Origin of the sequence: Bremerella sp. JC817, assembly GCF_040718835.1 — a bacterium.
In the GTDB taxonomy this organism is placed as follows: domain Bacteria; phylum Planctomycetota; class Planctomycetia; order Pirellulales; family Pirellulaceae; genus Bremerella.
This window is the reverse complement of sequence record NZ_JBFEFG010000267.1, coordinates 346,030-403,700: the sequence shown is the minus strand read 5'-3', so window position 1 is coordinate 403,700 and position 57,671 is coordinate 346,030. Positions and strand designations below refer to the sequence as shown.

Below are 57,671 nucleotides of genomic sequence, written 5' to 3'. Positions count from 1 at the left end.
AGCTTGAGCGGCAGGACTTTGTGGACAATGCCATCCACGCATTGCTCGAAGAATTGGCTGACAAGGTGCTCCAATGGGATGTCTCATTGCTTGGAGCCGTCCGAGACATCATCTCCGATGAGTTCGAGTCCCGTGGAATCATGACTGAGGCGGACTTTTACCCGTGCCTGGACGAGCCTGATGAACAGGAGCCATGCATGTGCTCCAATCATGATTCTCTTCGGATCGATCACGCCAGTACGTCCACAATTACCCAGCAGGAACACTCGATCCTTGCACACTATTGGTTAGAACGTTTTGCTGACGACGAAATGAGCTTCTTCTTGTACGGGCAAGGAGAACACGCTGATCTACAATCCGCGATATTGGCCTATGACAGATACATTTTCCACTCATCATTTCTCACCGACGAACAGCAAGGCGAAGTGACGTGGCGTGCAAATTGGGCACTGCGTAACCGGCACGGCGACAGCTATGAGGTCTTCAAGACAATTGGCTTGCCATTTCGAAAACTGCCGATCTGCCAAGCGGCGATCAAGCGATGTTTTTGTTCCCTCGTAGTCTTGCAGATTGGCTCTTCCCCAGAATCCGTCGACTGGAATCTGTGCCTAGTAACTGCCGCCAGGGCATTAGAGTCGTGCGAGGATGAAGTTCCGGCTGTGCTCGTTGATACATTGAGGCTGAGCGACAACAAGACCTTTGGATACGTGGCTCAGTGCGTTGCTGAGTATGTTGCTGAACAATGCCCGGAATGGACTAAAAAGTATGCGGGTGCCGTAACAACCCGATTGGGAGAAAGAGAGTAACACCATGTTCGAAGTAAATTCATTTTATATTCAATGCAACGGAAACCGTGAGGAACTCACGCAAGTCAAGGAGTTCGTTGCGAGCCATGTGCAGAACCCAAGTGGAACAGATGTCTCGTCCGTGAAAGGGCGATGGATCATTTTTTGGGTATTCGATCTGTTCGAGGAAGGAATGCAACTGCGAATTGAAGGAGAGGGGAAGGATCTTGCTGGATTGCACTTAGCACAAGCAATCAGTGTAGAATTTCCCACCCTTGTCGTTCAGGTTGGTGGGTCATATGAGGAAGACCGCTCCGAGCTTTGGGAGGTTCGCAATGGACATGGCACGTTGGTCGAAGAGTCTGACGCAATCATCTTCCGCGAACTCGGATTTGGCGTGGCCTTCTGGGAAGTGCGAGACGGCAAGGAAGTATCACCAGAACAGCGAAAAACATGGATTCTTGAAGACGTTCAACAGGCCGAAGCCTTTGATCGGGAAGAAGATGGCATTGTTTACAGTCCGTCAGAACAAGCTCGACGAATAAAGATCATCGAAGATACCATCGAGGAGTACGAGTTCGATTTGCAACGTCGAAAGGAGACGCATGTTGAGCACAACGACGTGGATGAGACACTCCCACCGTGTCGATTTCGATAGCCGCAAAAAACCGGTCTTCATCCTGGTCTTCTTCTTTGACGAACGGCAGTTCCTCCGGTGCATCTTCCATGATCTGCGGATCGGTGATGACCCTGCCGCGAGCGACCATTCCTCCTTCGCTACCGGCAAGCCATAGAAACACATCGTCACCGGCTCGAATGTCGTTCTTGAATTGCTCGATTCGCCAACGGAAGATGCGAATGTGTTTCAGGGCCTCGGTCAGATCGAAGTATCGTGGAACGGCCTGGAAAATCCAAGAGCGTTTTCCAGGGTGAGGTTCGGCAGTGGTGGTGTTCATGAGGAGTGCGGCTCTGGCGGTCGGTCTCTTCAGACATGATGAGTGCCAAGCGTTGCTACGTGCTGCTGAATTTGGCCCAAGTCCGTCATGGTGTAATGTTGGGCGGCTTCGTGGGGACCATTTCGCTTGATCTCAAAATTTATGTTCGGACAATCGGCAAAATCCATAAGTCCACCATCACCAAACGAACGACAGGCATAAGGTTCGCTCAAGCGGAACTTGGATCGCAGCACGTCGCAGTAGCCAGTTTCTTTTGGCTCCTGGACGGGGAACACGTAGTTCACCTGTCCGACGGGATCTTTCAGAATCTCATCTACGTGCGTAGAGAAATACCTGATGCCATCGAATTCTTCCTGAACGCGGACCCATTGAAGCACAATCTGAGGGACGATGTATTCAGCCTTAAATGCCACGGTTCGGTCAGGCACTTGGATCGAGCAGGCAGCAAGAAGGGGCCATGCAATGGTCTGTGCAACGACGAAAGGTGCCGCCGCATCGTTTCCGGTGCCAAGAATTGTAGCGGCAAGTCCGGCCATGCGTCGAGGATGGTATCCGAAGTTGATAAGTCGAAGTTTGCCAACCGCCTCAAGCCGAGATAGATGGATGTCTTTCAACTCTGGCCGCCCATACTCAGCCCAACATACGAAGAACGAACCGCCAAGATAAAGACTCGGCAAACCGGGAATACTGTACCGCTGTGTCTTGACTTTGTCTCGCATCTGAAATGGGATGTGAAACAACCTACCCCTGTCGAGCGAATCGGCATCCGATTCTTGAATCCGGTAGGCGTATTTCAGATTATTTTGCATGTCGCCGACTGCCCCCAGGGCCGTGAAGTGTGGCCCCAGGAGGCTAATCGCTTCTTCGACCTTCGCGTATGCAAGATGCGGAAATCCCTTTAGGTAGGTGTCAATTGACGCAACCAGTGTTTCGCAAACGGTTGGGCAGAGATCGCGATGATGAATTACCGAATTGGTAATCGCGTCTGCTGTGTCGAGACTCGCCAAAGCGTCAAGAAACGGCTGAAACACGTCGTCACGAAGATACGCGAGGAAATCTTTCGCCGGGTCACGCATCTTAGGCAGTGCGGCCTCGTCGCTATCCAATAGGTCAAGAATATCCATAGTTCGTTCTCGCAGTTCAAAAAGCACACACGGCAAGCCCGTGATATTGCAGCAGTTGGCAATAACGGATCAACCGGCCGGCCAACTACTGCGACTCAATCTTGACGCCGACCTCGATGTTTCTTGTATTCTACAAAACATTGTTGCTAATTGTGCCTCAACGCAGCCAGGACATTTGCGACTCGCCGGTCGAGTTCCTCCTTCAGATCGGTTGCACATTCCTCGATGAGCTTTCCACTCTTCTGAATCGTGCGAGCCTTGACGGACATATCAGCGATTCGCTCGGACCAGGTTCCCAGGGCCTCGATGTTGTCCTCGATTTGCGAAAAGTCGATCTCGCTGGCCGACTCCTTTCGCACAGCAGCTACCGCCATTGCACGGGCGATGCGGTAGGCAGCATCCAAGTAGAGCAACGGCTTCCCGGCACGGAGGTCATCACGATCAACAGTGACGTAGAAATCGTCGCCGATCCTTCGGAAGTCGCCGACTTCCGTTGGTTCCGTTCCACGGCTCCAGACGTAGATTCCCACTGCCGCCTTGCGATTGACTTTTGCTTCCTGAAGTTCCGTGCGTGCGTCCTTCAGTTTGACTTCCCGGTCCTTAACCTCCACGACAATGTTCACGCCTGGTGCCCCGGTCGCTTCGCCCAATGTTGACATCAGATCGCCCGTCTTGCAGCCCTCGATGTTGCCCGGCGTGCGAGCGACGAGGGATGGATCGTCATCACACTGATTGCAGAGCGGCACGAAGAAGTCATCGTATAGCTCCTGCTCAAATCGGATGCCTTTCACATGGCCTTTCTTTGCTTCCTGCTCCTGGCCGTCGTTGTGACCGAGTGCCCGGTTAATCCTTTCGAAAGACTCGGCAAGCATCCCGTGCAATCGAAACATCGCGGACCCGTTCTCGTCGAGCGAAAACTCCTTCAGCACATCATCCAACTTGGCCTCGACCAGTTCCTGGACACGGGCTTCGAGCACCGCGATGACGCCCTGTTTGTTTTGGGGATCAAGTGATTTGCCAAACGTACTTTCCGGGCCAACGTGGCATTGCATCAGGCGGCCCAATCGCCCTTCTTCAGGATCAAAGAACGCCTGGAAGGTGCGTGTCAGTGATCCGCTGTCGCCGAAAATGTCTTCGATGGAGCGAGGGACAACGCCGTCGTCTCCCTCAAAGTATTTTTTGAAGTCATCCTTGATGCTTCGCTGAAACGCATCGACGTACTCCCGCATCGAAGTTTCCATTTCCGCAAACTGTGATTGCACGACCGTCGTGTCGAGAGTGGGGCTGGCAGACTGGATGGCGATCACGCCGACCTTCAGGGCTTCCAACACCTTGTCGATCTGCGTTTCTTCATCCGGGAATTGAGCGAGATACCCCAACACATTTCGGTCGGTGATAACCAGGTTGAGGTCGAGGCTGGAAACGACTTCGTTGGCGACGGCACTGTTGGTCATAGCTTTTTCCTACGCAAAATGAGTTGATCGGTTGTTGCATAGGACTAAAGCAAGGGGTGTGCCAACGTACCAAGAATCATGTGACTTCAACGCAAGGCTTTGCAATATAGCCATTTGCGAATATGGCTTGCATTGAGCGGGCTTCGCTGGCAACAAATTCGTTTGTTGCTCAACATTCGCCGTTGTTGTGGGCAGCAACATTCAAGGCAAGTCCTTGAGCTTGCGACAATCCGCGAAGTGGCTTACAGCCGCCAAATCGGCCTTGAGGAGGCAGCGGCGAATGGCTCCACCAACGCCGACAGCATCGAATCCAGGATCGATGGTGAAGGCTCGTTGTCGAGCTTCGAATCCCCGTGCGTGAAAGATTCCCTCTCGATCATCCTTTACGAACCGAGTCACGGTCGCGGCAATTGCAGAACTCAGCGGTGTTTGGATGTGCGAAGCCAATCGAGAATCCGCTTCAACCCCGTTCAGAAAGCCGCCTTGCGTGGTTGTATTCCCGACTGTGTAAAGCTCAACAACACGGGAACTGGCTTGTCCGACAACGCACCATTTCTCCCAAATTGATACGAAGAACAGGATGCCAGCGACGTACTTCGCCGTTCGCTTTACCGATCCGATCATTCGATAATCGAAGACGCGTATCGTTGAAGTGTATTTCACGGCTCGCCCAACAAACTCTTCGATCTCGGCTTGTCCAAGCTCGTCCAGCGGTTTCTCAAACTGGAGCAGCTTCCGTCGCGTGGCCTCAAATGAACTTTCGCTGGCGTCCTCTATCAGGATGACTTCAACTCCAGTGCCAACCTCTGCCTGAATGGGTGCAAGATGCGTGGATTGAGTGACGACCACGTCTGCTTTGAGAGTTGTAGCCAACACCGAGCATTTTTGCGGTATCGTCGTGGGACCAAGTTGCTGCCATCGTGTGCGGTCGCAACTGACGACGAACTTCTTGTGCTGTTTTTGTATTTCTAGCAGCAACAGCTGGATTCGTTGCCCCATTTTCGTCGTCAATTGCGACACTTCGCGGAGTGCTTCACGCAGCAACTCTCGCGTTGGATCATCAAGCAGAACCCCACTTTCGATAATTCCTTGGAGGAAAGCGATGGTTTCACGTTTCGATAGCTCGTCAGAAATCCCTTGCGGCCCGAAGGCAGACGGATCAGCGACTGCACTGACAATCATTGCCCGCCCTCACGTTAATTCTCGGAGTCGTTCAGGAAAAAAGCCACCGGGCCAATCGTCGATAAAGTCTCCGTCCTCATCCAGTCGCAATCTCTCGACCTGCGAGCCATTCGTACCGCGACGAACGTAGAGAATCGACACGTCGTCGGGTGTCAATTGTCCGCTTCGAATGAGCCGTTGCATCCGAAGCACCAAATGCTCGCTGTGGGTCTCGACAACGAATTGGTGATTACGCGGGTCTTGCACGGTCGCCGCGAGCAAGTCACCAAGGTCCGCCTGCAATCGTGGATGAATATGTACTTCTGGCTGTTCGATAGTGATGATCTGCCGCTCGCCAGCCAGGCTTTGAACAATGAGGGGTAGGATCTGGCTGATCCCGAAACCAACGTCCGTCAGGGCAACGTCAACATCGCCGCCTCTTCTCCGGTCCAGTAGACGCACTTCGAAAAGATCGCGGGATGGATCGCCGACCGACTGGACCTTGATGTGGTATCCGATTTCGAGCTTGTCGAGCCAGTGGTTCGCTTCTTCCACGATCTCAGGGCGTCGAAACAGAAGATCCGGTAGCAGATCGCCACGATATCCAACGTCCTTGGGACTGGTTCCAGTGAAAAGATACCAGCGTTCTGGAGGTTGCCTGAACGGCCCCATCGGATAAATGTTCTCAAGGGCCGTATCCAGCTTTCTTCCGCAATCCACGGCGAACGCCATTAGGTCGAGCGTAAGATCCCGCATCCGAATTCGAGTGGGACCATATCGTCGAAATGTCTCCAATTCAGGTAGACCACCCGACTCTCTTTGCCTGATGGGAAGCGGGACAAACCCGTCCAATGCGATTACAGTCTCAAGTTCGGCACGCTTCATTCGTTCGATAAACGCGTCACTGGTGAAGTCCGAGTTGTAGAAGCTGATCGCCTCATCAATCTGAGCCAACCACTGTTGCTGATCTTCATCGACTTCTTTGAACAGCGTTCCCTGCTGTTCGGATTCCTGACCGTCGTGTTGCAGTTGTCTCAATTCTTCTGCGATCTTGTCGGCTCTTCGTTTTGTCCGTTCAAATATCTCGGACCAAAACGCAGTGTCGCTGGTCAATGAAGAGCATTTGGCCGCACGGACTTCCGAAAGTCGGGGCGTGCGATGTGCTCGAAGAATCGCTTGCGAGTCGCGGGCCATTCTTCGCAACTGATCGGGCGGTAACTCGACCGGCTGAAATTCCGCGACTTTGCCGGAAGCGGCAGACGAGTAGAGCGTAATCGCTTTGAGCTGAACCTCATGGTCTTCGGGACGCCTGTTGAAGCCAACTTCGAACCCAATATATTCCGAGTCGTTTGCTTCCACTGGAACAGAATGACGGCCACGGGCCGACCGATCCTGTGAATAGTCAACACGAATCGAGACATCGCGGCTCAAATCGTGATCAAACACCATTTCCCGAAAACCACCGAGATCAACGATACCTCCGTCAGTGCGGGGAAGGATCAAGGCTCCCTTGTCACGACTCTCTCTCGTTTGTTTGAGGAGATTCAATGCCTGAAGAATTGAACTCTTTCCGGCACTGTTCTCGCCGAAGATTAGCGTGATGGGGGCGAGTTCAATGCGATTTCGTTCTCCGAACGCCTTGAAGTTTTCGAGTTCAATTGCCTTGAGCATTACACTTCCTCCTCTGAGTCAGATGCACCAGACGTGTCGAAGACGCCATCGACCGAACGAATGTCGTCAAGGTGCTTTGGGTGGAAGTGGAGAATTCTGTTTGACTGCTTTCCAGGCAATGAGCAATCGAGGCTAAACGTAGTCTCAAACGCATTGAAACGCACCCATTCAAACAGTCGCAGCTGCTGCTCTGGCTTCACGGCGATGAACTTGGTGTAAATTGCCGCACAATTCGGGCACAAGAACAAATTCAATTCCTTAGATTCGGGTAGAGCGTCTGGAAGCAGTTGAGCCATTTGCCTGTTGAAGAGTTCCTCTTTTCCCGAATACATTTGATCTGCCGAGTTCCAAAAAGGCATTTCATGGAGATCCGAATCGCCTTCGGTCATCATTTGGCATCTAAAACGGTCGTCCCGCGAATAGTAACTCCGCAGATATAGCAGCACTTCCTCTGTGGATATTTGATTGACCCTCTGCATTCGCTGCCGAGACTCAGAACGACGGCGATCAGCGTCGGTCGATGTCTTTAGAATCTTTCGCTTGCGTCGATCAGTTGCTCCAGACTGAGCGGCGAGCCAATCAATGAACCGATCTTCATTATCCGAACTTGGCACGCGAACAGTTGCCAATTCTGCCTTCCATTTGAGATACTCGTCTTTGAACTCATTGATGAACGCCGCATCGGCAAGGCTGATACCTAGAGCCTTGGCAGCTTCGGTCTTCTTCGATGACGCCCCTTCGTCAAGTAGTGCGAGAATGTCTTGGTCTTTTTCGAGTGAATCATGAAGCAAGTCGAGCGTGCCGATCTCTTTGCCAGTCCGAAACTCCCCGGCAGCGTCAGGGACCCAGGCACGTTCGCGAAGAATCACACCGCCCGGAGAAACCTTGTACTGCTCAGTCGTGTAATGAGCAGGAAAATCCTGACGGGTCGATGACTGCACCTTTCCGCAAATTCGGTTCTCGAAACGCGGTAGCAGGTAGTTCCAAATGAACGCGGAAGCATTTAGCGAGGGATTCTCTGTTGCAAAGTCAAGTCCATCGAGATTCCAATGAGGGTGAAATCCGGCTATTCCGCGTTCATGGTGACCATGCCAATGCCTGGAGTAACTGCCAGTTCCACAAAGTTCTCGCGGAACTTCCGACATTACTCCAAGATTCCGAAACAGCTCAAGAACGCTGCCACCATCGGCACCCTTGCCGTACTCGCGAGAAACAAACCAAGCGTCGGGGTTCCCTGAGAAATAGCTCTCCAGTCCTTGGTCCCACACGTACACGTCACTAGCCTGGCAGTATCGCTCTTCCTTTGTATGGGCATTGAAGCAGTACACAATCTTCATTGATCGAAGCTGCTGAAGAAGATGGGCGGCGACTTTTGCATCCTTGGAGACCTTCAGGATTTTTCGCAGGTGCAGCAAGTGCGTTTTGAAAAGCACTCCAGGGTCACCCTTGCGATAACGAGGAAGTACCTTTTCAAACACTTCGGCTGATAGATCGGGTTGGCGATAACCGCTGGAAGTGAAGTAGGCTCTTGCATCCGGCGACTTCAAGACCTTCGGTTCGACAGTCTCGTATTTTGTTGCTGCTTTCGATGGAAGGTACGCAGATGGACGACCGTTCGTAAGCAGTGGTACGTGCTTGCGAGTGCTGAGTCGAACGATTGGCCGAAGAGCAGCTGCGGTCTTGGCATCCGAAGACGCGTGCTTGTGCAAGGCCGCGTAGAGCTTGCACAGCCAACGCGGTGGCTGACTGCCAATAAACTCGGTCGTGATCTTTGCGAACAGGACTTCAGGCCGAATTACTATGCCTTCTACAAGTCCGTCTGTTACACGTTGGTAAATGTTACGCCCACTACCCGCCAGTGCTCGGTACAGACTCGGCGTATTGGTTTCAGTGACGTCTTTTGAAAGCCAGTGAAGAGCCTGCGGTGAGTCATAAAGGGCCGTTAGCTGGTCATCGCTAATGAGGTCTGCAAGATACTGACCGCGAGCAATTCGAGCATGCTCTCCGGCAACATATTTTCCCTTCGCAGTGGGTAGTACAGGTTCCTCGACAAGCAGTTTTCGAATCCTAGTGTGAATCGGGCTGAAAAAGTCGGGGCAATCTGCACGGCTACTGTCGATTGGCAGTATCTCAAGGAACTTTAGTGTTAAACGCTTAGCGTTCCGCTCCTCACGGATCATTTCGGCTAGTAAATCGGCGGATTGTTCGACAAGGAACTCATTGAAGTCGTCGCCTTCGCCAACGGTTTCTCTCGCGGGTGTGGTTCGGTAAGGGCCATTGAGGATGATTCCCATGCCCGTGGAGATAGAAGTTGGAAACGTAACAACAAGGTGCTCTTCGGAAGGGATGGGCGATCCGTTTTCGTCCAAGCGTATCGCGATCTGGACCGGGCGATGCCTCTTACCCTGCCACTCAATGGGCCTTTCTCGAAGACGAAAAGCCGCCGTTGCGTTCGGAGATTTGATTGTAACCGTGCCATCACGATTTGGAGTTCGTTTCCAGCTATACCTTGCGTCCTCAACTGTCACGGAGATCGACGTCAGGTTACGCGTAAACAGCAAGGTGATGTCTTCAAGAGCTTCAAATTTCCCGTGAATGATTTCAATCGCTGTTTCCGGCGACTTCATATGCTCTTCGAAAATGAATTCTGGCTGTACTTCAAGATGATTGAATGGCAACTCGAATCTCGTCAGCGTGATGTCGAGGTCTTCTGGTTTGGCCATACTGCGAAGGCGGTATAGATCGTGGATTTCAAAATTGGCATCACCGCAGAACACACGCGGCGTTGCTGTGAATGCAAATACGCTCTTGAAGCCAAGGCCAAACTTTCCGGTCTTGAGTAGTTCGTCTTCGCTTGTGCTGTCTTCAAAAGAGGAAATTGCGGCGACGTGCTTTTCGGCGAATCGCTCGGTTCCATTGTGCTCGACAACTAGCCGATCAGGTGTCAGGCGAAATGTGATATGTGTGGCACCGTGGTCGTCGGCATTTTGCAACAGCTCGTAAACAAAGTGGGTCGGGTCTGCGTATAGGGAAATCTGTGTGCGACGAGACTTGAGTTTTGTGCCAAGCTCAAGTTCGTTTTTCTTTGAGATTGCTTCGTAGTCAATTCGCATGTATCTACCCCCGAACGATTTCAATGGTTCCAACCATGATTCGTTCCGTAGTGATGTCGGCCTGTTCTGAACTCCTTCGCAGTTCCGCCAATCGTTCGTTGTACTCGCGGACGGCTCGGTCAATCTCAGCCTGCCTCATCCGACGAATCTTTTCCTCTGTCGAAGATGCCAGGCGGTCCTCAAGCATTGCTATCCGTCCCTTGTGACTGGCGTTCAGGCTCTCTTCTTTGAATCTGGCCAGATCCAAGATTCGCTTTCGGTAGCCGCTCAGAGCTTCCTTCCACAACTCATAGTGGCGGGATTCGAGTTCGTCGATGTCTGCCGCCGATACGCTTCGTTCTGCCGCCGCCTGGCAGTCTGCCGCCTTCTGAAGAAGGTCGAGCAGCTTTGCATTTATGGAATCTTCTTTCGCAATCGTTCGGATGTCCAAGTCACGCCGCAGGCCGATCAACTCCCACTGAAACACCGCAAAAGGATGGATGCCTTCCGGGAGTTCGGCATCGGACACGCACAAGTGAACTTCGACGTTGCCGACCGAGTCCAAGGCGTTGGCTGCCTGCCGAATCAATGGATGCACGGGAGTCAGTAGCTGTGCGTTGCGATTGTCGTTGGCACACTGGCCGTCAAATGTGATAGGCAAGTGCGGATCGCTTCCCTTGAGCCAGCGTTCCCATTCCCGCTGGCCGGTGCTGTTCTTACCCGATAGCTCACGCGAATCCCGCAGGAGTTGGCTTCGAATCTCTTGATTGGTGCGAAGTGTCTTCAACGGGCTATCGCCAAGAATGGCAGCCGTTCCGTCCAGTGACTTGAGGTACTTCTCAAGCAGGTTGTTCATCGCATTCGGTTCCAGCCAATAACTGGATGCGTTTTCGACCTCTTCCGCAAAACGCTGTTGCGATGGCAGGTCAATTCCGAACAATTCGGACTGTTGTCTCTCAAACTTCTCGTCTTCTTGGAGTTGGCGGATTTCATTGTCCGCAAGCTGTTGTAGCTGCTCTCTTCGTTCTTCGTCAGATAAGTTTGGATTGATTGCGATCTGCTGGATGTCACGAGTGATGCGTCCTAGAATCTCCTCACTCTCGCCAAGGGCTTCCTCGAACACGCCTATTCGCATTAGACAACGCTCGTAAATATCGGCGTCAACGGTGTCTGGCGTAATCAAGTTGTATATGCTGACGAACTCGCTCTTTTGGCCGTTGCGGTCGATACGACCAATTCGCTGTTCAACTCGCATCGGATTCCAAGGAAGATCGTAGTTGATCATGCAATCACAGAACTGATAGTCGAGTCCTTCGCAACCAACCTCCGAGAAGAGCAAAACATCGAGTGCTTGCGGATCATCTTTTTTTCTCTCGAATCGTTCGCGTAGGACAGTTCGTTCTTCATCGGGAACACCACCATGCACCAATCCCGCCCGAATGCCTGCCTTCAATAGTCCATCATGAACATATCGAAGGGTGTGGCGAAACGAACTGAAAAGCATCACACGATGATTCTCATGCTTCTTTGAGTTCTGCTTCTGCTCAACGAGTGACACGACCGCTTCCAACTTTGGATCGACAGAGTCGAGAGTTTTCGCCATCGCGACGACAGCCTTGACCTTCTCAGCAATCGTCTCCAGTTCATCTGGATCAGTATCCAAGTCATCTAGGTCAACTTCAGATAATTCTTCTTCGCTGACATATCGTGAAAGAATATCTTCGATGAACGGAGCCAAGCCGAAAAGGCAACTAGCAGCCTGCCGCCGAATAGTTGTCATCATAAACTTCACATGCAATGACCCATGTAACTCCATGAAGATGTCTGCCTGTACCTTCAGAAGTGCATCGTGCAACTGCCGTTGTTGCGGTGTGAACTCAATTTCGACTGTTTCCGAACGTCGCACCGTAAACGCACCAATATCACGACGGCGAGTTCGGTTAATGATGCCGGAGAAAGTGTTCAGATTTTCAAGTTGGCTGAGAATCTGGATGCGATCATGGTCAGAAACAGACGAGTCACTCAGCTTGGCTTTAACGGATTCCACATCGGGATTCGACCTCAGCATGTTTTGTCCCCATGCGGTGTCCTGAGCTAGTTCCAATTGAGTTAGAGCCTCCGATTGCCAGTTTTCAGATGCTCGTCGAGCAAGAGTTGCCGCCGCATTGATCATCGGGTTCGGCTCGGACATATGTTGGAAACTGTCACGGTCAATGACTACATCTGGTCGAAGCAGATTGAGCAGGCTGTATAGATCCTTGTTGCCGAGTTGCAGAGGCGTCGCAGTCAGGAACACTACTGCCTCGGCGTTGTCGCAGAAATAACGTACAACACTGTGGGCCTGGTTCTCGTTGGCGACACGGTGTGCTTCATCAACGATCACGAGGTCAAACCGAGGAGCTGGATCGAGATCAATCAAACAAGCTTTACCTGTCTTGCGACCATTTTGCGATCCCGTCAATAATTGTTCATTGAGGATGGAGTAGGGAATGATGCCATAGCGATGGGTTTCAGGCCATTCCCCATCAAGATCGCATTCGGAGATGCAATGACGCAGCTTCGCCCCATCAAAGTGTTCGAACGATTGGTCGAACCGTCTCATTTCATTCTGCCATTTTTTTTCTGTAATCAGTGGTCGCGGGCAAATGATCAGAACTGAGTTGATTTCTTGACGAGCCTGTAGTTCGCGAAGGATTAAACCTGCTTCGATGGTCTTTCCAACACCGACGCCATCCGCGATCAGGAGACGTGGGCGATCTGCTCGAATAAAACGCAACACTGGACGAAATTGGTACGCGACGAAGTTCACGCGAGCCGCATTCAATGAATAGAGGGTCGATGTTCCAGGATGGTTGATATAGCGTGCAGTCAGCAGTGCCCGACACTGATCTGCAGACAGTTTCTCGATCACATCCGCTGGCTGCTCATCCGCAACCAACTGCGAAGCGAAAAATGTACGAGTCTTACCGTCGAGCAGAACCATGTATTGCAGTTCTGGCCCCGATTCATTTGAAGACAGAACTGCTCCACAAGAATCTGGCTGCGACTTCAGTCGGACAAGTTGACCCGGTTGAAAGACGTTATTACTCATCGAAGTACCTCAACACGCAATGGTGTTTCCTTATTCATTTGCTCGTATCTTTCGTGGGCCTTTGTACGCGAGAACAAGCTCCAAGTGTTACCTGCATCTCCAGCGTTGGCCGCCGCTCGGCTTCCGACCGCAACGTGAGTCATCGTGATCAACCAAAGCGGTCTGCGAATAATCGTACCAGGTGATGTTTTCGTGTTGTCACCGCCAAGCAATTCCCGATTCACAAAGTGCCTTTCGGGCCAAATCGACAACTGAATCTTCACACCTTTTCGTACGAGTGATTCGAGTTCACTTGCGATCCCCCGAATTAAGTTCTGTTCCGGGATATTTCGCTGCTTACAAACATGCAGGTCGATAACCGACTTGCGGAATCCCACCGGTAAATCATTTGACATTCGTATGATCTGCTTGACGGTCACGATTTCATCATCGCTACCGCCTCGAATCTGAGGTAACCGCATCAGCAACCAATCCGAGTGCGTACAGATCGCCGTCAGTATCTGCTCCTGCGATAAAACCTCTCTCCCTACCATTCGAGGGTTAGGATGGTCTTCCCAAAACAAATCCGAAACAAAGTCTCTGATCGACGTGCCAACACTTTCTGGTGCCGTCGCTTGATCTGATACAACGATCTTGTTCATCGGAGCCTGACGGTTTGACACTACGCCAGCCGCGATCCAGTCGTTCTCATTCTTGATTCCCGCCGATACCATTGGCCTTGATACGTAAAGATGAGAAGACATAAGTCGTTTGAATAGATCCATCGCAGCCTGACGGTGGTTCACATTGGCGATACGTGCAATCTTCATGCTGGTTGCTTTTTCCCATTCGTCGCCCAACTTGCATACGAGTGCAAGCGGAGTCGCCCTTGATGGAAAGATGCAACCAGTCAATTCGCGGACGGCATCAATTCCATCACCGCCATATGCGTCAGCTATTGCGTCAGGAGTCAGTAAAAACTCAGCGAGCATCGGGGAACCTCTCGAAGAAATCAATCTCGAAGAAGTCGTCCGGCCACGGTTGGATGAACTCACCTTTGACATCGACTTGGATTTCCAGAGCACGCGAAGAGCCGTCTTCCTGTTTCAGGTAGTAGATCGCCAAGTCGTCAGTTCGAAGTGTGCGGTCGGCGGGAGCTTTGTTGACTTCCGTCTCTCGAATTCGACGAAGAAGCCGAAGGATCAGATGCTCGCTGTGCGTTTCGATAATGAAGCGGTGCTTGTTGTTGTGAATCGCTTCGATGAACAAGTCCGCGATCTCAGCTTGAAGTCGAGGATGGATGTGAAGTTCTGGCTGTTCAATCGCGAGCAGCCGCTCGCTACCGTCCAACGCCGTGACAATCACCGGCACGACCTGCGAGATGCCGATGCCGACATCGTGTGGTCGAAGTTCGATGTCTGCTTTGTCTGGAACGATGACCACACGTGATGACGTGGGAGCACTGGCCAATTGCGATCCGACATGCTCGTCGATGTCGTCAAAGGCTCGACGAGCCATCAAAGCTCTCACTATCGGGTCGGCATAGTCGAGTTCAAGGAACGTCCTGCGTTCGATGCGGCACCCGGCATTTAGGTTGTCAGGATCACCAAGCCAGCTTGCAACTGCATCCACGAACTGGTCAGTACCGTTCTGAAGTGCATCCCATGCACCTAATCCAGAAGCCCAGCGGGAGGGGTCGGGGTAGCGAGGCGGGTGATAGTTTCTCGGTGGCGTTTTTCTGAGCGGGCCAAGATAGTGAAATCGGGTGATTGACTCACGTATTTCCTGCAAGGGAAAGAGAAACACTCGACTCAGCCCATCCACCAAGTCCTCCGCCACGCGGCGAGCGAACAGGGCATCCGTAAACAACTCCTCAAGATCCTTCTCGGAAGCATCGCGACGGACAAATGTAAGTGATCTGTCCTGAATCGGTAATGCATCATCAAGATCGGACAAGAAGTAGTTGCCATTCGCGTCGTTCTCGAACAACACGTCCAAAAACTCCACGCATTTGCTCACGCAACTTTGTCCCGCGTCTTCGTGGACTTCCTTCACGTCCTCAAAATCACTGTCGTTACTTGCCCATCCTTCCAACGAACCAAAGCTTGGATGTTCTGAGTTGAACGACAGGGTTACTCGTCGTCCGTCACTATCGGTCTTGATCCTTCCGACTTCTTCACCGTCATTTATAATTGCTACTGACGACACGTAGGCCCCTGATCGAAGTTGGCTCCACGAGATGTCAACCATGACCTCGACAGAATCGAAGTATGCGAAGTTGTCCAGAAAACCATCCGAGAATCGATCAAACTGCAAAGCCTCGCTCACAGCCTGCAAGGGCTCGAACCAAGCGTTGCTGTAGTCGCTCAGTTCTACTTCAAAACCCAAGGTAATAGTGGCACTGTCGTTGTGCCCGTTGACAAAGTTTCGGAACCCACCCAGATCGACGTAGTCGCCACCGGCAATTGTCTGATCTGCGTCGAGGTTGTGCCGCTCGAAGACTTCGCGGGCGTAGTGCAACGCGTGCAGGATCGTGCTCTTACCAGCACTGTTAGCACCGAACAGGAGGGTGATGGGGCGAAAGTCGAGCTTCACGCGGTCGCGAATGCCCTTGAAGTTCTCAATTGTGATGCCGGTAATCATGATTTCGTCCAATCATCCGCGAATTCGGACCTTGAAGGGCTGAGATCGGGCCACGCATACTCCGTGACGAATGATGAATGTTTCGATCCAATGAGTGCCACGGTACTCGGTCCCTTCCCATCGAATGTGTTTGTTCGCTCCATTGCTTTCTTCAAACTCGTCCCCGCGAAGTCCGTTCGCCACAATGGCGTCTTGACCGGTATTTACGACCTGCCAACGCACTTCGTAAGGCTCAGGAACATTCGTCTTTGCCTCGAATCGAAGCCACACATTTCTGGGCACCGGACGCTGAGTCATTGCCCACTTTGCTTTGCTTCGCGGCGAACCTGGATGAACTGTACCCTTTATGTTGACTTGGTACTGAAGACTTATGGGCCAGACGGGAGGAACGCAGTGGGATGAGCTTGCCAGTGCCGGGACTTGCGGCGTCGAAATTGTCGCTGACTTTGTGATCAGTCCGCTTTGCGGAACGCCAAGACTCGCCGCCGCCCGCGAAACGACGTTGCGTCCAAGTGCAGGTGACAATGCCGCTGCGGTTTTGGTCAACGACTCGGTCTGAGATGCACTAACGAAGTCGTCGCGAACCTTTTCCAGCCAGTTGAAAAAAGCCTCGCGGCGTTCCGGGTACTCATTCCACTTATGAGCAAAGTTCTCGCCCTCTTCGACCGGATTCTCCACCCACCATTCGCCATTGTCACGCTTTTCAATGTGCTCGTGCATTCGTGTCGCGACACTCACGAGGGCCTCATACAGATCAGGCTGATTCGCATACGCCTTCGCAGCCAGCGTCGTGATAATGATCGAGATCGGTCGGTTCTGAAGGTCGTCTTTGAAGTAAATGTCCCTGTGTCGCTTCAAAATCTGAACAACTCGTTGAAGTGGAGTTTTGACTTCATACTCTGGAACCTCTTCGATGCTCATCTGATACCGCTTGGCGTAAGCGGCACGTTTCTCCATGAGCACGACCTTCATTTGCTCCTTGAACCATTCGGCGTAGTCAATAGGGTTGCTGAATTGCCAGAGCCGCAACTCGGTGTCCGTCAACAGAATTCCGTTTGGAGGCTGTTCAACATTGGGAATCACCGGCAGCACATCCATGTGGAATGGCTCAGGGTAGTCGAGCACCCAGCATCGCCGTGATTCGATCAGAATCTCCTTGATGTCGTCTCGTGCCTTGAGCCGTTTGCCAACGCGATCCTTCAACTCCTTTTGAGTCGTGTTCTCCTTTCTGATCTTCAAGTGGCACACGAGGTCGATGTCGTACTCTTCGGAATCGTTGATCGGCCTGACCATGGTTCCGAGACGGAACGACCCTTGCGGAAAAATATCGGGGTCGAACTGTGCCAGTTCAGAATCTTCCTGAGCAAGCCACTCTCCGACATCGGTGTACTTGACTACGGCATCTTCATACAGATGCCCAGGAATGTCGAGATCATCGGCGACAGCCCGTAAGAAATCGCTGAGTTCTTCCTTCATTACCATATGCATGTATGCTTCCTTTAACGGTTGCTATGACTTGATGGGTTCGTACTTCGCCGCAATGTGATCGACGAAGATGTCCTTGAACCGAGGAATGTGGATGCGGCTGTAATGGGCGGCTTTTGCGATCAAAGCATCAGCCTTGTGAATTCCATCCAGCGAGAATTCGCTGGCCGCGACTTTTGGGTCCCAGCGAACGACATTGTCTTGCCCCAACAGGAACGTCGTCTGGTTGTTCACGCCGATACTCTGCCCTCGCATGATGATGTCAACGGCATCGTTGCCGGTCACCCAAGGAAGCTTCCCTCCCCAATCCAATCGGGTCTTGCGACTGGCTAAAGCATCCGTTGTGCCAATGCTGAAAACTTTGATCGCATTCATCGGGACGCCGAGCGTTCCGTATGCTTCAACCACGCCTACCATCGATGGATTGTTCGCCCACACACCGCCGTCAATCAGCCGTAAACGGTCAATATGCCTGCAACTTGGGAAGAAAGTCGGAGCTGCACTGGTGGCCAACGCGATCTTCCACAGCGGGACTTTTAGGTCGCGTCGAAGTCGCTCGTGGTGGGGAGTACGGAAGAGATAAACATCATCGTCACCCACATTGTATGACGGAATAACAATCCGCTTTGTGCAGTCACCAAGGAGTTTGTCCTTGAAGCATGACTCTAACGCCTGTTTGAGCGGCGTCTGGGAGAACTTGCGACGAATCCAATGTTGCAACCAGCGGAGGCCCCACATCTTGCTGAAAATCGCCGGTCCCTTCGAAAGGTAGAATTCGACGATTTCACGCGGTCGCATTCCGATACCGAGACCCAAAGCAATAATGCCGCCAGTGGATGTACCGGTGAGCAAGTCAAAATGATCGACGACGTTGATGTTCAAGTCCTCCTCAATGGCCGATAGTACGGCTGCCGAGAAGATGCCTTTGATCCCGCCTCCATCTAGCGAAAGTATCTGAAACCGTGGCTCATCCATCTGCGAGTTGCTCTCCTTTGGCTCGTGCATACGCTTGGCAGCCATCCTTCAACGGGCAATCGGGATGTTCCTCTAGGTCGAACCACTGATACGACTTGCACACGCCGCCGTTTATGTCAATTGCCTCACTCGGACGAACGACTCGCTGGTAACAGCGACCACCAAAAATCCCGCACATCAACTCCACGGGCTTATCGTCCAACATGCGGTTGAGTTCGCGAAATACAAGTCCGAGAAGGTCGTTGATCTTGTCGAAATAGGTCTTCAAAGCAGCGAACACGTCTTCTATAACCAAGCTCTTGCCGGGTGTTCCTAAACCATCGTGCATATACATCACATTTCCGGTCTTGTCGTCACGGTGGCAGGAACCCACGTTCGAGTGCGTTAGTTCATCTCGAAGCCTCAGTAACTCGAAATACCACTCTTTCGTGTTTGCTATAGCATCGCGAATTGCTACTGGCACCCTCTGATCAATTTCACCTTCAAATGCTTTCTGGAACGTCTTCCGTGTTGAATCTTTGATTCCTTTGTGGTCAGGGAAGACCTTAAAGAGGACGAAGCGACAGCAGTCAATCGCCGAGTATTGTTCGCAGAACACCGACTCAATGACCGCCGCTAGTTCCTTCGAATTATGGGCAGGAGAATATCCACTCTCTTCCAGTTGCTTGGCATCGAGATCAAGATTCGGGGCGAGTCGCTTAGCGAGCTGGAAGAGGTAACCCGCTTTACTGAAGTGTCCGGCAATTCCCCGAAGCCGCTTCTGCGTCATTCGGTCGAACGTGTAGGTGGTCGTCCAGAACTGCGTGAATCGCTCGACCTCTCCCCAATGTTGAGGCGAGAAGTGGAGCAGATTTGCGATTGGGCGTTTCTTCTGTTTCTCTTGCTCCGAGCTTTTTGGATTGGACACGGACCCTTCCTCTCGATTTCTCACAAATACGGAACCGAACAACTGCTTCACCGTCTTCCACAGAAGACGGAGGAAACTAGATATAAAGAGGGATAAAGTGGACTTGCATTTGAAGTCGGACGAACGAAGTGACCAACAGATGAGGTCAACATGGGTTCGGACATTGTTGGGCAAGCTCCGCAACATTGATTACAGCTCCCCCTTGAAGGCAAGTTGAACGAGGGAGTTGAAGAGGTCATCCGTTTCCGAGTGAGCAGTCGTAAGTGACGCTAGGACCGAACTAAAAGACTCGACGCGTTTCTCAAACTCCATCTGCTCTGCAATAGAAACGTCTGGAATTCGCAGTGCTCCGATGCCTTTTGTGTTGATATTGTATTGGCCTGCCGAAGTACGGCATTTCTCACGGACGTTTCGTCGACCTGCTGGTGTTTGCAGTAATGACTGAAGAAACAGGGGACGCAGGCGATCAAGATGAAGACGAGCACGAATCAAATAGGACGCGTAAATGATTTCATCAGAATCCAGTCCTGCGGCATTCATCTGTGATGGGGCGAAGACCGCACATCGACCAACATAGTCGGGATTCCCATTCGTTCGAACGAAGAGAACGTCTCCCTCCAAGAGCTTTAGTTTCTCAAGCTCGTTGTCTGACGCATCGACCGTTTTTAGGTCGGTAAGATCGATGATGCCGCGAACGATATTGGGGATTCGAAGAGTCGTGTATCCACCCTCACCGGACTTATTGGATGTTCCGTATCGAAGTTCAACCAAGTAGTCACTCAGGTCGGTCCATTGCACGGACGACAACTTGTGCGAGAACATTTCGTGGAATAGTGATTCTGTAAGTGCCCCAAACTGGTCAATCGCCTCTTGCCGCTTACGGCGGATGGCGTCGGCTTTGTCGAGGATGTCGGCGATCCGCTTCTGCTCCGACAGCGGTAGGACCGGTATTTCGAGGTCGCGAATCTGGTCAGTAGTTAAATTCTTAAATATTGCCCCGACAGCACCACTTCCACTCCGCGTCTTCACGAAGTCGAGATAGCGATAGAGAAATGCTGGAAATACTCGGCCTAAGTCGAGGTTTCGCAATCCCACAAAACCGTCATGGATACAAGCATCCGTAGTGAGAATTGCGGGAAGACCGGGAGCACCACTTACAGCAATTACTACGTCGCCAGCTCTCATCGGACGACTACGAGCCGCTCCCTCTTCTGTAAGAGAGTCGATTCGTGGAGTGACATACATGCCATCGCGAGTGACATCCGCAACCATCAATCTTGGTACAGGACCTCCATAGAATCGGCTATCACCTTTTGGTCTTGGACTGCTCCCACGGACAACTTCACATATATCTTGAATTCTCATCCGAGCATCGCCTCCAGCTCTTCAAGATCTGACGCGATCTCGGCTTCCAGCTCCTTCAAGCGTCCGATGATGATGTTAGGCGGGTCGTATTGCTCTTCCTCGTGAACAATTTCTTGGTAACGATTGATCGAGAGGTCAAAGGCGTTCTCTTCGATCTCTGACTTTGTCGCGAAGAAAGCGTTCGCAGTGCGATCCTCGAAGTGCTTTTTTCCGACACCGCCATTCCATTTGGACCATGCTCCTCGCAAGACATCCAAGTCCTGCCAGTCGTCATCGTCTCCGATTTTGTCGCGTTTGTCGTCGAGGGTCTTGCCGTCTGCCTGCACGTCGAAGAAGAAGACGTTGTCGGTCTGACCTCCCTTGGTGAAGAGCAGTATCGCGGTGCTGACACCGGCATAGGGACGGAACACACCAGACGGAAGTTTGATGACTGCTTCGAGCTGGTTCTCTTCAACAAGCATCTTCCGCAGCTCCTTGTGGGCCTTGGACGAACCGAAGGTGACGCCATCGGGAACGATGACGGCACAGCGGCCACCGAGTTTGAGCATTCGCAGTATCAGCACGATGAACAGCAGCTCGGTCTTCTTCGTCTTGACCTTGCCAGTCAGCGTCTTGTGGACATCTTCCTCATCCAGCGAACCCTTGAATGGTGGATTGGCGAGGATGAGGTCAAAGGCATCTTCCGCCCAGCGGCGAGTTTCCTTGCGGTCGGTGAAGTTGGTGCTGAGTGTGTCCTGATAATTGATGTCGGGCGTGTCGATTTCATGCAGCATCATGTTCATCGCGGCGATGCGAAGCATGGTCACGTCGAAGTCAAAGCCATGAAACATCTCACTTTTGATGTGCTTCCACTGTTGTGGCGTGATCAGGTCACCGGTGTAGGTCTTGCCGCCCGTTTCTTCATCGACATGGATTCCGTCTGGCGAAGTGAAGTGCTCCCGCAATGCTTCCATGAACTGCACCAGAAAGCCGCCCGTGCCGCAGGCTGGATCGCCAACCGTCCACGAGATTGCTTCCTGTTCGTTCCCTGCGAGGACCAGGTCGACCATCAGGTCGATGACGTGTCTGGGCGTGCGGAACTGACCATTGATCCCAGCCGTGGTCAGCTTGCCTAGCAGATACTCGTACAGATCGCCCTTCGTGTCTCCCTGAGTCAGCGGCAGGGCTTCGATCATGTTGATGGCCGACATCAACAGCGACGGCTTGTTGATCATCAGCGTGGCGTCCTTCATATACTGGTTGAAGGTGTTCTTCCGACCCTCATTCGACGAAGCTTCTTCCTCCTGTCCCATTACACGAAAATGAGGGAAGACCTCGTCACGGACGATCTTCAGCACCTTTTCCGCGTCGGCTTCCTGCTTCAGGTGACTCCAACGCAGGTGCTGCTTGCCGCGTGGAAAGTAGACCCCAGCGAACGGCTTGCCCGGATTCTTGCGAGACCATTTCTTCTCTTCGGTGCTCTCTCGCATGTCGAGCAGACGGGCAAACATCAGGAAGGAAATCTGTTCGATGACGGTCAGCGGATTGGTGATGCCGCCCGTCCAGAATTCCTCCCAGAGTTTATTGATCTGACTCTTCAGTTGACCAGTTATCATTTTCAGTCGTCCTGCCTGATTATTGTTGATCCCCACGTCGGAAGTTGTGTCTGCGGTTTGCATTGAACCTCGTCCTTGGGATTTGAAGGTTGATTAGTCGGAGTTGGCTTGAAATGAGCCAATGATTTCAAACAGCTCATCCGCCAAGGACTGCTCAAACAGTCCATCTAAGCTGTCGCTATGCAGCGTGGTGAAAGGCGGTTCGTAAAGATCGTCCGTCTTAATGGAGCCGAATTTCGCGATGTGGTTCTGGAGCAAGTCCAAGAACTTGATCTGATGGGAAGCGAGGTTCGGATGAGTCTGTACAAATTTTGTAAACCGCTCACGAACCGCGTCGGCGTCCATTCCGATGATTTCTCGAATGGCCTGATCGAGCGATTCGGCCTGCTTGAAGTAGTCCATTAGGTCGTGCAGGTCGAGACCCGGTTCCTGAGTCAGGACCAGTGAGCAGAGGTCTTCGAGATCATTCTCTGTGACGGGTTCGCCAAGTCGAATCTTTCGCAGCGTGTCGTTCTGGTCGATGATGGCTTGCAAGACGTTGTTGACGCGATTTCGGTACGCGACCATGTCCAGATCGTCGAGTTTGTCCAAACGGACCTTATGCTTTTTGCGTTCGATGTCCGCTTCGTCTTCCTTCACGTCGATGATGATCGGATCGAGCTTGACGACTTCGTCCTTACGACGGAATTGGATAACGCCGCGAAGCTGGTCGCGGATTTCTTCGAGATCACCAACGGTGACCTCATCCCAGAACTCTTCGCTCTTGACGCGTTCGATAACGGGCAGCTTCAACTTCACCTGAGACAGGTTGATTCGCAAACTGCTGACCAGATTGACGACAGCATCGCGGAGATCGGCGAACTTGTTGCTACCGCGAATGAGTTCCGCCTGAAGTTGGGCGATGAGCCGGTCGAACTTGTAGGCTTCCTCGAATTTTGCGATGTCCACCCATTGCATGAGCGGAGCGATGTTCTGTTGCAGCGTGGCCTTGGTAGCCGCGTCAAACTGGCGAACCGTTTCTTCAGACGAGACGGATTGCACCTGCGGCCATTTTTCCTTAACGGGGATACTGCCCTTTGGGAGATCGGCGATCTGCTTGCTGATCAAGCTCGCGGCAATCTCGAACCCGGCATTGTGCTGCTTCTCCAACGCAGCTTCGGCCAATTTCATCCGGGCTTCAAAGACTCGTTCGCAAAGTGACTTCTGCCGAGTCGGTTCGGCCATCTTGTAGTCCTGCTCAAAGCGTTCGAAGTTCCCCCAATGGTCGAAAATCTGGAAGTGCGATTTGTCGATGTCCGGACCGAACAGATCAGGGCACAACCGGGTGCCACGCCCGATCATTTGCCAGAACTTCACGTAAGAATAGACAGGCTTGGCGAACACGAGATTGACGCACTCAGGCACGTCCACGCCGGTATCGAGCATGTCCACGGAGATCGCGATGGTCAGTTCGGGATTGGTGCCGTCGCCTTTGAAGTCATCGATCATCGACTCGGCACGAGGATCATCACTGACGACCGTTTGACAGAATTTGCCGCCGTACTGCGGGTACATTTCATTGAACAGTTCCTCCATGAGGCGAGCGTGTTTGATGCTCCGTGCAAAGATGATCGTCTTGCCGATGCGACTGCCGACACGGATACCGTGATCCATCAGATTCCTAAGGATGTGGCGATTTGTGTCCTTGTTGTAGACGACCTTGTCCACGGCCCCCTGTTCAAACTCAATCGCCTGTGGCAGTACTTCGTCTTCCTCCAACTGACGACGTTGCTCTTCCGTCATCTTGGAGTACTTAATGCCGGATCGCAGGAACGGCGTTGTATGTGTATCGACTTCGAACGGAACAAGGTGCTTCTGTGCAACCGCTGTTGGGTAGTCGTAGTTTGAAGTGGGATCTCCTTCATCGCACTCAAAGATCTTGAAGGTGTTTCGTGCAACGAAATCGACGGGCGTGGCGGTGAGGCCAAGCTGGTAGCAGTCGAAATACTCAAACAGTTGTCGATACCGGTTGTAGAGACTGCGGTGTGATTCGTCGGCGATGATCAGATCGAAGTAGCCTGTATCAAATGACTCGTAGATCTTCATCATGGCCGGGTAGGTCGAAAGAAAGATCCGATCCTTCGTGTTACCTGCCGTGGCCCCCGTGACGTATGTTCTCGGAAGTGACGGCAGGAACTCGTTGAATGCGTTGTTCGCCTGCCGACGTAATTCGCGACGGTCACAGAGAAACAAGATTCGTTTCGCCCAATTCGCTTTGACCATCGCGTCACAAAGCGAGATCGCGACACGAGTCTTACCGGTGCCGGTGGCCTGAACGATCAGTGCCTTGCGTTTCTTTTCCGCGAACTGCTCAACCACACGGCGGACCGCTTCGATCTGGTACATGCGACCGGCGATGTCGGGATTTGCCGACACTTCACTGACTGGCTTCTTGGCACCGCGTTGGAAGTGCATGTGCTGAAGGCTGTCTTTGGAATAAAATCCGTAGATCTTTCGCGGTGGTTCCCCGGCAGCGTCGTTCCAAATCCACAAGTCGTACCCGTTGGTGTAGAAAATCACAGGACGTTGGCCGTGCTTCTTTTCCAGAGCGTCGGCGTAGAGTTCGGCTTGCTTCCGACCTTCTGTAGCATTCTTGCTGGTACGCTTCGCTTCGAGGACCGCCAGCGGCTTGCCGTTATTGTCCATCAACACGTAGTCAGCTGCACCTTCACCGGATGGCGTGGGCTGACCAGTCACCGGGTACTCTTTTTTTACCTCTTCAGTGTCGGTGATGCCTTTGGCAACGTTCCACCCCTCGTCGGCGAGCATCTGGTCAATCAGGTAATTGCGAGTCTCTTCTTCACTGAACGCCATCGGGTCGATGGATTGCAGCTTCGCGGTGGACTGCAACGCAGCTTCCAACGCGGCCTGTCGTTCCTCAGCGGTGGCAACCGCTTGTTCAGCACGCGACCTTTCCTTTTCGAGATCGGCGAGAAGCTTCTGCATTTGAGCTTCTTGAGCCGCCACGCGTTCCAGAATGGCCCGCTTTTCACGCCGTTGCTTAAATCCCTCAACTCCACCTTCAGGAGGTTCCGCGTATTCAGAGCAGTCGGTGGCATTGCCACCCGCGTAGTTGACGTGGAGCCAACGGGCCACGTTGTAAGCTTCACGCGTCAACCGCAATGCGGTCGTGGTATCGCCTTTGTTTCCATGAGCCGCGTTGTTGCCTTCCATGCGAAGAGCATGGAGCTTGGAGAGTACGACTTCTGGGACAACGTCTTTGAACGGTTGGTTGTGCAGAAGATCGTTGAGATTCGCTCGATATGGTTTAGGAAGTCGTTCGTGATGGTGAATCCATTCAACGATCTGTTCGCAGAAGACTCGCAGCTTCGAGATCGAGCCAACAGGGTCGGGATGTGCGTACGCTTCCGCAAAGCCACCAAGCCCTGACAGCTCTGGCCACTTCGGTCGAAGGAACTCGAAGTTGAGTGATTTCATGAGTAGGTCACGTCCCGTATTCATGCCGGACCCATAAGGCACGGGGCGTGCCAATCGGTCGGCGGTGCATCAGATTATTCATGACTCAGTGCTCCAGTTACCTGTGATACCGAGGCGTTTGAGCTGGGCGTCCAACGTCTGGTAGTTCTTCATTCCCAACAGCCGAGCGGCCTTGGCTTTCACGCCCCCGGACTCCTCCATCGCCCGTCGCAAGTATTGGCGGCGTATGTCGTTAAGGTGCTCTTCAAGGTCGAATTCATCGCCGAGCGGACGAACCAAAGCCACCGAAAGTTGATTGCTCGAATTCGGCATTTCCGCGATGGAAGCGGCCACTTCTTTCCGACCAATTATTTTTCCGTCCGTGAGTACTGCTGCCTGCATCAAGGCGTTATAGAGCTGCCGAACATTCCCCTGCCAAAGCTGCGTTTTCACAAACGAAATTGCGGAGGCAGAAAGGGATTTGTGCTCGTAGCCGGGCTGATCGGCTTCGAATTGAGCGTTCAAGAGACCCAAGAACCGTTCGGCGATCTTGGGAATGTCGGTCTTCCGATCCCGAAGCGGAGGCAGGCTGATCGAGATCCCCGCCAATCGGTAGTACAGGTCCTCTCGGAACTCACCTTTGCGGATCGCGGCGAACAGGTCTTTGTTCGTCGCGGCGATGATTCTTACATCGACTCTGCGATCCTTGTCGTCGCCTAGTCGCTGAATGTATCGAACGGACGGTCCCTCGCCGGTGACCGGCTGGAGGACGCGGAGCAGCTTGGCCTGAGTCTCCAGATCGCATTCTCCGATCTCGTCCAAGAAGACTGTTCCACCATCGGCTACTTCAAAGAGCCCCTTTCGCTCGGCATCGGCACCTGTGAACGCCCCTTTAGTGTGACCAAACAGTTCCGATTCGAGCAGCGATTTTGCGAGTGCGGCACAGTTGACGGACCTCATCGGTTTGTGGCGTCTGTTGCTCGCTTTATGAATTGCTTGGGCGAACATTTCCTTGCCAGTGCCGCTTTCGCCGACCAGCAGGACCGACACGTTTCGTATGGCAGCACGCTTGGCACGCCCAACGGCATCGCGAATTGCTCGACTCTCACCAGCGATGTCTTCGAAGCCTTCAATTTCAGCCGGTGCCTGTGCTGCAAGATGCTGAAGATGAGCATCAGGATCGCGAAGAACCTCCGGTATGACATCAATCAAATCAAATGGAACATCGGTGATCCACGAGTTGCCGCCATAGGTTTCATAGAACGTCGCCGGGAACCTAGTTTTCCCCAGCAGCAACCAGACAGCAGCCATTGCGGGAGTGCCGGGACTCAGGTGAAGACACAGGTCCGTATTAGCCCATGTTTTGGATGACTTGATCGATTCTAATTCGCGATTGGCGATTTCAAAGATGGAGGCGTAGTCGGTGGGCTTTGCGAGTTCGACTTCACGAAGCTGCGGCTTCTCTCCTAGCCACTTCGCGAACCAACCGTTGAACTCGTGCGAGTAGTTCGTCAGCAACCGGATTTCGTCGAAGTCCTGAGTCTCGACGAGAGTCTTGGTCGGTCCAAGATCAGACTTTTCAGGCAGCTTACCGCCAAGCGTGGACATGAGTTTCTCGCACCGCGACTGCGAACTGTTCGCGGCCAACGCACGCAAATCGGAATGACCGATCCACTGAAGGAGAATCTTCTTTCGACGCATGGCACCATCCTGTTTGTTGAAACACAAACAAATTTGTATCAGAGATCGCCGCGATTGGCAATCATCCCGTCACGGACCAGAGCGAACCATTGTCACCAACCAACCTTCAACGGGAGAACGACAATGGCAAAGTCCACGAAAGACATTCAGGCAGAGATCACCAACAAGATTGTCGAGTCGCTCAAGGCTGGTACGATCCCTTGGCGAAAGCCGTGGTCGTCCTCACCGAACTGCGGTTCACCAGCGAACGTCGTGAGCGGGAAAAGATACAGAGGCATCAATCCTCTGATTCTGGAATTGCACCGGCAAACCCACAATTTTACGAACAAGTGGTACGCCACGTTCAATCAGTGGCGAGACCTCGGTGCCTCGGTCATGCGACGACCGGACCATGTGAAACCGGGTGAGTGGGGGGCGGGCATCATTTACTATGCCCCAATCAAGAAAACCAAAGAAGATCCGAAGACGGGCGAAGAAGTAGAAGTCGAATTCGCCATGCTCAAGTAGTACACGGTTTTCTCGGCTGAACAAGTCGAATTGCCGGACCACCTGCGGCATCTCGTAGATGTCGAACCGGAAACGACGAACGATGAGTTCGTGGATTTTGCACCGGCTAAAATCGCTATCGCTGCGACGGAAGCGGACATACGTTTCGGCGGTGATCGCTGTTTTTATCGCCCGGCGACCGACCATATTCAAATGGTACCGAAGCACCGTTTTGAGCATGAGAAGGAATTCTACTCGACGCTGTTGCATGAACTGTCTCACTGGTCGGAGAAGCGGTGTGAATGGACCGGCAACTATGCTGAAGGAGAACTTCGGGCCGAGATCGCAGCGGCGTTCATGTGCTCCGAGTTGGAGATTCCGCAAAGCGACGACTTGAGCAACGTCAATGCTTATCTGCAAAACTGGCTCAAGGCGTTGAATGATGACCCTCGCTTCATCTTCAAGGCGTCCGCTGCTGCGAGCAAAGCGGCTGACTTCGTGCTGAGCTTCAGCCGAAAAGAAGAACCGGTCTCCGTCTGATCTGACGACCAAAGAGCCAGCGACTCACCCTCGCTGGCTCTTTCTGTATCATCGCTACTCATCGTCGGACCAATCGCAGTTCACCGTGACGGTAACTCAACCCAAACGGAGGACAATTGATGGCAACGACCACGCATCTTGGCGACTTGACAATCGAGGAAGCGGCGAAGGAGTCTTCTGGCAACTGGCGGACCTTCGAGTGTTTTGTGTGGTGGCGGGAAGAAGAACTCGAATCCCCCAATGATTGGATGATCCACTACACGCATCATCGTGACAGCGGACTTCTGGACCAGAGCAACGCAGAAAAGATCCGAGAAGCACTCGCACCATTCACCGAGGGCGACGATCCCGACGTGGTGGAAGAATCACACTCTCATTGGGCTGTCGGGCACATCGACGGGTTCAGCCTGCGAGTGTTCCGTGATGGCGAAATCACCGAGGCGTTTCGGACCTTTCACGGACTGATGGAGTCGCTGGCGGAGTATCCGATTCTCGATGAGGAGGACTACAGCAATCGGGAGTACGAAGCGACCGTCGAGAACATCGTCGATGCCGCTTGGCGGCTGCGTGACGACTACGACCTGCCGGAGGACTGGCAGTACGAAGTTTATGGCTGGTTGTCGGACCACGAGTGCAGCGAACTCGAAAGCACCAGTGACCAAGGCTGCTATCCATCTGAAGACGCATTGCGTCGGGTGATGAACGCACTCTTCGAGCGAGTCGAAGACGAGTGAGTGGACCCACGACGAAGGACAACGGTCAACGCTGGTCGGTGTCCTTCAACCAAGCGAGCAACGCATGAAACAACGAACACTCAAAGAAGAGATCCGAGACAACCAGCGGCACTTCAAATATGAGCGGATGCTGCATCGAATCCGCCTTCGCATTTTCGAGTACGAAGAATCTAGCAAGCTCGAAAAGGCCCAGCGTGTGATCGCCAAGTGCAAAGCGATTTGCGGACCACGATGGGAAGCAAGGCAGAAGCAAATCCAAGACCGACATCTTCATCGAGTCTGGGATCGCTGACGCCCTTGACATTTCGTCTCAGGACCGGACCAATCTGAAGGATGAACCACTCAATGCCCAAATCAGAACCGATCATTACCAGCCTGAACCACGTGGTCGGGCAGCAACGTGCCGTCACTGTGCTTCGAACCGCACTCGATGCCTACTGGCACGACCGCTCCAAGAGCGACGGCAAGGAAGCGTTCCCGCATTTGCTGATGTGCGGACCGGGCGGCACAGGCAAGACGCTTTTGACCGAACTGATCGCCAAAGAACTCTGTACCGAATGCCACGTCGAGTTAGCTCAGAACATTGGCAACATCGGACAGATGCAAGGGCTGCTCATGATGTTGGAATCAGAGCACATCCTGTTGATCGATGAGATTCACGAATTGAGCGAGACCGTGCAGGTTTCACTCTACCGAGCCATCGAAGAACGCAAACTGTTCCTTGGTGGCAATCGAAAGCCGGTGACGTTGCCGCCGTTCACTTTGATCGGTGCGACGACGGATGAATATCTGCTAACACCAAGTATGCGGGACCGCTTCAAGATTCTGTTGCGGTTGCAGCACTACTCGCACGATGAGATGGCGATGCTCATTGACCAACGAGCCAAGCGTCTTGGTTGGGGAATTGATGCTGTATCTGTGACACATCTGTCGGCACGATCACGGGGCGTACCTCGTTTGGCTGTGCGACTCTTGGAGTCTGCGAAAAGAGTCGCTTCATCAAAGGGGTTGGACCGAATCGAACCAACGCACGTCGAAGAAATGCTCGCTATCGAAGGGATCGACTCACTCGGTTTTGATCCGGTGGAACAGCGATACCTGATGTTGTTGAAGGAAAGTCAGGGACCGGTGCGACTCAATGTTCTCGCCACGCATCTCGGCCTGCCCAAACAGACCATCGAGATGTTCGAGCGTGACTTCATTCGTCTCGGCCTGATCACCAAAGGCGACAAGGGAAGAGCATTGACACCGAGGGGAGTCGAGCATTTGAACGGGCCGAGTGCCTAATTTTTTTGTGCCGGACCAGTCCGGTTTCTGTGAGGAGATCATTCGATGAGTGTGGGAGCCATGACAGACAATCAACCGAGAGCCGCAATCACCGTGTCCAAGATGTGTTCGCTTCTGGACATAAGCCGTAGCCAATTCTACTGGCACGTTCGCAAGGGGACGTTTCATGCCCCGCTCAAGCTGAGCAACGGGCGACCCTACTACAACGCCAGTCAGGTTGAGGACAATCTCAAGGCACGGGAACTCGGCATCGGGGTGAACGGGGAATACGTTCTCTTCTACCAGCGAGATACCGAGACGCCCAAAGCGACGACGCTAGCACAGCTGAAGCCCAAACCGAAGCAGGACCACACCGAGTTAATGGATGGACTGTCGGCACTTGGTTTGACCGGACTGACGACCTCCGCCGTGGCCGATGCGGTCGATCATTGCTACCCGCAAGGCACTGTCGGTCAGGACGAAAACGACATTCTCCGCACAGTATTCCGACACCTGAAGCGTGCGGGGGTTGGCTGATTATCGTTCCGATTGTGGCTTGAGTCCGTAGGAAGACCGTTGGTGTTAGTTCGGACCACGTGCGAAGTGTGTCGGAGATTGATCGGAGTCGGTTTGATCTTCGTTGGATATGCGTTTGAAAGCTGTTTGATTCTTGTGAGAAAGGTGTGCGAAAGATGACAGAAGTCCGATCCGAAAACCGTGCGGAATTAAGCAACATAAGTCCCGTTATCTTGCGTTCGCCTGAATCAAGCAGCGAAGTCCTCGGACCGATCAACCAGCAAGCGGACAATGACGAGCAACTCATCGAGATCTGGCTGCATGGTCGTCCCAAGAACACTCAGCAAGCTTACAGTCGAGAAGTGCGACGGTTTCTTGATGCGATGAACAAGCCACTTCGCTCCATCAAGCTGCTTGACATTCAGCAGTACACCGACAATGTCCCACCATGCCTAAAGGAGTCGTCGGTAAAGCGAGCGTTGTCAGCGATCAAGAGTCTGTTCGCCTTTGGGTTCCGGCTCGGCTACCTGTCGTTTGACATCGGTCGAGCCATGAAACTGCCGACGTTCCGTGATGAACTGGCGGACCGGATTCTCAGCGAGACGGACGTACTGCGGATCATCAGTCTCGAACCTCAGCCTCGGAACCGTGCTTTGCTCCTGACGCTCTATGGTGGCGGATTCCGAGTCTCGGAAATCTGCTCACTCAAGTGGCGTCATTTACAGGAGCGAGACTCTGCTGGTCAGATCACGGTGTTCGGCAAAGGCGGCAAGACTCGGACCGTACTGATTCCGCAATCGGTGTGGGAAGCCTTGATTAAGCTGCGAGACAGCGAGTCATCAGAAGCACCGGTTTTTCGCAGCCGGAAGAAAGGTCATCTCGATGAGTCTGCCATCTGGCGTATTGTGAAGAAGGCGTCGGAGCGTGCTGGTATCGACAAAGATGTGTCTTGCCATTGGTTTCGACACGCCCATGCTTCACACGCTCTGGACCGGGGCTGTCCTATCCACTTGGTTCAGGCCACGCTGGGGCATTCATCGATTTCAACGACAGGGCGTTACTTGCACGCACGACCAACTGAATCGAGTGGGAATTACTTGCCATTCTAGGTTAAACTGACCGCTGGTTAGTTCATATCCGTAAAAAAACGAAAAGGGAGAAATTCGATGTCAGCGGACTCGTCCTACATGCCTCAACAGTCGCCGGTCAACATAGTCTCGCCTTTAACGATGTATGTCGCTCTTGCATCAGACTATTTGGTAGTGTCCTACCCCGACGAACCGTTGTCGGGGCACTTCGATCATGATTTCTATTTCGATGCCCCGCCATCACTTACCTTCGAAGGAATGTCTGCCAGCCTTGAGCGAATTCACATTCATTCTCGGAGCGAACATTTACTGGATGGACAAGATTTTGACTTTGAAATCCACTTTGTTCACCCGTTGTCGTCCACGATCCCCGAAACGGGAGAGCAGCGTTATCTTGTTCTTGGAGTCTTCTTCAAAGAAGACTCCGCAAGCACGACGCCCAAATCTATTCGTGCTCTGAATGAGTTAATGAAATCGAACACTCGGCTGTTGAAGAAAGAGGGAGGAGATGATCCCGCACCGGAGGCAGATGTGAATCCCCGTGATTTTCTTCCGTCAGATCTCAGCAAATACTTCCGATATGAAGGATCTCTCACGACACCGCACAAAGACAGCGAACCAAATCCTGAAATCGTGAGTTGGGTGGTTTTTCCCGAACTGGTGACCGTTAATCCAGACGACGTTGCGGAGTTGAAGGAATATGCTCAAGACACCGCTCGTGAACCACAGCCGCTCTACAGAAGATTTGTACTCCGCTCGTTTGAGTGAGTGCCTGAGCATTAGAGGGACCAACTGGCATCGTTATCACCAACTTTCACGTTCACGGAGAAAGCGATGACGACAATAACCAGAACGGCAGTGGCGAACGGAGCAGATAAGATTCAACGAAAGGCGGCAAGTAATGCAGACGCCGTGTAATCCGGCGTGAACATCGTCGCTATCGTTGGATCATTTCACCGACATCTACTCGCTCTGCAACAAAGCGGCGTTCGTGGTGAAGAACGCTTTAACCATCCGGTCGCCCTTAGCTTCACGAGCAAGCTCAACTCGCTGTGTCGTATGACTCACGACCGGGAACTCGATGGCCTCAGTGCCGTTCGTCGGATCGAGCGGGGCGAAGCCGTGGAGTATGAAGTGATCCTGCTCTGATCGTGGTCGGACCGTCCTGTCGTGGTGTTGGCAATCAACCTTCACCACGACAGGAGACGGACATGACAAGCACTCGCTGCGAACGACAGGGACAAATCGAGATCGGAATCATCGAGCATGAGGGACGGGAATTCGCTGCCATCGGTGCGTCCGTCGTCGGTCGAAGCATTACGGGCTACACGAAAGGGGAACACTACGGCATCATGCTGACGACGTGGTGCGGAAAGGTCATGCTGGATTGTCGCTACGAGATCGTCGAGCGGTACTGGACCGGATCAATCGCTCTGATATTTCGCTTGACTCGTGGGCGGTTCATCATCGGCTACGCACTCGGCGATGGAATGCTCTTCCGGGGCGAACTCATCGACAACTGCACCGATGATGATGCCCGTCGTCAAGCAGTGTATCTCGCTCAGTTCTTCGGCGATCTTGATGCCGAAGACGAGGAAACGTTCCAAACGGAACACGCCGAAGCGTAGACGGACCGAAGACGTGATCGTCTCATCTGATACGAGCAATCTGATCAGTGAGGTACGACTCTAAGTAGGACCAGATGCCGCACTCCCGCATATACTGCTCGGCAAGCTCCATCTTGGATTGCCGAGCAGTGTTTTGCGGGATGACTGCTTCGGGTATTCGATCAACATGCAGATAGTTTTGTTGGAGAAGCAGTTTGGCCTTGAGCAAAGGTGCTACTTCCCTTCGTTGCGGGGATTCCTCTGCCGATCCGGTTGTCTCCCATTCCTCCAAGATGTGAATCAGCGTCTTGAAGTCATCGTGAGTGAATTCTGCGTCGAGCACTGCCATCGTGTTTCATCTCCTTGTCGTACTAAGGCGAGTGTTGGGACCGCCCGTTGCTCGTGTCATTCAACCCCGAACAGGAGACACGAGCATGACAACGATCACCGCAAACGGAACATTTTATGGCCACGAACTCAAGGACATGCCGGTCATCAATCCGGGCGATTGGTTCGGCAAGACTTGGCTTATCGAAATCGGCGGCAGCTACTCGCCGTTCTTTCTCATCGTCGAGGCCGAGAGCATGTCGGACGCCATCGACGAACTGGCGGACAATGAGAAGTACGGCCACCACATCGTCGTTGAAGAAGCGGACCTCGGCGACTACCCGGAAGATGATCGGCAATACGGTCCCAGCGGTCAGGTGCTCGATCTGGATCACCTGATGATCCACGGGCAGGAGGGAAGCAAGACGCCATTCCCCTGTACGTATCACGGCGAGGGTTTGCCTGTCGAGGGCGTGAAGCCAACCGAGTTCTGTTGGGATGAGATCGACGCATAGCGAACAACCGAAGGATGAAGAGCCGGGGCAAGGATGCTCCGGCTCTTTTCGTTTGGCGACCGGGAGAAGCCGAGATCGGACCAGTCAGTTGAAGCATCACCAACCCACTTCAACTCAAGGAGACACGATGGTCACCGCCAACAACAAGAAACCACGCTTCGCATTGGGGCAGGTAGTCGCAACACCGGGAGCATTGGATGCCCTGCAAGCCGCAGGTCAGACGCCGATGGAACTGCTGCAACGTCACGTTGTCCTCGATCCGGGCGAACTCGACAAAGAGGACCAACAAACCAACGAGGAAGCGGTTACCAACGGCGAGCGAATCCTATCGAGCTATCTGCTCAAGGATGGGACGAAGATCTGGGTCATCACCGAAGCAGACCGTTCTTCGACGTGCCTTCTTCTCCCTGACGAATACTGATCGGACCAACGACCAGCACCAGAACAATCACCTTCACTTTTCAGGAGACGAACGCATGTGTGATCCGACCGAAACAGTCCGCCGTGAGATGGTCGCTGAGATCAACGCCGAAACGGGCAGCAGGGAGTACCTCGAAGCGAAGCACGGTCAGGTGTGGGACACGAGCCAGCTTCAGCAGGAGTTCGAGGTTCTCGGCTTCATGGCTCCTCTGGTTGTCGCTCGTCGCCGTGACGACGGGACCAGAGGCAGTCTGATGTTCCAAGCCAATCCACGCTTCTACTTCTCGTGGTCTCCTGAGTGATGGGGTTGGTGGAGGGTTCGCCGGGCTTCGGCTCGGCGGACCTCTTCTTCACCATGAAAGGATTATAGATGACAACAGCAACACGATTTTCACGACTGTGTCCCATCTCTAAGCAGCTGTTTCGGACCCATGGACCGGCAGGCACAATGGTCGTTGACAAGCTTGCGGAAGTGATCAACCTGACACCAAAGGAGTTCTCGACTGGATCATTCGGTTATGCCGGGACCGGCAAGATCGAGATCTTCGTGGCCGACTCGCTGGTGAAATGTCACGTCTCGGTCGTCGTAACAGTTATTGACAGCAAGCACGCCGAATAAGAGTGTTATTCAGGAGAAAGAGAAGCGTATCATTACCCGCAAAACGGAACTCGAACAACCAAACATGTTCTTGAACCACTACACCTGCTACCGCTGCGGCGAGGATTGGACCGACGTTTGGGATTGTCAGGTCGATGACGACTGCCCGCACTACGGAGCACGGCATTGTCCGCCCGGCAAATGAAAAGTACGCCGTGACTGCAACGTAGAGGGTGTAGAGGTCACCGCCGAAAGGCACGAGCGGTTCGTCGAGTCGGTTGGGACGGTGGACCGACTCAAACAGGACTGGGACTGCTACTGAATAGCATCATGGCCGGGAGGGACCAAGTCGTCCGAGTGGTGGTTTGGTCGCATTTCTTCGAACCCAATAATTCCAGACGTTTTCTCACAAGCGAGTTCCTCACCCCCGGCCAGTGGATCGATACCGCTGGTTGCATTTTTTATAACTCCCAAATCTGAAGTGTTTCCGTGTGGGCTGAAGCGTCTGTGAAAAGCCAAATCGAAAAATCGCCGCCGATCCTCTTTTCGTAACACGGAGGGATCGCCATCCGAACCAAGACTTTTGGCCCGTGTCTCTACAAGGAGGAAAGGACATGCGGTAGAGGTCGCATTGTGGTATTCTTGCCTTCTGTGACCAGAGAGTGGTCATACCTCATTTCATCGGAAAGTGCGTTGCGATCTTTTTGGTCTGGCCGCAGCCAGTGAGCACGATGGTTCTACACGAAGCACATCAATCAAGTGAAGATGTTCTGCACTCGCTGTTTTGTTCCCTTGACGAGCGGCGACAGCCGGAGGATGTGGCGAAAGAGATTGTCACTATCCTTGATTGTACTTCTGGCGAACGCCGGGTTCTGAACAAAGCGGCCAAGTCACGCCAGCGAGAATATTGGTCGTCGATGAGCGGCGACTTCGCTCGTCCCGTTGACATGGACAGGCAGCTAAGAGTTGCCGAGCAACTATTCGGGCATCCCGTCTCTTTCTCACCCGATGATCTCGAACAAATTGAGCAGTGGGTCAGGAATGCCGAGCAGTCAATCGGAAAGGCGTTTGGTAAGAACGACTTCAAGTTCGACCGCCTTCCGAAAGAGGAACGGGCCAAGCTGGGGATCGAATTATCACGCCGCCAGTACAACAAGCGATTCCGCTTGGCGGCTCGTCTCGAACACAAAATGCACCGGCTTGCACGAGAGCAATTCAAGCGGTCGTTGACGTTGGCAAGCAAGAACCGTTTGGCATCTGACATCGATTGGGAAGATTTCAAAGCTGATGTGGATACGGCGTGTTTTGTTGCGTATTACGTGGCACGCTGTAACCTTCGCAGCGTGTTCACAAACGCCACCCAAGTCCGCCCATTCGACGAGATTTGTGATGTTTTATTCAAGCGATGCTTAAAGCACCGAGACAGGACCAACTGGTGGGCCATCGCTCACGTCTATCCAGTAACCGAAGTCCTTGCAATGCTCGATGACGAGATGAAAGGAATTCTGTTAGGACGCTACTTTGACCGGCTTTGTGGAGCCGCCACACTGCTTCAAGAGTTATGGGGCACGAACAAGTTTCGGGATGACATGGTGGTTCAACGAGGGAACGACTCATCGACATGGAATGTGACTGCCGGGGCTTGGAACAAGCTGCGGGAAGGATGGTTCTCGTTGCTCTACAGTCTCGGCCTGACGGACAGCGTGGAGAAGGTCTGTCCGGGCAAAGTGTTGCGACTGATGGCTGCTGATGTGGCCTACTGGCATAGGGCGTCTGGTGGCGATGTCCACCCAGACACGCATGTTTGGAAGGAGCTTCCGTCACCGTGGGAAGTCTTGAGCGGAGCGAAGGTGTGTCCTCGTACCCTCGTTGAAGAGGTCTGTCATCGCTACGGTATAGATCCGGTGAAGTCCGGCTGGACGGCTCCGAAACCCGGACGAACTATCGAGAAGTTTACGCCAACGCCGGAACTTGTTCATGGTGTTGTTGTATCATCGCCGGAACTCGCATCACTTTTCCGGAAGTGCGGCGTGTTTTCTGGGAAAATCCTTAATTCACAGATCTGGACGGAGCGTCCTGAACTGGAAGCTGTGGACGAAGTACGCTCTCTCCATCTCCATCAGCAGGAGGAAAGGGCGGACGAGAAACGATAGGCATAATATTGTAGAATGTCGATGTGGTGATGTAGCTCAGCGTGGTAGAGCACTCGGCTCTGTAACCGAGCGGACGCTGGTTCAACCCCAGCCATCACCTTTTCGGATTCCGCAGTGGAGAATTCGGCGGTGTAGTTCAGCGTGGTAGAACTCTCGGCTCTTCATCCGGGTAGACGCTGGTTCGACCCCAGCCGCCGCCGATCTCCACAGGAATAGATGCTGCCGCAACCATCGGAGTTCCTCAGAGAGTTAGTTCAATCGATGCAGCATCGACTTGCATTCCGCAGATCGTGCATTGAAGCAATCCCCCTCGCTTCAATGCAGCAAAATCTCGTCTGCTGACGTGACAACGATTGGCCTTCGTGCATTCTCGGACGTGGAAAAAGTTGATCCCAACGAGATCAATGTTGTGCGTAACTACCGGCTCGACTCCGCACTTCACCATTGCCTGCCGCCATTCAATGCCGTGAGGTTTGATGGCAAGGCCATGCAGATGGTAGGCGACGATGTGACAGGCTTCATGAATGAGCGTCTCTCGACGCTGCTCCCTTGTCGCCCGTTCCCAGATCATGGGGCTGATGCGAATGCGTCCACGAGGCGGACATGTTCCATAACCAGCATCGGCGAACTTGCGGGTGAACCGTTTGTTCCACCGCACTCGGATCATGCTCGACAAGCAGCTCACGTCGTTGCAGCCGAGGGCGAAGTCGAGCCAATCACGGATCATTTCACTGTCTGTCAGTTGCATCTCCTCATACATGGGCAACGAACTTCTGAATTGGAGGATGCTGGTTGAGGAAGCCGTTGATCAACGAACGCATCTCGTCCATTGTTGCCTGAAACAGTTTTGTCGCTTGTCTTCGTTTCTCCTCGATTTTGGCGTTTTCAGCATCGATGTTTTGGTTTTGTTGAGCAATTTTGGCTTCTTCTCGCTTTCGATTAGCATCCCACGAGTTCAGGTGGTCCTGTCGCTGGGCTTGATGTTCGAGTTCAGCCTTCTTGTCGGCATTTCGCTGACGAAAAAGGTTCCAAACAAGCAGCGAACCAATACCCAGAAAGGGCAAAATGCAAACGCTGCCGCCAAGTGCATTTGGTTCCTGCTGCACGAGCATTGAGATTGTCACCAGCAAAAACAACAGTCCAAAGCCACACATGATTACGCCACAGCCACCGCCAACAAAGGCCAATGCCGTTGCTCCCGAACTGGTAACCGGCTGCTTAGTCGGTGGTTGCTTCCGAAACTCCTTGGGCAACTTGGCGTGCTTCTTCTTCGGAAACGCCCTGTCTGCGTCGAAGCCGGTAGCCTTTCTTTGGTAGTAGACACCAAGCAATTGTTCAAACTGTTCAAGTTCTTCGAATTGGTGACGTGGCAGTCCAGTTAGCAAACCTTTGGCTCGTGCCACCAGACCGTCGAAGTGCTTTTTGTCACTAAGGTCGGTCAGGTCAGCCGTAGAGAAACCGTTTCTGGGGCGATCCAGAATCTCGAACAGCCGCTTCGTGCCGAACGCAACGGAAATGGGATCTCCAAATTCCTCTGTTTCATTGAGAAACTTCTCAAACTGAAACATGACTTCCTTTAGCTCACGCTCCTTTTGAACCTGCTCGAAGTGAGTCGCCTGCATGTGGGCAATCTGGTCGAGGATGCTCGCCATGTGGCCGAGAAATTGGTTGGTGCGGCACGCTTCACTATGAACCTGAGCGAGGATCTGGTTCGTCTGAAATTGCTGGACGTTTTGAGCGACCAAGAGTCCGATCTTAGCTGCATCGGTCATGTTCCGACGCCGGATTTCCTTCTGGTATTCGCTATCTCGTCGAATCAGTTCGTAGTCACTCATGTGTTTGTGGCTTCCTCTCGTGCTGCTCGTGGTTGAGTAGCGTCACTACTGGTCCGCAATCTCCTCAATGTTTTGAGCGGGTGCTGACACTGAAGTGGCTCAAAATGGACCACGGCTTCACGAATTCTTCATAGAGGCGTGAGCCAATCATCCGTCGAGATTCGCTCCTGAAGGTGAAGGAGACCTGCCATGACCGTAGAACATCTGCCGAACTTGCTTCGACTGCTCGCCAACTCAACCACGCCGCATACGTCGCTCGAACTATGGGAACGAATCACCGCATTCGGCTGGGACGAGTGCGTATCGTGCCTGATGCAGGAGCTTGAGACAGGCGAACCCGACGTGAAACGCCTCGTGATGGGCGTTCTGTGGGAAGAACTCGAACATCTTGGATCACAACGGGTTCAGCCGTTTGTTCCGCTCATTCTGCCACTGCTCAATGATCCTGACCGCCTTGTTCGTATGGCAGCGATTCAGGCCGTGCGAGACCTGCATCTGAGTGAGGCAATCCCTCAGCTTCGCCGGATCGTTTGCGAGGATGAACGACCTCTGGCCGCTGAAACGTTGGCCGCCCTGATGGAGTTGGACGATGAACTGCTCGACGATCTGATTCAGTCGGTTCGGGAGAAGCTGAACGAGCAGAAATGATTACCGCCCCATCTTGAGAACAATCCACTTCGAGCCAGTCCATCGCCACCAGTTATTCTCATGCCAGTGAGCATCGCACTGAGGGCAACGGAATGGTTTATTGGCCTTCACAAGAACTGGTTGATGACAACCGGGACAGTTTGTGTTCGGCTTCCGACCGGTCACTCGGACCTGCTCGCTGTCGTTGTTCAGCGGAACACCGATTGAATCATAAAACGGGTCGCCACCGCTTCGCCTAATCGCTTCGTGTCCTTCTGGGTCAAAGAGCTTCACAAAACCATTTGTGAACAACCTTGATGCCTGCCAGAAGACAAACAATGTTCCGAAGAAGGCGGGAAGCACAAAAATTGCCCAAGGTGCGAGGATCAACGCCAAGACGATCCCCACCGGCGAACATAGTAGGATGAACCGGAGTTGAACCAGCCAGTGTGGTGTGCGGTCGTTCGTCAAAGGGTACTCCTTGATAGCGGACTAAAACGGGATCTCGTCATGGTCCATTTCTGGGGAATCAAGCGGCATGTCGAGGATGTAGCCGATACAGTTGCATCGTTCGCAACGCTCGGCCCAATGCGTGCTCGCTTCTTCGTTCATGGCCCAGAGTCGCCCCTCGCCCTCACAATCAGGGCAGACGCCGATCACTCGACGACCGAGAATCTCCGTTGAATGCGTCTGATCTGAAGTTCCTTCACTCATTCGTCAGTCGCCTTCTCTCGCACGAGTGGCGTTCTCGTCGCCGGGCGACGTGTCGTCGTAGGGACCGTATTTGCCGGGCGGGACTTTATTGACGCCGTACCCTCGTTTCTTTTGCATTGTCGGCAGGAGGTCACGGGTCGGTTCGATTCCGGTCACCATCTCCCAGAAGCATTCCGGGCAGTAATCCGCCGCCGAGATCGAATTGGAGACTGAGAATCCGGCTTGTGCGAGATACTTCTCAGTATCGGCCAGCAACGCCGACCATCCGCCGTCATCACCACATTTCTGACATGACCATGTTTGATTTGTCATGTTCGATTCACTCGCTCTTGATCGAGATCGTTGAAGTCTTTCCCGCCCGCTCGATCTCAAACGTGGCGGTTTCGCCGATCACAGTCTTGCCGAGTAATGCAATCGCTTGTTGCACGTTGACGGGCTTCTCACCATTGATCGAGAGGACCAAGTCGCCGACCTGAATTCCAACTTTTTCCGCCTGACTGCCTTTGATGATTTGCTTGGCAAAGATCACTCCCCGACGTTCATCGAATCCGATTCTGAAGAGCGGCATGACTTGTCCCTCGATCAACAGGCCAGAAATCTCCTGAACGGAATGCTGGGAACTTTTCCCTTTGAAGGAGAGAAAGCATGGGGTCTCGATCTTTGCGTTCGGTAGCGGCAGCCGGAAAGTCTTGCTGACACCTTCATCGAGCTTGAACTCGAAGGGATCGATCAACTGAGTGCGGTTCTGCTGACCGTTTGGTTTCGTTTCGATCCAGAATGCACCCAGCTTGGCCGAGGAATCATCGCTCCGGTCAAGGGAGAACAGGTTGACGTACAATGCGTCTTCCGGTGTGCCCAAACTGATGACGGATAGCAGAATGGTGTTGTCGGCCAGTGGATAGCGGTCGTAGGCAACGGTAAACGGCGGCTTGAATCGATAAGCGTAAGTGGTATGTGCGTCATCTCCTTTCGTCGAAGTCAGTGTCAACGCCTTGAATCGCTGATCCAGCCGGACATTTTGTGATCTGCCAAGAACGTCGGCGAATAACACGTCAAACTCGTCTGGTTCGGCGAAGTTGTGAAGCAAACGGACCAGACCGTCTTGGTCCTTCTGAATCGTCGATTTCGGAAGACGTGATGATTTCACCATGTCTCCCTTGAACTCGGTCGCCTCTGCCAACGGCTCTTCGGTGCTCTCCACGCTCATGGTGCAGTTTCCGAACTCGTCCATCGAGAGCTTGAGTCTGAGCATCTCGTCAGCCCAAACAAGGTTTGGCATTGCTCCCATTAACACGGCTACCACCAATGCAAATCTCATTATTTCGATCTCCTGTTTCTGAAAAGTCGGGGAAATGTTCTCTACCTCGATGAGCGGGTGTGAACCGCTAAACGGCTCACGCTTCACGTAAATCTCATATTTCTGGTCCACCGCTGAGCTACTCGCCTCCCGGCACTCGCCCTTCTTGATGGAGGCGGACCATACCGAATCTCGTTGTTCGCCACATGAATGGGGGCAGCGGAGATCGAATTGGGACATACGACTGATTTACAGAACGAATTGCGGCGGCTCAGCGAAGGTTGTCCCGAATCTCGACGCACCATTGTTGAGCTTTGCTGCCAACGACTTCGGACAATGGCAAGACGAATGCTGAAGAGCTACGGACATGTGCAGCGGTGGTCCGACACGGACGATGTGTTGCAAGCGAGTCTATTGCGACTCCATCGAGCCTTAGCGTCCGTGCAACCGGAATCAGTACGAAAGTTTTACGGATTGGCAGCGACTCAGATCCGCCGTGAACTGATCGACCTCGCTCGAAGTCATTACGGACCTCAAGGGATTGGGGCCAAACACGACAGCGACGGCGGCAAAGCATCAGAACGATGTGAAGACCCGTTCGAGCCGGAATCGCTCGCCGCATGGACGGAGTTCCACGAAGCGGTCGAGGCACTGCCCGAAGCGGAAAAGGAAGTCGTCAGCCTGCTTTGGTATGACGGCCTCAATCAGTCCGAAGCTGCTCGTGTCCTCGGTATCTCCCTCGCCACGCTGAAGCGTCGTTGGGTTTCGGCACGCCTCCTCCTGAAAGAACAACTCGCAGGAGGACTCGATCTTGACTGATGACGACAAAGATCTGATCGCCGATCTTCTCGTGCGTTGGGAGGAAGCCTTTGATCAAGGTCAGGACATTCCCGCCGAAGATCTTTGCACCGACCATCCGCATCTAATGCAGACGGTTCGCTCGAAGATCGAGAGCCTGAAGACGACCGCATGGACAAAGCGTGATCCGGCTCGTCCTCTGACGGACGAACAGGATAAATCCGTCAAGGACATTTCCGGCACCGACTTGGCCGACAGGTATCGGCTCGATTCACTGTTGGGATCAGGCGGATACGGACAAGTGTATCGAGGGCACGATTTGAAGCTTCAACGGCCCGTTGCAGTCAAGATTGGGCATCACCGGACCTCGTGTGACCTGCTCTTGGACGAAGCACGTCGAGTTGCTCGCTTGAAGCATTCAGGAATCGTCGGCGTCCATGACTGTGGTGAGCATGACGGGCGGATGTTTCTCGTGTTTGAACTGGTCGAAGGTCAGAGTCTCTCGGATTTAGCTCGAAAGAAAAAGCTATCGACGCAAGAGTCGGTCGAGATTGTCGCCACGGTCGCTGAATCGCTCCAATACGCACACGAAAAGGGTTGCTTTCACCGAGACATCAAGCCGGAGAATATCCTGATCGACTCCAATGGCAAACCACTCATTGCCGATTTTGGAGTTGCCTGCACTCTCGATGAGTTGGAGAAGGGAAGAGCATTGTCCTCTGGGACATTGGCCTACATGTCACCCGAACAAGTTTCGAATGAAGTTCAATTGCTAGATGGGCGGTGCGATGTTCACGCACTTGGCGTGGTGTTGTTTGAGCTTCTGGCAGGTCATTCTCCCTTTCCCGCAAAAGACAAGCAGGAGTTGCGAGAGCAGATCCTTTTTCGACAACCAAAACGACTCAAGGACGTTGATCCGTCGCTTCCTGAGAACCTTGATGCCATTTGTGCGAAGGCTTTGGCGAAACATCCCGGTGATCGCCATCAATCGGCCTTGGAGCTGGCGAATGAACTGCGAGCGTGGCTTGAACCGACTAAGCTGCGTCGCCGAAGATGGTTGTGGGTGCTCTTCGGACTCACTGCGGTTCTTGCTCTCGTTGCGGGATTGGTCCTTTCGTCGATGCGATCCAACGAAGGATTGATTCGAGATGGTGTTCTCCATTTCGATGGCCGCACGAGAATCGTGACCAATGTGCAGCGGAAACTTCCGGTGACACTCGAAGCGTGGATCAAGCCTGATGACTATCGAGACGAGAATTGCCAGTTCATCATCGGTTCAGACATCCCCAGCGAATACGGCCTTGGTATCGCAATCTGCGGCTCGATGCTTTCGGTCGAACACGTCGAAGGCATGGTGAATTCAAAATTCGCCGTTCCACCAAATCGCTGGTCTCATGCTGCTGCTGTTTTCACTGAGTCGGAGACACGGGTCTACCTAAACGGCAAGCTCGTGGCAACGGCCCCCGGATCGAGGCCGGGAGGCGAAACTCGATTTGTCATAGGGAATGTCGGGGAGAACAACTTGATCAGCTTTTACAGAGGGCAGATCCGATCAGTTCGGATTTCGGAGGGCGAGCGGTTCAGAGGCGATTTTGGGCCGGTCAAACTTGAGGCCAACGAAGACACTCTTTTGCTCATTGACGGTTCAACGACAATTCGAGCCGACGAACTGCTGAACGCTGATGGTCACGTGTTTGGACGTGTCGAGCGTTACTGATCTACTCGAACTCGTCGCCCCACCGCTCCCTCATGTGCTCACGCAGGCCACGCTCAAGGGCTTCGAGGCACTCCGTCAGGGTCTTGCCGCCCTCGTTCTCGTAGACCATGCCACCGCAATCCTGAGCCACAGCAGAGGAGCGAGTCCATTCTTGATCGCCGATTTCAATCCAACCGTGCTGAATCCAAGCAGCAATAGCCGGGAAGCGTTCTTCGAGATTCTCCATCACATTCCCCTCCTCGCAGACCTCTCAAGACTTCTTCTTGGATTTTCTCTTTTTAGCGGATTTTGCCTTCTTTTTCCCGGTTGCTTGCTTGGCTTCAGTTTCCAAGGTGATGCCTTGGCGTTCCAGTTCACGTTGCGACCTTTCTAGCTCAGCGACCAGTAGGGCCTCATCGGGTAGTGCCAGCTTGTACTCACCTGCCATCACCTTGTTCGGCAATCCTTCGAGTGAGTAGCGTGCGACTGCTTCGTCATGCTCTGCACACAGTATCAAGCCGACTGGTGGATTCTCGTCGTCGTGCGTCCAATGTTCTGCGGCATAATTCAGGTACATGTGCATCTGACCGGAATCGGCGTGGGTGAACTTGCCGATCTTCAGGTCGATTACCACGAGGCATCTCAGCCTACGATGAAAGAACAACAGGTCAATGCGATACCATTCATCTCCGATTCGCAACCGCTTCTGCCGACCGATGAAGGCGAAGTCGCTTCCAAGTTCCAGTAGAAACTCTTCCAGTTTGTGAACGAGGGCCTCTTCGAGATCGTGTTCGGAGTATTCGTCCTTGAGGTCGAGGAATTCTAGCACGAACGGATCTTTGATCTGCTCTTCGGGCGTGACAAGATCGCCGGGCAGCGGTTCCTCGCCTTTGCGAAGCATGGCGGCTTTGTTCTTGGACAGCAGGGTTCGCTGGTAGAACTGGCTGTCGATCTGCCGCTTCAATTGCCGCACCGACCAGCCGCCTCGCAGAGCCTCCTGCTCGTAGAATCGCCGAGCATTCTCGTCGTCAATCGATATGAGCCTGACGTAGTGCGACCAAGGCAAGGGGAAGCAGGCAGAGAGCGACGGAAGCACCGTAAGTGCCTCTGTTGTCGAATCTTGTGATTTTGCAGACGGTGTCTGCAAAATTCGGTTCTCAGATTGTGCAGACACCTTCTGCAAAATGTCCGGGTACGCCTCGAAGAACGAACGCATCTGATACAGGTTTCGCCACGAAAACCCTCGACCAAATCGATTCGTGAGATCGACCGCAAGCTGCTTAACAACTAGCTCGCCATACTCTGCACGCTTTTCGCCGCCTTGCTCCAACTCGACGATCCGCCGTCCAACTTCCCAATACGTGGCGGTCATGATCGAGTTGACGGCACGGGCGGAAAGGCGACGAGCGGATTCGAGGAGATCGACCATCGATTCCAACACATCAGAGTATCCGTCTCCGACAGCGGACTCACTCGTCTTCTTGACTTGCTTCTTTCGTGTCATCTTTCCAATGATTCCAACGAGGATGCCTTAGAGGTTGTGTGCAAGGATCGACTTTTCCACACCAAAGTAGCTTGCCAGCGTCACGATAATTTGACGGCTAAACGGCTTCTTGCCGTTCAGAATCTCCGAAATCGTGGACTTGGGAATCTTTGTGCTGCGATGCAATTCCGCCTGATTCACCCCCTTCGCTTCCATCAGATGCCGCAACATGTCGGCATCTGATGCAGAGGGTATGGCGTAGTGATCATCTTCGTAGGCTGCAATTAGGTCGCTCAAAGCATCCAGATACAGTTCTTCACCACTCGAAACATCTCCCTTGGTGAGCAATCTGTCCATCACCTTCTGAGCCGCTTCGAGGTCATCGTTGGAGCGGATCGAAGTCAGAGGAAACTTCATGATCAGGTCGAGGTAGTCGTTTCGGACTTTGCCTCTGAATCGTCGAGAAATACTGGTAGTCATTGTCACTCACCTACGTCTGCCCTGCGTTCTTACCAAATGGTTGACGATCTAGGGTGCGTTTTGGGTAAGGGGTTGTTTCCGCTCTATCTGGCTTTCTTGGGAGGAGGAGCGAAGCAGCCGCAATCCTCCTTCCACTTGCCCATGTCGTATTCTTTGTGTGTCATCACCGTGAGGATGAAGACTTTCTGACTTGGATACAGGATTCGAGTGATCAGATGGTATTTGTTTCCACCGATGTTGAAGACAACGCAGTTGCCAACCAGATCCGCATTTCCAAAGGTCGCCTTCACATCTGACCAGTTTTGCCATGCCACCGACTTGTCACTGACATGGGTGTACCAAACCTGCAACGGGCCTTCGGAATCTCCACAGTTCGGGCTTTCCCATAACTGCCTGAGACGAGATCTCGAAATCACCCGCATCCGTGCTGCTCTCCATGTCGTTGTTATCGGCACACAACATGATTTTAGTTCGCAAAACACGAACACTCAAGGCGAAGGTTCGTGAAAGACGAACTTCTGCCGGTCGCACGGTTGTCAACCTTTCAGGCCAAGAGAGATCCGCAGCAGGGGTTCAAGGCGATGTGCCTCGAACCCGTGTCGTGATACCCCACGTTTTCTGATAACTCGATGGATTTTTTCTGATAAGCCAAGTTGAGCGTCGATCTGCCAATCGGGTAGAATTAACGTAAATCACTGCTGTGACAAGGCTTTTGGTCAGAGACCGGTTCTTGTCTTATCAGAAAAATCGTAAGCCCGCCGCCTCCATCCGACCCACCTTGGCCGCAACGGCAAGGTGGGTTTTTCTTTGGACTTCCACAGAAAGCCTGTGAGTTAGATTTGACGTGAAATGCTCACATGTCTGATTTTGTGTCTGATCTGATCACCGAGAGGTGAGCTCTAAAAACCACTTTTGATAAGTACTCGTTCCCTGTTTCGGCGCGTCCGGAATCTAGAGCGGATAACGCAGAGATATGCGAGCGACAAGATCACAGGACGGTTCGTCCTTACGAATATTTGCGTAGCAAAAGCAGGCAAGTCGCAGAGATATTGGCGATATCTTGCCGCAAGGCGTCTGCCCTCGAATTAACGACGAAGTATGTCGATTCATGTGACTTCCATGTTACTTCAGGCGACATATCTAGATTCTAAACAAGATCAGTCTCGTTTCCAGCAATTGGCGTTAATGCGAACCATCTAGCTATTAGCTCAATGGTGGCGAAGTCTTCTGTTTGATTCGTGCCCCGCGCATGCGGGAACGCGGTGATTTTCACGGCCGGTACGGCAATTGCGGAGGAGCGAATACCCCACATTGTTGCCAAGCCTAAAGGATCGCACATTTTTGACTTTAGATGCCCAGATGCCGCAATTTGTGAAAACATGTCGGCTGGGTTGCTTACCAACACCTCGTTTAGAAATATCACAGGATGAAGAAACTGATAGTGCGCTCCACTCTCTCGCGGGAGAATGGAGGATTTACGCTTGTCGAATTGCTTGTGGTCATTGCCATCATTGGGATCTTAGTGGGATTGCTTTTGCCGGCGGTGCAAATGGCTCGAGAAGCAGCCCGTCGCATGCAATGCACTAACAATCTGAAACAGGTAGTCCTGGCGTTTCACAACTATGCGGATTCCTACCATGGTTTCCCCAATCGCCAGTCGTTCACGACCACTCCAAACACCGGGCATGGCTGGGGACTTAAGTTACTGCCTTACGTCGAACAACGGGCACTCTACGACAATTTCGATTTAAGCAAGAGCTTTTTTGAGTCAGAGAACCAAGCTATTACGTCGACTCCCGTCGACACATATCTCTGTCCGTCATCTCCTTCCGGGCCGCGTACGATGGATATTGGACCTGCAGGCCAAAGCGCGACTTCGACGGGAGTCGCGGGAGATTATGTTGTGTTTCATCAGATTCAAGATACCGGCTCAGGAATTAGCTGTTCAACGTGTAATACGGCTGCCCCAAAGATCGTGAATACGGTGACTAAGCTTGCAGAAATCACGGATGGGCTGTCAAACACGATTTTGGTTGCGGAAGAAGCTGGGCGTCCTGATTTTTATATCGGCAGCGAGAAACAGGCCAGCAACAGTTCAATGACAAATCCAACCTTTTGGGGCTGCTGGGCTTCTTTTCAGTCGGTGACGGCGAGAGGAAGCAATGCGAGCGTTCCGCCCGGTGCTGGTGGCAACTACACGATGAATCGATCGAACACCCAGGGCGTTTACAGCTTTCATCCCGGTGGAGCGATGTTCGGGCTATGTGATGGAAGCGTGCGGTTCATCAGCGAAACGACCGCGCTTTCGATTCTCATCTCTCTCAGTTCCCGCGACGGTGGCGAAACAATCGCGGCGTATTAAAGTGTCTCCTATCGACGCATGCGTTTGCCGAATTGCCGCCGTGAACATCGCGTAAACCAAGCTTATCGCCACTGCTCGCTCGTCACCTAGACTGCCAGTGCCAGCCCTCCCACCTGAAATAATTTGCAGAGATCGATAAACGAAATGGTATTTTCTCGTTCCCCAGATTCTAGGTTGGGGCTGCGTTTGTCCCGTGTCGCTTGGGCTCTACTACTAATATGCATGTCAGGCTGTGGTACTGCCGAGCCGCCTCGTCTCGAAGTGTTTCCGGTCAAGGGTACGCTGCACGTCAATGGGAAGCCCGCTGCGCATGCCGAGTTAACGTTCCATCGCAAAGAACCTCTGCAAGATGCGAGCGGCCGTGACCTTTTCCCTTATGCAATCGTTCAGGATGATGGCAAGTTCGCAGTGCTCACGAATGCCGACGGAGATGGCGCGCCTCCTGGGGAATATGCAATCACCGTCGTTTGGCCCAAAATCACAATCGAAGGTGGCGAAGAGACATTTGGTCCCGACATGCTGCGTGGCAGGTACCGCGATCCCGGTACACCCGTCACGACGATCGTCGTGACTGAACAAGATAACGTGATCCCTCCGATCAATTTGAAATAGTTCCCTTTCAAGGTCTCATTCCATGGCGGAAGTTGTCTCGACGGAACCGGTACCAGCCGCGTTGAATACTGCGGGAGCCGCACCTCTGCAGCTGTTAAGTGTCACGAAACGTTTTCGTCAAGGCGACTCGGTCGTCGAAGCCGTGCGCGATGTTTCGTTGACAATCGAACAAGGAGAGTTCGTTGCCATCATGGGGGCGAGCGGATCAGGAAAAAGCACGCTACTGCATGTCAGTGCGGGCCTCACCTCCGCGGATGAAGGGAAAGTTCTCGTCGAAGGATACGATCTCTCGCGCTGGAGCGATCGCAAATTGACCCAGTTTCGCCGTCGCCGCATTGGCCTTGTCTTCCAGGCGTTCAATCTGGTGCCGACGTTGACGGCCGAGGAAAACATTCTTCTGCCTGCCTACACCGACGGCCACTCAGAACTTTCGGCAACGTTGGATCCCCTTTTGGATCGTTTAGGTATCAGCCAACGGCGAAAGCATCGCCCCGATGCGTTGAGTGGTGGCGAACAACAGCGTGTGGCCCTTGCTCGGGCATTGATTACCCAACCGGCACTGATCCTGGCGGACGAACCTACCGGAAGTCTCGATTCAGTAACCGGTCAATCGATTTGCCAGCTGCTCAAAGATCTTTGCGAGCAGGAGAAGCGAACCATCGCGGTCGTCACTCACGAACCCTCGGTGGCCATCTGGGCCAAGAGAGTTCTGGTGATGAAAGATGGTCAGTTGATTCAAGACTTTCCCACCTCGGACTTCCAAGATACCGAGGCGCTAGCTTCGCACTATCAGCACGTCGTCAACACCACCTCTTAAATCCTCGAAAGCAGCTCTCATGTCACTTGCTGAATGCAAAGTGGTTGTTTGGCTGACGATGGCCTATTTGCGTCGCTATCCGGGGCGCCTCTTTCTGACCGCGTTCTCGATTATCGTAGCCGCATGTATCGTGGTTTGGGTCGTCAGCGGATACGACGCGCTGGCCAGCAAATTCGAGGAGTTTGAAGAAGGCTATCTTGGGCGATACCAAATCCTCGTTCTTCCGCCCGCTCCAGATCTCTTCGGACAGGCTGCTTTGCCAGCGAGCGTCGTCGGGCAGTTGCGTGATGATCCCAGAGTGGTCGTCGCCGAGCCCATTTTTCAAACCAGGGCCAACATTCGTCCAGCGGAGGCTCCGCCCCGACAACGCGAGGAATCTCCGGCTCCTCGGCGTGAAATAGTGCCGGGAGAATTGGTTCGGCCTGGTCGATTCAATGCTGGACCTTCCCTGGTGGGAACCGAGGCCCGACTGCCAGTGCATCCACTGCGCAGTGGACGATGGCTGAATGCGGATGACGCAGGGCAACTCGTCGGGGTGCTGACGGCTGCCACGGCTGAAAGTTGGGAAGTGGAAGTGGGGGACGCTGTTCTCTTGGGAGGAATGGGGCCGCAAACAGAAAACAAGATAACGATCGTGGGGATCGTCGAGCAGCCGCAGAATTTGCCTGGCCCTAGCTTTCGGATTGGCTTGCCCCCTTCGCGCGACCAAGCCCTAACCCGTGGGCCTGCATCGTCTGCTCTATTTGTCTCGATGGAAACGGCGGCCGTACTGACGGGTAAAGATCCGGAAGCGAACTTTGTGGGACTGTCCCTTCACGAAGGAACCGACAGCACGGCGTTTAAGTTGGAGTGGTTGGGCAGGTTTCAGTCGAGCCTACCGGGCATCGAGATGCACACGCTGGCGGATGTCGCTCAAGAGATTGACAACAGCACGACCTTTGAAGGGGTTCGTTCCCAAGCCTATGCGGCAACAGGCATGTCGCTTTTGGCGGCCCTGTTTATCATCTTCACGACCCTTAGTATGGGCGTTCACGAACGCATCCGCCAATTTGCGATGCTTCGTGCGATTGGCATGACCAAAGGGCAGATTGCAATCATGCTGATGATTGAGAGCATCGCATTAGGCTTGATTGGTTGGGGAGGCGGGCTGCTGGCCGGCTGGGGCCTGCTGGCGATCCTTCGCCAATGGCATCCTGACATGGTCGCGCCCGATGCCATGTTGGGAACATGGAGTATCGTTTTCTCGGGCCTGTGTGCTTTCGGTGGAGCCCTGGCAGCGGCATTGTTGCCGGCCTGGAAAGCTACACGAATTCGCCCCCTCGAAGCAATGGCCGTCCAGGCCGACGTTCCCATTCGCCGCTTTCCGTGGATGTTGACATTGGGCGGACTGATTCTGATTGCGATCAACCCGACTCTGGTGTTCTTGGTGCCCATGCCTGACACATTGCGATATTTTGCGTCGGCGGCAATCGGCTGCGTTTCAATGGCATTAGGCTTTCTGCTGATTATTCCCGCAGTGATAACGACGGTTGAGTTAATTCTTGCGCCAATCTTAGCGCGGGGGATGGGGGTGCATCCGCGACTTCTTTCCAACCAACTCTCCTCGAATTTGTGGCGAAGCCTGGGGATTACGGCTGCTTTAACGTTGGGATTGGGGCTGTTTGTCACCATGCAGACGTGGGGCTATTCGATGTTGGGGCCTTTTCTGCCAGGAGACTGGTCGCCGGAGTTAATTGTGAAGATTGGTCCCAGCGGCCTGCCTGAGAGCGGCGTCGAGGAGATACGAAAGGTTCCTGGGGTTGTCAGCGACCAGTGTATTCCTCTGGCTGCGGAGCAAGTCAAGTTTGCCACCGACGTGACCGGTGCCGAGGTTCGCGCTACGGCCTCTCGTCAGGACAACTGCGTGATGGTTGGAATCGATGCGAACATGGCCCTAGGGGGGGCTCAGCCGATGTTTGATTTTCGATTCGTGGAAGGGAATCGGGACGAAGCTCTGACCAAGCTTCAAAATGGCCGGTATTGCCTGGTGCCGGATCACTTCCAGCGCGAGAGCGGACTGGGCGTCGGAGACCGTTTTGCGGTGGTGCCCTCCAGTGATCCTAAGAACCCGATCGAATATGAGATTGCCGGTGTCGTTAACATGGATGGCTGGCATTGGATGAGCAAAGTCGGCTTGCGAAATCGGGGAGGAGGACGCGCGGCAGGGCTGATGTTTTCACCATACCAGCAAGTTCGATCAGACTTTGGTATCAATCGGGACATGTTCTTCTGGATGAACCTGGAAGGAACAGAAACCGAAGACGAGATCCGGGAAAGCCTGCTGAGCATCGCCCAAGCCAATGCAGACACGGTTCCAAACCGTAGTCCTCAAGGGCCAGCGGAAGGGCGCGGAATGTTCGGCGGCCGAGGGTTTGGCCCCGGCGGCCGATCGCCTTCGGTGGATATGCGATCGGTGGAAGGTGTAAGAACCGAAATGCAGAAGCGTGCCAGCGGGATCATTTGGGCGCTTTGCCAGCTTCCGTTAATCACCCTGGCGGTTACCGCGCTGGGTGTTGTCAATGCGGTAGCTGCTTCCGTTCGCGCACGCCGGTGGGAAATGGGCGTGCTCAGAGCAATGGGGACCACCAGAATGGGACTGCTGAGAATGATCCTCGCGGAAGCTATTCTGATTGGTTTGGCCGCTTGCCTATTAAGTCTCGCTTTCGGAGTGATGGCCGGGTATTGCGGGACTGGAGTGACTCGCTATGTCAATGTGCGCGGAGGATTGGTCACGCCACTGGTCATCCCGTGGGGACAATTGGCCATCGGCTTTGGCATTACCCTGGGAATGTGCCTGTTGGCAGCATTAAGCCCCGCACTCTTGACTGCCCGTCGAGATACTCTCGGGTTACTTAAGGATGGACGTTCCGTAACTTGATTCGCGATTCTTACATCGCTCAGGAGGGCGTGACCTGTGCCTCCTCTCCGATATGTCTTACGGTTTCTGCGGGGTCGCCTATTTGGTCACTTACGTCATTTTTGAGAACCGCAGTCTCTGTACGCCATCGTTCTTTGCTATGCGTGTCTGATCTGTCTGAAATCGTGTCTGATTTGGGGCATTTACGGGACTGGCAGGCGAAATGGCTGTACTCATAAGTGTCTTCAGTATAAGGCCTTGCAACGACGAATTTCGGAAGGATTTTCCCGCCCACCGCCTCCACTCCGAGCCACCTTGTCATTATTCGCAAGGTGGCTTTTTCTTTGGACTTATCGAAACGTTCAGCTAGATCCATCTGACGTGACGTTGAGGTGTGTCTGATTTACATAGCTGTCGGAGAAGTGTTTGAAGCCACTTTTGTAGATGTCCGACATTCCTGGCTTGGTCGGGCTGTTGTTCGATGGCTCGCCATTTCTACATTCCGTCACTCGTTAGCAAACCATCTGATCGAGGCGGCTATCGCATTCGCACGGTACAGGAATGGCTTGGCCAAAAAGTGGCGTTAGGACGACGATGATTTATACTCATGTTTTGAACCAGGAGGGCCGCGGCGTCCGCTGCCCGGCTGATTTCGACAGCCTGGATTCCGATTAACGTGCGCACGTTATTCGGAAAGGTTCTGAATACGCACTAGTTATGAAACACGAGCCTCTACGAGTACCGCCCGACGTCCATGGAGCCGTAAGCGGCTTCCTGGTCCTGCTCGTCAAGGGACTGCTAGACGACGACCGGTGGGATTGGGACGTCGACGGCTTGAACAGACAGGAGTGGAAGGCTTTTCAAGAAGCAATCCTCGACCCGACTCACCTCAGAACGACTCTCGCCGTTTACATGAACAACCTTCGACTTAGCGCCGACGGCCGCGTTCTTAATTACAGCGATGCCCGCTTCCGGGCATTCCAGTACTTCCGAGCGTACCTAGGCCTTGCGGGTTATACCTTGGCCAGTCTTTCGCCGCCGTTAGAGCCGTGGGAGCTTGAGGAGCCTGACTGGCGGACGTGGGAGGCATAGCCAACCGCTGCAGTGGACGAGCACGCGTGCGTTGAAAGTTGTCATCGAGCCTTATGCGTCCTGCCCCGCACGCGGCTCGCCACTGAGCGGCAGCGTTCTGCCATAGGATGAATCGTGGAATGACAACATCTGAACCCACTCCTGAAATGGTCGCCTTCTACGAGCGCCGAACCGAGGAGCACATAAAGCGCGTCCGGCGATGCCTGAGTGTGATGGCATCACTCACCGATTACGCGGACGAACTGAATGAGCGTGCACGAGTTCATGACGCGTCAAAATACGGCCCCGAAGAACGGATACCGAACATCTGGCTCTCTGAATATCATCGCTGCCGCTGTGCTGGCGAACCATTCTCATACCCTGAAGGAATGGAAGAATGTGTCAGATCGGCAATCGATCATCACATGACCACGAACCGCCATCACCCCGATTTCCATGCCGACCCGAACGACATGACAGATGTCGACCTGATTGAAATGGTCTGCGATTGGACGGCAATGTCCCAAGAGTTCAGGCAAGACGGTGGTAGTGCTCGCGGTTGGGCGGACGAGACAATCGGCAATCGTTTACACTTAAATGATTCCAAACGCCAGTTTGTCTACGCAATGATCGATCTACTGGACTCCAACCTCGACTCAGATGTGTAGAGGAGGCAGAACCATGGGTTGCAACGGAGGCCGCGAGCTGGCGTTTATGAAGTGGAGAGTCGTTCGCGCGGCCCCGCTGAACGCTACCGTTAGCCAGCAGAGAACATATGCCCACAGATCCCACCACACTTGACCTTCCTCCATTTCCGCCAAGGAATTGCTTGATCGTGGTGCCGACCCTACGATCAGGAATTTAGACGGTTATTTGCCTCGCGATCGAATCGCTGCGTCAGATAGCCGGATGACACGAATGTTCGACAGATATCTGAATCCTGAAACTCGATGAACAATCGAATGCACACAAGCGATGGAGTCGGGGCGGATGACATTTCTTTCAAGTTCGCGGCTGGTGATTCGTTGCCCTCATCCGCTTGCCGTATCTACTCCCGCCGCTTGTCCCGTGACTCGCCAGCCAATACGCGCCGCAGCTCCAGGACGACATCGGCTGCTGGCAGCTTAAATTCTGTTGGGCGAGGTTTCCCGGTCCACTGATTGTCTTTCCAAACTCCGACGACACAGCAGACCTTCAACCTGTCGCCATCAAGTTCGTAGATCCCTAGGGCATCGCCCCCTTTTCTCTGCGATTCGTTTGAGCGGTGATCCCATACGCCTGGCGATGTCGTCGGATCCAGGTCAAACGTTCCGGCCCAAAGTTCCTGGTTGTTCGCGTCGAGTGCCGCATAGGTGCGATCCTTTCGGAAAACCAATTGTGTCGCGTTCTTCGTGCTTCCTTTCGGTTGGACGTCGACGATCTCCCAGGTCCCAGCGAACGTTTCCGGTGACGTCTCAATGGCCTTCTGCTTGGTATCTGTTTGTCGGGGTTCGTCTGCTGTCGCCACGACGCACAAGGCGAGCACGAACAGCACGGGTATTGAGCGTTTCATCGCATGCTCCTTCAGAGAATTTGTTCTTGGGAAATGAACGGGACGTTAAACCGCAAGAAGGGGGGGCGCAGCCGGTAGCCCGCAGTTGTCCCTTGCATCCCCTGGAAATCACGGTGCAATGTCGAGCGACGTGATCCGATCGCCTTCCAACTCGAAACGAAACCTCAGGTCGGCCGGGCTTCCGGGAAAGTTGCCAGTCAAGCGGCATGTGACGACGACTTTGCCATCCTGCTGTTCACTGCTCAGGGGCTGGCAGGTGTAGTCGTATTTCGCCGAGGCGTTTTCTTTCCACTGTTGAATTGCTTCAGGACCGATATGGGTTTGCCCCTCATCCTTCACGACAGCGTTGTCGGTAAAGCAATTCACAATGGTGGCGCCGTCGGAAGCATCGGCGGTGAAGTAGTTCTTAATCGGCTGTGGAAGCGTAGCAGTCATGATCGTCTCCTTCTGGTCTGTATGATTTGAGGAACGTTTGTGCCTCTATCTCATGGACGCCAGGAAGGATCGACTGTGACAACTTGCGCCAAAAAAGTCTTCAGATTAATCGCAGTGTTCGCTGCAAGTCTTCTCGCTGGAGTATCCGCTGCAGCCAGTCGATTTCGTCCGTGGGATGCAAGAAGGGGTGGTCTTGGTAGAGGTCCATGTGCTGTCGCTGAACGACATCATCAATCTCGCTCGCCGTGTGACCGGCGACGTCGCGAACCTTTTCGACGTGATCGGCAGCGAATAGCAGACGATTGGGATCGACGTGCCCATGTTCGATAAAGCCGCGCGTCTTCTTTGGGCAGCGGCAGGGATTCGCACTGTTTACCAGGCCGCATTGGTTATTCAAGAAGTTATGCAGGTCACGGCGTGCCCGAGCCAGGCATTGGCGGAAGTTAGCCGCCGTCATCTCCAAGACTTCCCCGCCGATGGTATCGGTAGCACCGAGGATCTCCCCGAGCGTAAAGACCAAGCGTTGCCGACGATCCAGGCAAAGCAGCATGCCCATCGTGCAACTTTGTTTGGCTTCCTCAACAAGGATCGGAAGGGAGACCGGCACACTTCGAGGATCCGGCAAGTCGGCGTCTGCAATACTGTCGATCGCTGAACCATACTCCGCAAAACTGACTTCGTGCGACTCAGCACTGCGGCGTTTCATGTTCAGGACATGATTGGCCGCGATACGGTACAACCAGTTGCGAAACTTGCTCTCCCCTTTAAACGTGCTCAGCTTGGTGATCACCTTAACGAGCACCTCCTGGGTTACCTCTTCGGCGTCGTGTGGGTAGAAAACCATCCGGACGGCAATGTTGTATATCCACGCCTGGTGGCGTAATACCAACTTCTCGAGTGCCGCTCGATCTCCATTCTTCGCGAGATCGATGAGTTCCATGTCCTCGGCATTGTCCTGGGCAGATTCCCTAAACGGATTGATCATGGCCCGACTCTCGTTCTCCAAAAGTGATGAAATGTGCAGTGCCTCTTGGGCTCTGACACGTCAGCGGCAATGGTGTGACAACCTTCGTGAAACAAAATGGAAAATAGCATTTTGACCGATCGAAGTTTTGTTTAGGGACGGGGTTCTGCCATTTACTATCGGTCGGGCAGGTTGGGGTTGCAATCGGGCAGGCGCCGGGTTAGTTTTCCAGCTATCCGATCGATGCCCCTGCTGAATTAAAGAACCTGACATGAGTGAACTTCGCGACCACATCTTGAAGAATCTTCCACGTTGCCTGGCAGACGTGATGGCAACGGTTGT

The 57,671-nt window shown here is 53.3% G+C and carries 56 protein-coding genes and 2 tRNA genes (2 of these 58 only partly in view); 29 read left to right on the top strand and 29 right to left on the bottom strand.

The genetic code is table 11. The features are described 5' to 3' along the window. Both AB1L30_RS10360 and AB1L30_RS10355 read left to right on the top strand, forming a co-directional pair. Positions 1-806, top strand: the 3' portion of a protein-coding gene (locus AB1L30_RS10360; RefSeq protein WP_367013345.1) for a hypothetical protein. It extends 70 nt beyond the left edge of the window; 806 of the gene's 876 nt are visible here — the last part of the coding sequence; the start codon falls outside the window, past its left edge; the stop codon is at positions 804-806. 4 nt (positions 807-810) lie between these two features. Next, on the top strand, positions 811-1,443 hold the full coding sequence (locus AB1L30_RS10355; protein ID WP_367013344.1) for a hypothetical protein: 633 nt from the start codon (positions 811-813) through the stop codon (positions 1,441-1,443). A gap of 327 nt (positions 1,444-1,770) precedes the next feature. Here the strand turns inward: AB1L30_RS10355 and AB1L30_RS10350 are convergent, their stop codons facing one another. The 15 genes from AB1L30_RS10350 to AB1L30_RS10280 all read right to left on the bottom strand — a co-directional run bounded on the left by AB1L30_RS10350 (position 1,771) and on the right by AB1L30_RS10280 (position 27,035). After that, positions 1,771-2,865, bottom strand: a complete 1,095-nt coding sequence (locus AB1L30_RS10350) for a hypothetical protein (RefSeq protein WP_367013343.1) — start codon at positions 2,863-2,865, stop codon at positions 1,771-1,773. Positions 2,866-3,011: 146 nt separating this feature from the next. Then, entirely contained in the window at positions 3,012-4,319 is a 1,308-nt protein-coding gene (locus AB1L30_RS10345; RefSeq protein ID WP_367013342.1) for a hypothetical protein, read from the bottom strand. A gap of 201 nt (positions 4,320-4,520) precedes the next feature. Then, on the bottom strand, positions 4,521-5,501 hold the full coding sequence (locus AB1L30_RS10340) for a hypothetical protein (protein WP_367013341.1): 981 nt from the start codon (positions 5,499-5,501) through the stop codon (positions 4,521-4,523). Positions 5,502-5,510: 9 nt separating this feature from the next. Beyond that, positions 5,511-7,151 (bottom strand): DUF3696 domain-containing protein, encoded by a 1,641-nt coding sequence (locus AB1L30_RS10335; RefSeq protein WP_367013340.1) that lies wholly within the window; start codon positions 7,149-7,151, stop codon positions 5,511-5,513. Next, a complete protein-coding gene (locus tag AB1L30_RS10330) occupies positions 7,151-10,264 on the bottom strand; it encodes a hypothetical protein (RefSeq protein WP_367013339.1) in 3,114 nt (1,037 codons plus the stop codon). Before AB1L30_RS10330 ends, AB1L30_RS10335 begins: the two co-directional genes overlap by 1 nt. A 4-nt stretch (positions 10,265-10,268) precedes the next feature. Further along, positions 10,269-13,334: a helicase-related protein gene (locus tag AB1L30_RS10325; RefSeq protein ID WP_367013338.1), complete on the bottom strand. Its 3,066-nt coding sequence runs from the start codon at positions 13,332-13,334 to the stop codon at positions 10,269-10,271. After that, a complete protein-coding gene (locus tag AB1L30_RS10320) occupies positions 13,331-14,305 on the bottom strand; it encodes a hypothetical protein (protein WP_367013337.1) in 975 nt (324 codons plus the stop codon). Before AB1L30_RS10320 ends, AB1L30_RS10325 begins: the two co-directional genes overlap by 4 nt. Further along, complete coding sequence (locus AB1L30_RS10315) at positions 14,295-15,956, bottom strand: AAA family ATPase (RefSeq protein WP_367013336.1); 1,662 nt, start codon at positions 15,954-15,956, stop codon at positions 14,295-14,297. Before AB1L30_RS10315 ends, AB1L30_RS10320 begins: the two co-directional genes overlap by 11 nt. A 12-nt stretch (positions 15,957-15,968) precedes the next feature. After that, positions 15,969-17,444 (bottom strand): nucleotidyltransferase, encoded by a 1,476-nt coding sequence (locus AB1L30_RS10310; RefSeq protein ID WP_367013335.1) that lies wholly within the window; start codon positions 17,442-17,444, stop codon positions 15,969-15,971. 21 nt (positions 17,445-17,465) lie between these two features. Next, complete coding sequence (locus AB1L30_RS10305) at positions 17,466-18,416, bottom strand: CBASS cGAMP-activated phospholipase (RefSeq protein ID WP_367013334.1); 951 nt, start codon at positions 18,414-18,416, stop codon at positions 17,466-17,468. Then, complete coding sequence (locus AB1L30_RS10300) at positions 18,409-19,374, bottom strand: hypothetical protein (protein WP_367013333.1); 966 nt, start codon at positions 19,372-19,374, stop codon at positions 18,409-18,411. The genes AB1L30_RS10305 and AB1L30_RS10300 overlap by 8 nt, the downstream gene beginning before the upstream one ends. A gap of 138 nt (positions 19,375-19,512) precedes the next feature. Beyond that, complete coding sequence (locus AB1L30_RS10295) at positions 19,513-20,688, bottom strand: restriction endonuclease subunit S (protein WP_367013332.1); 1,176 nt, start codon at positions 20,686-20,688, stop codon at positions 19,513-19,515. After that, a complete protein-coding gene (locus tag AB1L30_RS10290; protein ID WP_367013331.1) occupies positions 20,685-22,346 on the bottom strand; it encodes a class I SAM-dependent DNA methyltransferase in 1,662 nt (553 codons plus the stop codon). Before AB1L30_RS10290 ends, AB1L30_RS10295 begins: the two co-directional genes overlap by 4 nt. 30 nt (positions 22,347-22,376) lie before the next feature. Further along, positions 22,377-25,760 carry a DEAD/DEAH box helicase family protein gene (locus AB1L30_RS10285; RefSeq protein WP_367013330.1) on the bottom strand — a complete coding sequence of 1,128 codons (3,384 nt, stop codon included), beginning with the start codon at positions 25,758-25,760 and terminating at the stop codon, positions 22,377-22,379. Between the two features lie 78 nt (positions 25,761-25,838). Continuing rightward, complete coding sequence (locus tag AB1L30_RS10280; RefSeq protein WP_367013329.1) at positions 25,839-27,035, bottom strand: sigma 54-interacting transcriptional regulator; 1,197 nt, start codon at positions 27,033-27,035, stop codon at positions 25,839-25,841. Positions 27,036-27,563: 528 nt separating this feature from the next. Between AB1L30_RS10280 and AB1L30_RS10275 the strand changes: the two genes are divergently transcribed. The 10 genes from AB1L30_RS10275 to AB1L30_RS10230 all read left to right on the top strand — a co-directional run bounded on the left by AB1L30_RS10275 (position 27,564) and on the right by AB1L30_RS10230 (position 33,698). Beyond that, positions 27,564-27,947, top strand: coding sequence for an ArdC family protein (locus AB1L30_RS10275; RefSeq protein ID WP_367013328.1), 384 nt, complete (start codon positions 27,564-27,566; stop codon positions 27,945-27,947). Between the two features lie 30 nt (positions 27,948-27,977). Then, positions 27,978-28,466, top strand: a complete 489-nt coding sequence (locus AB1L30_RS10270; RefSeq protein ID WP_367013327.1) for a zincin-like metallopeptidase domain-containing protein — start codon at positions 27,978-27,980, stop codon at positions 28,464-28,466. Between the two features lie 119 nt (positions 28,467-28,585). Next, positions 28,586-29,200, top strand: a complete 615-nt coding sequence (locus AB1L30_RS10265) for a hypothetical protein (RefSeq protein WP_367013326.1) — start codon at positions 28,586-28,588, stop codon at positions 29,198-29,200. A 64-nt stretch (positions 29,201-29,264) separates the two neighbouring features. Beyond that, entirely contained in the window at positions 29,265-29,492 is a 228-nt protein-coding gene (locus AB1L30_RS10260; RefSeq protein ID WP_367013325.1) for a hypothetical protein, read from the top strand. Positions 29,493-29,545: 53 nt separating this feature from the next. Beyond that, entirely contained in the window at positions 29,546-30,487 is a 942-nt protein-coding gene (locus tag AB1L30_RS10255; protein WP_367013324.1) for a Holliday junction DNA helicase RuvB C-terminal domain-containing protein, read from the top strand. 102 nt (positions 30,488-30,589) lie between these two features. Next, entirely contained in the window at positions 30,590-31,003 is a 414-nt protein-coding gene (locus AB1L30_RS10250; protein ID WP_367013323.1) for a hypothetical protein, read from the top strand. A 155-nt stretch (positions 31,004-31,158) separates the two neighbouring features. Then, positions 31,159-32,091, top strand: coding sequence for a tyrosine-type recombinase/integrase (locus AB1L30_RS10245; RefSeq protein WP_367013322.1), 933 nt, complete (start codon positions 31,159-31,161; stop codon positions 32,089-32,091). A 57-nt stretch (positions 32,092-32,148) separates the two neighbouring features. Next, a complete protein-coding gene (locus tag AB1L30_RS10240; RefSeq protein ID WP_367013321.1) occupies positions 32,149-32,838 on the top strand; it encodes a carbonic anhydrase family protein in 690 nt (229 codons plus the stop codon). 156 nt (positions 32,839-32,994) lie between these two features. Continuing rightward, positions 32,995-33,219, top strand: coding sequence for a hypothetical protein (locus AB1L30_RS10235; protein ID WP_367013320.1), 225 nt, complete (start codon positions 32,995-32,997; stop codon positions 33,217-33,219). Between the two features lie 62 nt (positions 33,220-33,281). Further along, positions 33,282-33,698, top strand: a complete 417-nt coding sequence (locus AB1L30_RS10230; protein WP_367013319.1) for a hypothetical protein — start codon at positions 33,282-33,284, stop codon at positions 33,696-33,698. A gap of 22 nt (positions 33,699-33,720) precedes the next feature. Here AB1L30_RS10230 and AB1L30_RS10225 read toward each other — a convergent pair whose 3' ends face one another. Then, on the bottom strand, positions 33,721-34,026 hold the full coding sequence (locus tag AB1L30_RS10225) for a hypothetical protein (RefSeq protein ID WP_367013318.1): 306 nt from the start codon (positions 34,024-34,026) through the stop codon (positions 33,721-33,723). A gap of 85 nt (positions 34,027-34,111) precedes the next feature. On the opposite strand from AB1L30_RS10225, the gene AB1L30_RS10220 reads away from it, so the two are divergent. From AB1L30_RS10220 to AB1L30_RS10190, 7 genes are all read left to right on the top strand, one after another. Beyond that, complete coding sequence (locus tag AB1L30_RS10220; protein ID WP_367013317.1) at positions 34,112-34,519, top strand: hypothetical protein; 408 nt, start codon at positions 34,112-34,114, stop codon at positions 34,517-34,519. 127 nt (positions 34,520-34,646) lie between these two features. After that, entirely contained in the window at positions 34,647-34,940 is a 294-nt protein-coding gene (locus AB1L30_RS10215) for a hypothetical protein (RefSeq protein ID WP_367013316.1), read from the top strand. A gap of 55 nt (positions 34,941-34,995) precedes the next feature. Further along, entirely contained in the window at positions 34,996-35,241 is a 246-nt protein-coding gene (locus AB1L30_RS10210; RefSeq protein ID WP_367013315.1) for a hypothetical protein, read from the top strand. Between the two features lie 146 nt (positions 35,242-35,387). Then, positions 35,388-35,558 (top strand): hypothetical protein, encoded by a 171-nt coding sequence (locus AB1L30_RS10205; protein ID WP_367013314.1) that lies wholly within the window; start codon positions 35,388-35,390, stop codon positions 35,556-35,558. Positions 35,559-36,268: 710 nt separating this feature from the next. Beyond that, a complete protein-coding gene (locus tag AB1L30_RS10200) occupies positions 36,269-37,690 on the top strand; it encodes a hypothetical protein (RefSeq protein ID WP_367013313.1) in 1,422 nt (473 codons plus the stop codon). Between the two features lie 25 nt (positions 37,691-37,715). Continuing rightward, positions 37,716-37,790, top strand: a tRNA-Gln gene (locus AB1L30_RS10195). A 25-nt stretch (positions 37,791-37,815) separates the two neighbouring features. Then, a tRNA-Lys gene (locus AB1L30_RS10190) sits at positions 37,816-37,890 on the top strand. A 41-nt stretch (positions 37,891-37,931) separates the two neighbouring features. On the opposite strand, the gene AB1L30_RS10185 is transcribed toward AB1L30_RS10190, so the two are convergent. Together AB1L30_RS10185 and AB1L30_RS10180 are read right to left on the bottom strand one after the other, a co-directional pair. Further along, positions 37,932-38,450, bottom strand: a complete 519-nt coding sequence (locus AB1L30_RS10185; RefSeq protein ID WP_367013312.1) for a SprT-like domain-containing protein — start codon at positions 38,448-38,450, stop codon at positions 37,932-37,934. After that, positions 38,443-39,525, bottom strand: coding sequence for a hypothetical protein (locus AB1L30_RS10180; protein WP_367013311.1), 1,083 nt, complete (start codon positions 39,523-39,525; stop codon positions 38,443-38,445). The genes AB1L30_RS10185 and AB1L30_RS10180 overlap by 8 nt, the downstream gene beginning before the upstream one ends. A gap of 189 nt (positions 39,526-39,714) precedes the next feature. Here AB1L30_RS10180 and AB1L30_RS10175 point away from each other — a divergent pair, with 189 nt between their 5' ends. Beyond that, complete coding sequence (locus AB1L30_RS10175; protein WP_367013310.1) at positions 39,715-40,173, top strand: HEAT repeat domain-containing protein; 459 nt, start codon at positions 39,715-39,717, stop codon at positions 40,171-40,173. Here the strand turns inward: AB1L30_RS10175 and AB1L30_RS10170 are convergent, their stop codons facing one another. The 3 genes from AB1L30_RS10170 to AB1L30_RS10160 form a co-directional block, all read right to left on the bottom strand. Next, positions 40,174-40,623 (bottom strand): hypothetical protein, encoded by a 450-nt coding sequence (locus AB1L30_RS10170; RefSeq protein ID WP_367013309.1) that lies wholly within the window; start codon positions 40,621-40,623, stop codon positions 40,174-40,176. A gap of 246 nt (positions 40,624-40,869) precedes the next feature. After that, positions 40,870-41,178 carry a hypothetical protein gene (locus AB1L30_RS10165; RefSeq protein WP_367013308.1) on the bottom strand — a complete coding sequence of 103 codons (309 nt, stop codon included), beginning with the start codon at positions 41,176-41,178 and terminating at the stop codon, positions 40,870-40,872. 7 nt (positions 41,179-41,185) lie between these two features. Then, positions 41,186-42,295, bottom strand: coding sequence for a PDZ domain-containing protein (locus AB1L30_RS10160; RefSeq protein WP_367013307.1), 1,110 nt, complete (start codon positions 42,293-42,295; stop codon positions 41,186-41,188). Between the two features lie 78 nt (positions 42,296-42,373). Here AB1L30_RS10160 and AB1L30_RS10155 point away from each other — a divergent pair, with 78 nt between their 5' ends. Both AB1L30_RS10155 and AB1L30_RS10150 read left to right on the top strand, forming a co-directional pair. Further along, complete coding sequence (locus AB1L30_RS10155; RefSeq protein ID WP_367013306.1) at positions 42,374-42,982, top strand: sigma-70 family RNA polymerase sigma factor; 609 nt, start codon at positions 42,374-42,376, stop codon at positions 42,980-42,982. Then, the gene (locus AB1L30_RS10150) at positions 42,975-44,678 is read left to right on the top strand and encodes a protein kinase (RefSeq protein WP_367013305.1); all 1,704 of its coding nucleotides are present in this window, start codon (positions 42,975-42,977) and stop codon (positions 44,676-44,678) included. The genes AB1L30_RS10155 and AB1L30_RS10150 overlap by 8 nt, the downstream gene beginning before the upstream one ends. 1 nt (position 44,679) lies before the next feature. Here AB1L30_RS10150 and AB1L30_RS10145 read toward each other — a convergent pair whose 3' ends face one another. The 5 genes from AB1L30_RS10145 to AB1L30_RS10125 form a co-directional block, all read right to left on the bottom strand. Beyond that, complete coding sequence (locus AB1L30_RS10145; RefSeq protein WP_367013304.1) at positions 44,680-44,904, bottom strand: hypothetical protein; 225 nt, start codon at positions 44,902-44,904, stop codon at positions 44,680-44,682. Between the two features lie 24 nt (positions 44,905-44,928). After that, positions 44,929-46,086: a PDDEXK nuclease domain-containing protein gene (locus AB1L30_RS10140; RefSeq protein ID WP_367013303.1), complete on the bottom strand. Its 1,158-nt coding sequence runs from the start codon at positions 46,084-46,086 to the stop codon at positions 44,929-44,931. A gap of 102 nt (positions 46,087-46,188) precedes the next feature. Beyond that, positions 46,189-46,557: a helix-turn-helix domain-containing protein gene (locus tag AB1L30_RS10135; protein WP_367013302.1), complete on the bottom strand. Its 369-nt coding sequence runs from the start codon at positions 46,555-46,557 to the stop codon at positions 46,189-46,191. 146 nt (positions 46,558-46,703) lie between these two features. Next, complete coding sequence (locus tag AB1L30_RS10130) at positions 46,704-47,042, bottom strand: type II toxin-antitoxin system HigB family toxin (RefSeq protein WP_367013301.1); 339 nt, start codon at positions 47,040-47,042, stop codon at positions 46,704-46,706. Between the two features lie 725 nt (positions 47,043-47,767). After that, positions 47,768-48,001, bottom strand: a complete 234-nt coding sequence (locus AB1L30_RS10125; protein WP_367013300.1) for a hypothetical protein — start codon at positions 47,999-48,001, stop codon at positions 47,768-47,770. A 45-nt stretch (positions 48,002-48,046) separates the two neighbouring features. On the opposite strand from AB1L30_RS10125, the gene AB1L30_RS10120 reads away from it, so the two are divergent. From AB1L30_RS10120 to AB1L30_RS10095, 6 genes are all read left to right on the top strand, one after another. Further along, positions 48,047-48,982, top strand: a complete 936-nt coding sequence (locus AB1L30_RS10120; RefSeq protein WP_367013299.1) for a DUF1559 domain-containing protein — start codon at positions 48,047-48,049, stop codon at positions 48,980-48,982. A 222-nt stretch (positions 48,983-49,204) separates the two neighbouring features. Beyond that, positions 49,205-49,594, top strand: coding sequence for a hypothetical protein (locus tag AB1L30_RS10115; RefSeq protein ID WP_367013298.1), 390 nt, complete (start codon positions 49,205-49,207; stop codon positions 49,592-49,594). A gap of 22 nt (positions 49,595-49,616) precedes the next feature. Beyond that, positions 49,617-50,411 carry an ABC transporter ATP-binding protein gene (locus tag AB1L30_RS10110; protein ID WP_367013297.1) on the top strand — a complete coding sequence of 265 codons (795 nt, stop codon included), beginning with the start codon at positions 49,617-49,619 and terminating at the stop codon, positions 50,409-50,411. A gap of 19 nt (positions 50,412-50,430) precedes the next feature. After that, entirely contained in the window at positions 50,431-53,328 is a 2,898-nt protein-coding gene (locus AB1L30_RS10105; RefSeq protein WP_367013296.1) for an ABC transporter permease, read from the top strand. Positions 53,329-54,024: 696 nt separating this feature from the next. Next, entirely contained in the window at positions 54,025-54,399 is a 375-nt protein-coding gene (locus AB1L30_RS10100; protein ID WP_367013295.1) for a hypothetical protein, read from the top strand. 119 nt (positions 54,400-54,518) lie between these two features. Continuing rightward, positions 54,519-55,046 (top strand): DUF5662 family protein, encoded by a 528-nt coding sequence (locus AB1L30_RS10095; protein WP_367013294.1) that lies wholly within the window; start codon positions 54,519-54,521, stop codon positions 55,044-55,046. Between the two features lie 380 nt (positions 55,047-55,426). On the opposite strand, the gene AB1L30_RS10090 is transcribed toward AB1L30_RS10095, so the two are convergent. The 3 genes from AB1L30_RS10090 to AB1L30_RS10080 form a co-directional block, all read right to left on the bottom strand. Further along, positions 55,427-55,930 (bottom strand): TIGR03067 domain-containing protein, encoded by a 504-nt coding sequence (locus tag AB1L30_RS10090; RefSeq protein ID WP_367013293.1) that lies wholly within the window; start codon positions 55,928-55,930, stop codon positions 55,427-55,429. A 108-nt stretch (positions 55,931-56,038) separates the two neighbouring features. Continuing rightward, positions 56,039-56,365 carry a nuclear transport factor 2 family protein gene (locus AB1L30_RS10085; RefSeq protein ID WP_367013292.1) on the bottom strand — a complete coding sequence of 109 codons (327 nt, stop codon included), beginning with the start codon at positions 56,363-56,365 and terminating at the stop codon, positions 56,039-56,041. Positions 56,366-56,465: 100 nt separating this feature from the next. After that, positions 56,466-57,350, bottom strand: a complete 885-nt coding sequence (locus AB1L30_RS10080) for an RNA polymerase sigma factor (RefSeq protein WP_367013291.1) — start codon at positions 57,348-57,350, stop codon at positions 56,466-56,468. Between the two features lie 250 nt (positions 57,351-57,600). Between AB1L30_RS10080 and AB1L30_RS10075 the strand changes: the two genes are divergently transcribed. Next, positions 57,601-57,671, top strand: the start of a protein-coding gene (locus AB1L30_RS10075; RefSeq protein WP_367013290.1) for a hypothetical protein. 451 nt of this gene lie beyond the right edge of the window; only the first 71 of its 522 coding nucleotides appear in the window; its start codon is at positions 57,601-57,603; its stop codon lies beyond the right edge, outside the window.

Excerpts from the sequence above, each read along its gene's own strand:
- AB1L30_RS10175 (WP_367013310.1), top strand. The coding sequence starts at position 39,715 with ATGACCGTAGAACATCTGCCGAACTTGCTTCGACTGCTCGCCAACTCA.
- AB1L30_RS10095 (WP_367013294.1), top strand. The coding sequence starts at position 54,519 with ATGACAACATCTGAACCCACTCCTGAAATGGTCGCCTTCTACGAGCGC.
- AB1L30_RS10205 (WP_367013314.1), top strand. The coding sequence starts at position 35,388 with ATGGTCGTTGACAAGCTTGCGGAAGTGATCAACCTGACACCAAAGGAG.
- AB1L30_RS10130 (WP_367013301.1), bottom strand. The coding sequence starts at position 47,042 with ATGCGGGTGATTTCGAGATCTCGTCTCAGGCAGTTATGGGAAAGCCCG.
- AB1L30_RS10275 (WP_367013328.1), top strand. The coding sequence starts at position 27,564 with ATGGCAAAGTCCACGAAAGACATTCAGGCAGAGATCACCAACAAGATT.
- AB1L30_RS10140 (WP_367013303.1), bottom strand. The coding sequence starts at position 46,086 with ATGGTCGATCTCCTCGAATCCGCTCGTCGCCTTTCCGCCCGTGCCGTC.
- AB1L30_RS10240 (WP_367013321.1), top strand. The coding sequence starts at position 32,149 with ATGTCAGCGGACTCGTCCTACATGCCTCAACAGTCGCCGGTCAACATA.
- AB1L30_RS10110 (WP_367013297.1), top strand. The coding sequence starts at position 49,617 with ATGGCGGAAGTTGTCTCGACGGAACCGGTACCAGCCGCGTTGAATACT.
- AB1L30_RS10295 (WP_367013332.1), bottom strand. The coding sequence starts at position 20,688 with ATGAGAATTCAAGATATATGTGAAGTTGTCCGTGGGAGCAGTCCAAGA.
- AB1L30_RS10305 (WP_367013334.1), bottom strand. The coding sequence starts at position 18,416 with ATGGATGAGCCACGGTTTCAGATACTTTCGCTAGATGGAGGCGGGATC.
- AB1L30_RS10220 (WP_367013317.1), top strand. The coding sequence starts at position 34,112 with ATGACAACGATCACCGCAAACGGAACATTTTATGGCCACGAACTCAAG.
- AB1L30_RS10335 (WP_367013340.1), bottom strand. The coding sequence starts at position 7,151 with ATGCTCAAGGCAATTGAACTCGAAAACTTCAAGGCGTTCGGAGAACGA.
- AB1L30_RS10325 (WP_367013338.1), bottom strand. The coding sequence starts at position 13,334 with ATGAGTAATAACGTCTTTCAACCGGGTCAACTTGTCCGACTGAAGTCG.
- AB1L30_RS10310 (WP_367013335.1), bottom strand. The coding sequence starts at position 17,444 with ATGCATATGGTAATGAAGGAAGAACTCAGCGATTTCTTACGGGCTGTC.
- AB1L30_RS10100 (WP_367013295.1), top strand. The coding sequence starts at position 54,025 with ATGAAACACGAGCCTCTACGAGTACCGCCCGACGTCCATGGAGCCGTA.
- AB1L30_RS10340 (WP_367013341.1), bottom strand. The coding sequence starts at position 5,501 with ATGATTGTCAGTGCAGTCGCTGATCCGTCTGCCTTCGGGCCGCAAGGG.
- AB1L30_RS10180 (WP_367013311.1), bottom strand. The coding sequence starts at position 39,525 with ATGAGTGACTACGAACTGATTCGACGAGATAGCGAATACCAGAAGGAA.
- AB1L30_RS10265 (WP_367013326.1), top strand. The coding sequence starts at position 28,586 with ATGGCAACGACCACGCATCTTGGCGACTTGACAATCGAGGAAGCGGCG.
- AB1L30_RS10115 (WP_367013298.1), top strand. The coding sequence starts at position 49,205 with ATGTCAGGCTGTGGTACTGCCGAGCCGCCTCGTCTCGAAGTGTTTCCG.
- AB1L30_RS10185 (WP_367013312.1), bottom strand. The coding sequence starts at position 38,450 with ATGTATGAGGAGATGCAACTGACAGACAGTGAAATGATCCGTGATTGG.
- AB1L30_RS10285 (WP_367013330.1), bottom strand. The coding sequence starts at position 25,760 with ATGAAATCACTCAACTTCGAGTTCCTTCGACCGAAGTGGCCAGAGCTG.
- AB1L30_RS10210 (WP_367013315.1), top strand. The coding sequence starts at position 34,996 with ATGTGTGATCCGACCGAAACAGTCCGCCGTGAGATGGTCGCTGAGATC.
- AB1L30_RS10350 (WP_367013343.1), bottom strand. The coding sequence starts at position 2,865 with ATGGATATTCTTGACCTATTGGATAGCGACGAGGCCGCACTGCCTAAG.
- AB1L30_RS10200 (WP_367013313.1), top strand. The coding sequence starts at position 36,269 with ATGGTTCTACACGAAGCACATCAATCAAGTGAAGATGTTCTGCACTCG.
- AB1L30_RS10250 (WP_367013323.1), top strand. The coding sequence starts at position 30,590 with ATGTGTTCGCTTCTGGACATAAGCCGTAGCCAATTCTACTGGCACGTT.
- AB1L30_RS10155 (WP_367013306.1), top strand. The coding sequence starts at position 42,374 with ATGGGGGCAGCGGAGATCGAATTGGGACATACGACTGATTTACAGAAC.
- AB1L30_RS10165 (WP_367013308.1), bottom strand. The coding sequence starts at position 41,178 with ATGACAAATCAAACATGGTCATGTCAGAAATGTGGTGATGACGGCGGA.
- AB1L30_RS10330 (WP_367013339.1), bottom strand. The coding sequence starts at position 10,264 with ATGCGAATTGACTACGAAGCAATCTCAAAGAAAAACGAACTTGAGCTT.
- AB1L30_RS10355 (WP_367013344.1), top strand. The coding sequence starts at position 811 with ATGTTCGAAGTAAATTCATTTTATATTCAATGCAACGGAAACCGTGAG.
- AB1L30_RS10125 (WP_367013300.1), bottom strand. The coding sequence starts at position 48,001 with ATGTTTTCACAAATTGCGGCATCTGGGCATCTAAAGTCAAAAATGTGC.
- AB1L30_RS10145 (WP_367013304.1), bottom strand. The coding sequence starts at position 44,904 with ATGGAGAATCTCGAAGAACGCTTCCCGGCTATTGCTGCTTGGATTCAG.
- AB1L30_RS10255 (WP_367013324.1), top strand. The coding sequence starts at position 29,546 with ATGCCCAAATCAGAACCGATCATTACCAGCCTGAACCACGTGGTCGGG.
- AB1L30_RS10290 (WP_367013331.1), bottom strand. The coding sequence starts at position 22,346 with ATGCAAACCGCAGACACAACTTCCGACGTGGGGATCAACAATAATCAG.
- AB1L30_RS10120 (WP_367013299.1), top strand. The coding sequence starts at position 48,047 with ATGAAGAAACTGATAGTGCGCTCCACTCTCTCGCGGGAGAATGGAGGA.
- AB1L30_RS10105 (WP_367013296.1), top strand. The coding sequence starts at position 50,431 with ATGTCACTTGCTGAATGCAAAGTGGTTGTTTGGCTGACGATGGCCTAT.
- AB1L30_RS10260 (WP_367013325.1), top strand. The coding sequence starts at position 29,265 with ATGAAACAACGAACACTCAAAGAAGAGATCCGAGACAACCAGCGGCAC.
- AB1L30_RS10315 (WP_367013336.1), bottom strand. The coding sequence starts at position 15,956 with ATGATTACCGGCATCACAATTGAGAACTTCAAGGGCATTCGCGACCGC.
- AB1L30_RS10080 (WP_367013291.1), bottom strand. The coding sequence starts at position 57,350 with ATGATCAATCCGTTTAGGGAATCTGCCCAGGACAATGCCGAGGACATG.
- AB1L30_RS10245 (WP_367013322.1), top strand. The coding sequence starts at position 31,159 with ATGACAGAAGTCCGATCCGAAAACCGTGCGGAATTAAGCAACATAAGT.
- AB1L30_RS10345 (WP_367013342.1), bottom strand. The coding sequence starts at position 4,319 with ATGACCAACAGTGCCGTCGCCAACGAAGTCGTTTCCAGCCTCGACCTC.
- AB1L30_RS10090 (WP_367013293.1), bottom strand. The coding sequence starts at position 55,930 with ATGAAACGCTCAATACCCGTGCTGTTCGTGCTCGCCTTGTGCGTCGTG.
- AB1L30_RS10230 (WP_367013319.1), top strand. The coding sequence starts at position 33,282 with ATGACAAGCACTCGCTGCGAACGACAGGGACAAATCGAGATCGGAATC.
- AB1L30_RS10135 (WP_367013302.1), bottom strand. The coding sequence starts at position 46,557 with ATGAAGTTTCCTCTGACTTCGATCCGCTCCAACGATGACCTCGAAGCG.
- AB1L30_RS10225 (WP_367013318.1), bottom strand. The coding sequence starts at position 34,026 with ATGGCAGTGCTCGACGCAGAATTCACTCACGATGACTTCAAGACGCTG.
- AB1L30_RS10085 (WP_367013292.1), bottom strand. The coding sequence starts at position 56,365 with ATGACTGCTACGCTTCCACAGCCGATTAAGAACTACTTCACCGCCGAT.
- AB1L30_RS10320 (WP_367013337.1), bottom strand. The coding sequence starts at position 14,305 with ATGCTCGCTGAGTTTTTACTGACTCCTGACGCAATAGCTGACGCATAT.
- AB1L30_RS10215 (WP_367013316.1), top strand. The coding sequence starts at position 34,647 with ATGGTCACCGCCAACAACAAGAAACCACGCTTCGCATTGGGGCAGGTA.